The organism is Ensifer sp. D2-11, assembly GCF_054161295.1.
Genome location: NZ_CP096433.1, coordinates 2,623,028 through 2,678,706 on the forward strand (window position 1 = coordinate 2,623,028; position 55,679 = coordinate 2,678,706).

Genomic DNA, 55,679 nt, shown 5'->3' on the forward strand with positions numbered 1-55,679 from the left:
GCTGATGGCATCAGAAACACTGAAGACTGCCTTCCGGACCGACGTCGAGCCCATCCTCGCCATGGCCCGCCTGGAAAATGACGGCGCAATCGCGCCGGTTGCCGCCTACCGGGCAAGCGGCTACCGCGCCAGGGTGGCGGCCGAGCGTCCTGCAATCGCCGGCGGCGGCGGCGGCATCGTCTGAGCGGCACCGGCAGCGACTTTCTCCGAACCAGAACGGTAGAAAGTCGCGGCAGCGGCGCAGAAGGCATTCCGCGGTCAAAAATTCAGCGCGCGGCCAAATTGCCTTCTATCTCATTCCGAAACATGGTTTATCCTCTTCTTCAGATACAACGAGAGGGTGATTCATGGGCATTGAAAGCATTCTGGTATTCCTGATCGTCGGCGCGGTTGCAGGCTGGCTTGCCGGTTTGATCGTCAGCGGAGGCGGCTTCGGTCTGCTCGGGAATATCGTGATCGGCATCGTCGGCGCCTTCATCGCCGGCCTTCTCTTCCCGGCCATCGGGATCAGCATCGGCACCGGCATCTTTTCTGCCATTATTCACTCGACGATCGGCGCCGTGATCCTTCTGGTGCTGATTCGCGTCGTCAAACAGGCCTGATCCGCGTTTACCATCATACGGTCCGTGCCGGGCGCGGACCGGCCATCGCAAGCCAATGAGCGGAGGCGAAAATGACCGAACTCTACGCGGAAAAGATCGAAGACGCGCTCAAGTCGTACATCGCGGACCACCCCGGTACCCTGACGCGCGAACAGGCGATCTCCACGATTCTCGAAACCTGGTTCGCAAGCCACGGCTACCTGCCGTCGCAGCAGGAAGGGATGCGTCCCGAAGATCTCGATGCCTCGAATGACGACTGAAATGTGCCGCGCCCGAACGGCGGTTTTTAGCCATGCGCGGCCTGCACGCTGATTTCATCCAAAGTACAGATCGCCAGAAATGAGTCTTGCTTCCGTCAAACAGTTCTTTTCCCGGCACGCGCCGGACATCGACGTCATCGAGCTGGAGCAAAGCACCGCAACCGTGGCGCTCGCGGCAGAGGGTCATGGCGTCGAACCGGCGCAGATAGCCAAGACCCTCGCGCTCCGGGTCGGCGACGAAATCATCCTCATCGTCACGCGCGGCGATGCGCGCCTCGATAACAAGAAATACAAGGCGCGGTTCGGAACCAAGGCGCGCATGCTCGGCTTCGACGAGGTCGAGGCGGAAACGGGCCATCCCGTGGGCGGGGTCTGCCCCTTCGGGCTCGCCAAGCCCCACAGCGTCTATTGCGACGAGTCGCTCAAATCGTTCGACGTCGTCGTTCCCGCCGCCGGTGCGACCAACGCCGCCGTCCATATCAGCCCCGGGCGCATGGCCGAACTGACCGGTGCAGAATGGATCGATGTCTCGGCGGTGTGAGGCCTCCAGCACCGTGCCTTATCAGAAGCGCAAAAATTGCTGCAGCACTTTGATCTGCTGCATGTCTTTATTCGTGGCCCCTGATTGAAAGAAACATACGGTGGTCTTGGAAACGGTGGCCTTGGAATGGCCACATAGTTTAACTGAATGCAGACAGGACCCACCCAGCAGGCCGATGAGTCGGAATGCCACTGCGCTGTAGATCTGGAGCGGTACGGAGAATGAGAGCACTCGTCTGCGCCTTCACCCTCGCCACATTGGCGGCATGCCCGACGCAAGCAATGGACCGGTCCCTCGTCCGGCAATTCGAGAAGCTCGATCCCCAGACGCGGCTGGAGCAGCGTTGCGACACGGAAGCGATGGAGCGGATCGGCGCAGACAAGAACCGGTTCAAACCGGACAAGGTCATCGCCTATACCTTTGCCGATCCCGTCATGAAAGGCGACAAGATGAAGGCGACGGGCGCGGTATTCCGAAGCAAGGGGGACTGGTACAAGCTGGCATTCAGGTGCAAGACGGATTCCGAGCACCTCGAAGTGCTGTCTTTCGAATACAAGATCGGCGAACGCGTGCCGCGGGAGAACTGGGACCAGCTCTATCTTTACCCCTGAGGGAGCCGCACAATCTCGCCTAGAGGACCGCCATCAGGAACAGGAAGGACCCGAGCGACAGTACGGCGATGATGCTCATCAGCACCTTCATCATGTGTTCCGTCATTTCGTACATCCTACCAACTCCTCAGGAAGACGAATGCCGCACCTGCGCCGGACCGACGGGCCAGCCGGCCCGTCATCATCGACGTCAAGAATTTTGTAAGAAATTGGTTAACAAATCACTTCCATGGGCGTGATCCGGCTTGCTTCGCCCCACGACCCGCATTGGCGCGCGATTAACGCAGGGCCCCGCCGGTCTTCGAACCGGCCTGCGACTGCCCGGCTCCCCGGCCGCCCTGCGACACACCGCCGCCGTGCGCGCTACCGGGATTTGTTGCGTCCGGCCCGTTGCCGTAACCATTATTGCCCTTCGAACTGCCTCCTCCGCCGCCGCCCGACTTGGCGATCGCGTTCGAGGTGAGGCTCGTGGAAAGCAGCATCGTGACGGCAGGTGGCGTCACCACCGCGAAGCGCCCACAGTTCTTCAGAAACTCGCGCCGGTCTTCGTCGCTGCGCGACGGCAGCCCGTTTGGCATTTCGGAACTCATGGACGCCTCCCCTGTGCGTTGACTGTTTCGCCGAATTTACAGTAATATTTTTCGATATAATAGTGTTACATTTGGGTGCGTCCCGAAATATAGAATACTATATAATCAATTGTAATTAATCACAGATAGCTACAAATATATATTTCCCTTACATTAAAGAACGTTACAGGAATCGGCACCTTCAGCTATCAATAGCTGCCCTAGATCTTTCCTGACGGTCTCGACCGAAAGATGCGTCGCAACTCGCGGATTTTCCGCTTACCCTCCTGGCGCCGCGATGGGTATGGCTCACCGCCGTACCGGTCCCAGAACGGGTAGTGGGCGATCTCGGTCAAGAGCGTGAAAATGGTGAAGGGGACGAAGAGATAATCCCTTCCAAGCTGGACCTGTCTGCGTTGCAATTGAAGCCGCGGCAGCTTCCCGGCGGACAAACCGGACGCCCCGCCTATCCCGAACAGCGTGTCGGCCGTCAGAATTTGCGTCTCGACCGCATGTCTTTCGTAGCCCCTGGCGAAAAGCGACATCAAATGCTCCCAGTCGACGCTGTCCGAGGCTGCGAGCTTCGACAGATCGAGAAGGTGTCGCAGATCGATCAGGCCGCGCCAGTAGTCGCCATCCTGGAACTGATCATGCAGGATCAGGAAGACGATCTGGGCAAAGGGCGTGGGAACGCGGACGTCTCCTCCATCGAGGGCGATCCTGCGGCTGTGCCCATACAGCCATTCGATGTCGCTGAAGGAGGCCGGCCCCTTCGGCCGGCATTGAAGATCGATGCTCCCTGCATCCGTCGGCCGCTCCAGGACTGCGGGCAGATGGAATTTGGGGTTTCCCGGCCATGAACCGCTGCCGGCGGCAAGGCGGATCTCGTAACCGATATCCTGCAGTGCTCCAATCGATGAGGCCATGTCGGCGGGGCGGACGAGAATATCGAGGTCGGTCAGCATCCGCGCTCCGATCTCGTCCGGCTTCTGTCCGACCAGGATTGCCGCACCCTTCATGAGGACCGGCTCCACGCCGATGCGGTTGAGGCAATGTACCGCCTCCGTCAGTTGCGCCAACAGTCTCCTGTTGCGCTCCGCGTTCCTGTCGTAAATCAGAGAAAGGTATCGGCTGACATCCTCGGGCACGTCCCCCGCATATTTCGTCGCCGCAAGAGCCAGTGAGGAAACCGTCAGGCTTTCATTCGCAAGCGCGATGACCTGCTCCCAGTCCACGTCAGCCGGAGGGTTGCCGTTGAGGCAGGATGTGAGCGCAAGAAGGTTTCGGTAGCTACGACCCGTCATGGTGCCTGCTCAGCATCTCTACGGCCTCGTCCAGTCGCATATAGGAAAGCTCGACGGCACTGGCGCCGCGGATGGCGCCCAGCAGGGCGTCGAACTGCGACAGATCGAGGCGCCGTGTTGGCGTAAAGGCGCCGAGAAAGAGTTCCGACAGAACCCGCGCCGGTTCGACCGCGGCAAGTGCGGTCCGACCTTTGCGGCGGCGCAGAAGCGCGACGGTGCCGAGCGGTACCGCATCGTCAGACGCAAAGGGGACCGACGCAAGGTAGCGGACATATTGGTTGTCGAGGCGGCGATGAACCGGCGCCGCTTCGATCGTGCCGCGCATGCCTTCGAGGAGACCCCATGAGCCGCGCTTCAGAGCAGGGGCGAAGGGAACGCCCCGCAGCAGGCCGTCCGACCTCATCAGCGCGATATCGTCGCCGCCGCAGGCAAAGCCTGCTTCGAGAAGCGCGAGGGCGAGGGTCGACTTGCCTGCGCCCGGCGCGCCGCAAATCAGAAGCCCCTTCCCGTTCTTCACCAGGAGGGCGGCATGTAGCGCGACCTTCGTGCCGAGGCTTGCCAGCACATCCTCCGTCAGCAGCGCTTTCAGCGCCGGCACCGCTTCGTTGACCGCGACGATCATACCGGGGGAACGGCTGCGGCTGACGCACACGCGGTTGCCGAACTTGGTCACCGCGTAGGAGGCCGACGGCTTCAGGCCCTCCGACGCCTGATGATCGAATACGGGCAGGATCAGATCGAGGAGACCTCTATCGTGATAGGCTATCGAGACGGCGGCTCCCTGCAGATCCAGCACATGCGTGTGCAGCGGCTCCCCCTCCTCGGCGTCGAAAGCAATCTCCAGCAGACCCTCGCCGGACATGTAACGGAGGTAGTCCCGCACCGATCTGCGCGCTTCGGCCCGGCCGGCGCCACGCGCCACGAGATCGGCCTCCAGCCGGCGCTGCGACATGGATTCGGCGAGAAGGCAGGTGAGATACGCCGTAAGATCGTCGACCTCAAAAATCTGCTGCGACGCTTCGACGAAAATCGTCTTGCGCTGTCCAAGCAGAAAAAATCGTGCCCCGTCGGAGACGCGGAACTTCATTCCAACTCCCCTCGCGCTGCCGCGTGCCTCGGCATGTTTTCGTATTTGTGGTCGAAAATTCGCGATCCCGCCAGCCCCGATGAGGCGCCAACGGCAGAGGATTCAATGGGATACTGCTAAAGATACATCTTTCGGTGGTGAAATAAGCAGCTTGGATTAGGGGCGCCGATGAGTGCCGTGGCCTCGAACTGCCCGCGCGGGGTTGGTGTGACGGCTGCGGACGGCCAACTCGCACAAACGACCGTTTTGCGCATTTATTGTGTGCATGTTCTTGCTACGCGCTATTTTACGCATATATTTGCGCATAGTGGAGGGCTGATGCCGAAATTTGAAGATGATCGCCGTAAGATAGTTTCCCGCCTTGAAAGTGAGGGCTGGCACAATATCGGCGGCGGCGAACATGATAATTTCGTCAAAGCCGGCCACAGGAAAATTCAGGTGCCTCGCCACCGTGTGGTTACGCAAGGCGTGGCGCGCTCGATAGCTAAGGCGGCGGGTTGGAAATGACCGGCCAACGGACGGAGACGGAAATGGCTAGGTTTTTTGCTCTACTGGACGGACATGATGGGGCTTACGGTGTCGCCTTTCCTGATGCACCGGGCGCGACTGCGATGGGCAGGACTGTAGATGAGGCATTGCGCAATGCTGCGGCCGCGATCGCCGATTGGATCGACGACGGCGAGGTCCCGGAGCCGCGAAGCATTGACGAACTGCGTCAGGACCCCGAGGTCGCCGAACAACTCGCGGATGGAGCGGCCTTCGTTGTCGTTCCCGCCATTGTCGAGGATAGCCGCCCGGTAAAGGCCAATATTTCGATGGAAGCCGGACTCTTGGCGGCTATCGACGAGGCCGCAAGTTCCGCCGGTTTGACACGTTCCGCATTTCTGGTGACAGCCGCGAGAGAGAAAATATTCGGCGGGTCGTTGCGCGACAGTGTCCGGGAAATAGCTAAGCGGGATGCACACTGACTGCGCCACGCGAATGAGGCTGTCCGCGACGACCTGACGCCGCGCTAAAATGCCGTGCCATCACAACTGCTCCCCCCAAAAAAAAGAAAATGGTGCCCGGAGGCGGATTTGAACCACCGACACGCGGATTTTCAATCCGCTGCTCTACCAACTGAGCTATCCGGGCATCTGCCTTGACGGCGGCAGTTTCCTTTGGGAAACCGCTGGGGCGTGTCGTTCGCCCCGGAAGCGAGCGGGGTTATAACATCTTGTTCGGCCGTGTCCAGCACCAAATGACTCTTTTTCGAAGGAATTTAGCTGCCCGCGGAAAAGTGGTGAAAGTCGAAGAAATTCAGAGAGATCGCCGGCGCCCGCGAATTCCCCAGGGCCGCTCGACAATAACGAACGTTTCGGTGGAGAGAAGAATTACCGTTCGTCGCTGTCGTCGGCCTTCGACTCGTCGTCGGCGACCGGGATCGCATAGGAACCGGACAGCCAGCGATTGAGATCGACGTTACGGCATCGCTCGGAGCAGAAGGGATAATGCTCGCGCACGGACGGGCGTCCGCACTCCGCACAGGGACGCGTTGCGCGCAGGGGTTCTACGTTCGATCCGTTTTTCTTGCCTCCGCCGCGCATCTTCTCAGCCTTCCAGCCAACGATCGTGCACGTCGTACCCTTCGCCGACGAGGAGATTGACGGTCTCATAGAGCGGCAAGCCTACCACATTGGTGTAGGAGCCGACCAGCTTCACGACGAACCCTCCGGCAATTCCCTGGATACCATAGCCCCCGGCCTTGCCGCGCCACTGGCCGGAAGCGAGATAGCTCTCGATATCGAGCGTGGAAAGGCGCTTGAAGCGCACCTTGGTGTCGATCACCTTCTGGCGAAGCGTGCGGTCGGGCGTGACGAGGCAGATGCCCGTATAGACGCGGTGGCTGCGGCCCGACAGAAGGTGCAGTGCGCTCGATGCCTCGCTCACCAGTTCCGGCTTCGGCAGGATACGGCGGCCGACGCAAACTACGGTGTCGGCTGCGAGAATGTAGCTGCCGTCCCAGGCGGGGTCGCCGGTAATCGCAGAAAGCGCGGCCTTCGCCTTTTCGGCCGACAGCCTGCGGGCGAGCGACCGCGGATGCTCCGAACGCTTCGGCGTTTCGTCCAGGTCCATCGGCATGAGGCGCGCGGGCTCGATTCCCGCCTGCGCCAGGAGCTCGACGCGACGCGACGATCCGGACGCCAGTATCAGTTTCTTGGTCACTGCCATCGATGCGAGCCGTTATTCCCGGATGTTTGCGTCAAGGTCATGCATGTCGCTGCCCAAAAGCGCTCAGCATTTCGGGGCGGCATGCATTGGCCGGAGCCTACTTGAAGCGGTAGGTGATACGGCCCTTCGTCAGATCATAGGGCGTCATCTCGACGAGCACCTTGTCGCCGGCCAGAACGCGGATACGGTTCTTGCGCATGCGGCCCGCCGTGTGGGCGATGATCTCGTGCTCGTTTTCAAGCTTCACGCGAAAGGTCGCGTTGGGAAGCAATTCCGTGACCACGCCCGGAAACTCTAGGACTTCTTCTTTCGCCATGCAGGACTGTTCTTTCTCGTGTTCAATAGCGGATGCAACAGGCATCCTCGAAAAGTTGCCGGAAACTACACAATCGCCGCGGCTTTGTGAACCGCTTTGATCAGGCTTTTTCGGGTACCCGATCATCGCGCATCGAATCACGGCGCGAGGATCGGAATCATGCCGCCGGAGGACTGCCTTTCTGCTGGCTTTCCACGGCGAGACGGCTTGCGATCAGCGTCGCCAGATGATCGCGCACCGCCCGGTAGGCGGCCACGATCTGCTCCCGTGTGCCGGTCGCAACGGTCGGGTCGGGTGTCGGCCAATATACCACATCCACTGCCATGGATCGGGTCAATTCAAGCGCCATGTGGTGGGCTTCGGGCGCCAGCGTCACGATGAGGTCGAAGTAATCGTCCTCAAGCTCTTCGAGCGTGCGCGGCTGATGCCGGCCGATCGTCAGCCCGACCTCTTCGAGAACCACGTCCACGAAGGGATCCCGCTCGCCCTGCCGGACGCCGGCGGAGGCGACATAGGTCCCTTTCGGAAGCGCCACGCGGGCGAGCGCCTCGGCCATCGGCGAACGGATGGCGTTCATGCCGCACATGAAAAGAACCGAGCGGGGGGCTTTCGATTGCGGCATCGCGGTCGCGATCATCTCCGCCTCCCCGTCAGCCGCGCCAGTAGAGCACGCAGACAAGCGTGAAGAGCCGGCGTGCCGTATCGAAATCCAGCCTGATCTTGCCCGACAGCCGGTCCATCAGGGTCTGCGAACCCTCGTTGTGGATGCCGCGCCGCCCCATGTCGATCGCCTCGATCTGGCTCGGCGTCGCCGACCGGATCGCCTGGTAATAGCTTTCGCAGATCATGAAGTAGTCCTTCACGATACGGCGAAAAGGCGTGAGCGAGAGGATGTGGGTGGCGACCTCGGTACCGCCGTCGGTCGAAATCCGGAAGACCAGCTTCGCGTCGACCAGCGACAGATTGAGCCGATAGGGGCCCCCGGGATGCCCGACGGGCTCGAACAGGTTTTCTTCGAGCAGGTCGAAGATCGCAACCGCGCGCTCGTGCTCCACGTCCGGCGTCGAGCGGCCGATCGTCTCGTCCAGCACGACATCGCAGAGCCGCAGGTTGCGATCGGCCTTCATCCCTCTTCCCCGAGATTGAGGCGGATGGCGACCGACCGGGCATGGGCCTCGAGGCCTTCCGATCTCGCCAGCGCGATCGCGGCGGGCCCGAGAATGCGCAACTGATCCGGGCCGAGCCGCAGGATCGAGGTTCGCTTCACATAGTCGAGCACGCCGAGGCCGGAGGAGAACCGCGCCGAACGCGCCGTCGGCAGCACGTGGTTGGACCCCCCCACATAATCGCCGATGACTTCGGGTGTGTGCCTGCCGATGAAGATCGCACCGGCATTGCGGATCGCGGGGACCATCGCGTCGGGATCGGCGGTCGCCAGCTCGAGATGTTCCGGGGCGATGCGGTTGGCGAGCGGCACGGCCTTGTCGAAATCCGGAACCAGGATCACGGCGCCGAAATCGCGCCAGCTCGCTGCCGCCGTCTCGGCGCGCGGCAGCGTCTTCAGCTGACGCTCCACCGCCTTTTCGACCGCGTCGCCGAAGGCGGCATCGTCGGTGATCAGGATTGCCTGCGCGCCGGCGTCGTGCTCGGCCTGGGCGAGCAGGTCCGCGGCGATCCAATCCGGATCGTTGTCGCGGTCCGCGATCACCAGCACTTCCGACGGCCCGGCGATCATGTCGATGCCGACGGTGCCGAAAACCTGCCGCTTGGCGGCCGCGACATAGGCATTTCCAGGGCCGACGATCTTCGCCACCGGCTCGATCGTCTCGGTGCCGTAAGCGAGCGCCGCCACGGCCTGCGCGCCGCCGATGCGGTAGATCTCCTCGACGCCGGCGAGGCGGGCGGCCGCGAGCACCGCCGGATTGATCGACCCGCCGCTGGCCGGCACGACCATGACGATGCGCGGCACGCCTGCGACCTTGGCCGGCAGGGCGTTCATCAGAACCGAGCTCGGATAGCTCGCCGTGCCGCCCGGCACATAGAGACCGACCGCGTCGATCGGTGTCCAGCGCGAGCCGAGGCCGACGCCCATCTGGTCTTCGTAAATGTCGTCCTTCGGCAATTGCCGCCGGTGATGCGCCTCGATGCGGGTCGCCGCGACCTTCAATGCGCCGAGTACTTCCGGAGCGACCGCGTGGATCGCCGCGTCTATTTCCGCCGACGTCACCGCCATGCCGGTTACAGTAAAGTCGATCCCGTCGAAACGCGCGGAATAGTCGGCGAGCGCCGCATCTCCGCGGGCGCGGACATCGTCGATGATGGCGCGCACGACGGCGTTGACGTCTTCGGAAACTTCCCGTTTGGTCGTCAGGAACGCGGCGAAATCGCGCTCAAAGCTCGTATCGAGATAGTTCAGCCTGATTGCCAATGCGATGATCCTTTTGGTGGTGGCCGGCGGGGACGCTCAAGCGGGAGGTCTCAATCCGAGTGCTCAGGCGCCCTCGGGGTGGCGCGGCTTGAATGCCGTCTCCCAGGCGCCGCCGGTATCGGCAAACTGCACCTCGATGCACTCCACATCGAGCGCGATCGATGCCTCGCCCGCGAGCACCAGCTCGATCGTGCCTTCCGGCCCCTCCCCCTTGACGTCGAAACGCAGGGCGAGAAGATCGAGCACCGCTTCCATGTCGGTGCGATCGAAGCCGAGCGACCGCACGGCACTGACGCATTTGAACAGAAGGACGGCACGGCGCCGCTCGAAGCTGCGGCGCTTGCCCTCCGCCTTCTCCCAGACGAAGCGGTTGACCACCAGGGTGAACTGCCGGCGCCGGGCGTCGTAGGCGGTGCCCGCCACCTTGAAGACTGCGTCCTGCACATGGGCGGAGACGACACCAAGGTCTTCCTCGTCGAGTGCCAGCAGTTTCAAAGCATCCATGCGATTCATCCCGTCCGTTTTCATGCTCCGCATTTTAGCGGGTGATCGTCAAGGACATAGGACGTTGCGCCCGAAACCGCAACGGCTCGGGCGCGGGAAGTGACCGAAAGGGCTACAGCGGCTCCGCGCACCTGATTGGCCGCGCCAGGCCGGATCAGTCGCTGACGCGCTCGACATGGGCGCCGCAGCGCGTGAGCTTCTCTTCGAGGCGTTCGAAGCCGCGGTCGAGATGGTAGACGCGCGAGACCATGGTCTCGCCCTCGGCAGCGAGGCCGGCGATGACGAGCGAGACGGAGGCCCTGAGATCCGTCGCCATCACCGGTGCGCCCTTCAGCCGCGACACGCCCTCGACCTTGGCCGTCTGGCCGGAAAGCGAGATCTTGGCGCCGAGCCGCGCCAGTTCCTGCACATGCATGAAGCGGTTTTCGAAGATCGTCTCGGTAATGTGGGAAACCCCGCTCGACCGGGTCATCAGCCCCATGAACTGCGCCTGGAGGTCGGTGGGGAAGCCGGGGAACGGATCGGTGACGATGTCGACCGGCTTGATGCCGGCGCCGTTGCGAACGATGCGGATGCCGCTGTTCGTCTCGCTGATCTCCGCACCGGCGCGGCGGATCGCCTCCAGGGCCGTGTCCAGGAGGCTCGCCTCGGTATCTTCGAGAATGACGTCGCCGCCTGCCATGGCGACCGCCATCGCATAGGTTCCAGTCTCGATGCGGTCGGGCAGCACGCGGTGGCGGGCGCCCGAGAGCGAGCGCACGCCCTCGATGGTAACAGTGCTCGTGCCCTGGCCGCTGATCTTCGCGCCCATGGCGTTCAGGCATTTGGCGAGGTCGACGATTTCGGGCTCGCGTGCGGCATTGCCGAGCACGGTCGTGCCGTTGGCAAGCGTTGCCGCCATCATCAGCACATGCGTCGCGCCGACGGAAACTTTCGGGAACACGTAGCGCGCACCGATGAGCCCGCCTGCCGGCGCCGTGGCGTTGACGTAGCCGCCATCGATCTCGATGTTGGCGCCGAGTGCTGCCAGTCCCTCTATGAAGAGGTCGACCGGACGCGTTCCGATGGCGCAGCCGCCCGGCAGAGACACCCGCGCCTTGCCTTCACGGGCGAGCAGCGGCCCGATGACCCAGAAGCTCGCGCGCATCTTCGAGACGAGTTCATAAGGCGCCGTCGTCGAAACGATGTTGCGGCTGGTGAAATGGACCGTGCGGGCATAGCTCTCGCCCTGGCGCTCGCGCCGGCCATTGACGGAAATGTCGGCACCATGATTGCCGAGGATGCGGATCAATTGCTCGACATCGGCCAGATGCGGGACGTTTTCGAGTGTCAGCGTGTCGTCGGTCAGGAGCGACGCGATCATCAGCGGCAAGGCGGCGTTCTTCGCGCCGGAGATGGGGATCACCCCGTGGAGTTCATTTCCGCCTACAATCCTGATGCGATCCATGAGACCTCTCGCACGGGCGCTGCCCGCCTTTCTGGAAAATCGATGCCGATCCGGCATTGTTGAAGGGCGTCTCTTTAGTGGAGATGCGGTGAAATTAGAAGTGCCTTGAAATGCGGGGTGCAGGGAAAGCGAGGACCCGGAAGGCCCCGCCTGCCGCCGGTTGCAGAACCTAATCTTCCGATTCGTCCGTTTTTACGGCAGGCAATCCGGATGTCTCGTCCGCAGCACCGGCCCGGCGCGCGCGCATCTGCTGCTTGCGCCGCTGGAGATTGTCGCGCAGGTTCTTCGCCAGACGCTGCCGCCTCGCCTCGGCCTCGCTCGAATGCCCTCCGCCTTTTCCCCGCCCCGGCGCATGCTTATTGTGGTCGTCGCTCTGCATGGCCATCCATTACCGCAAAACCAGGGCCTTCGGAAGCGGCAAGCCGGCCAGGTGAGAGCGAAATCGGGGAAATCCGCGAAGCGGCTTCCGGGCCGGTCCGTGGCGCAAAAGGCTGCAATGGAAGAGCTTGCGCGCCCTGGACCGTGTGAGCCCGCCATCTTCCCGGCGCGGCCCGCCCAAAAACTTCGAAATGCGGCTTGCGCTCTCCCTCAAGCTATGGCAATAGGCCCCTCGCCTGATGCGGCTTGCCACGAAGCGCCGCCGGATGCTGCTATAGCTCAGGGGTAGAGCACTCCCTTGGTAAGGGAGAGGCCGAGAGTTCAAATCTCTCTAGCAGCACCAGTTTTCCTCAAGAGAACAGTTATTTGCCAGCCATGAAGGCCGAAGCCTTACGCCTGCGTTTGCCGCGGCAGGTACCAGACGTCGACGGGGAGCCGCCGGCCCGCCAGGGCGGCTGATTTCAGGGACATCCACTCGGCTGTCGGGATCGGGCCTTGCAGCCGCTCGATCAGCGCAAGCGAGATCACAAGCGGGGCGTCGAGCGACTTGGCCAGGGTTTCGAGTCTTTGCGCCACGTTCACCGCATCGCCTATCACGGTGAACTCGCTGTGGACGCCGCTGTCCAGAACGCCTCCGACGACCGTGCCGTAGTGCAGGCCGATGACGGCATCGAGGGTGGGATAGCCGTTCGAGAGGTTGTGGTTCCTCCAGTCGTCGAGCGCATCGACCAGATCCAGCGCACAGGCAAGTGCCCGGTCGGCATCGTTTTCCATGGGCCGCGGCTGTCCGAATACGGCCATGACACCGTCTCCGATGAACTTGTCGACGGTCCCCCCATGATCGAAGATCGTCTGGGAGACGAACCGGCGGTATTCCGCCAGAACGGAGGCCAGATCGCCGGCGGTGGCAGTCTCGGCGAATCTGGTGAAGTCGCGCAGGTCGACGAACATGATCGCCGCGTTGCGCCGGCCGAGGCCGAAAGCATCGCCGCCTTTCTGCAGTTCCGCCACGATCAGCGGCGAGAAGAACCGCGAGAGATTGCGACGCCGCTGGTCCGCTTCGAGCGCCTCGTTGCGCGTCCGGTCGTGATCCCTCGCAAGCAGGTAGGTGGCAAAGGCTGTGAAGCCGAAGCTCACCGTCAGCCCGAAGTCCTGACTGAAGAAGGAAGAAAGCAGCGCCATGACGTCTCTGGCCCCGTGTCTCACCGCCGAGAGGGCCAGCATGGCCACCCAGGAAACGAGGACGATCCCGGAAAAAGTGAGAACGAGGCGGCGGTCGAGCTGGAGGCCGGCGTGGATGAGCAGGACGAAACCGACCACGAGGCTGGTCGTGGTCAGGTTATGGTCCTCGGAAGCCGGAGCGAGGATATAGGCGTAAAGGATCGCCGCGACGAGCAGCCCGTCCAGAACGACGAACAGCGTCTTGAGCCAGAAGCGGCCGGGGAGAAACAGTGCGGTCGCGACCGAAACGATGCTGATGATGAAATAGGCGATGACGACGACGTAGTGCGTGTCTCTGGTTCCCTCGCTTCCACCGAGCAGGAGGTTTGCAATCAAGATCGCGAAGGCGACGAACCTCAGTGCGCTCGAGCGGATTTCCTTTGCGAAGTCCCAGGGTGCGTGAAGCGTATACGTCATGTCCTACCCGATCAGGGGTGATGCTTACCGGTTAGCCGGCAAAGCCGGGATGGGGAGGCGGCGGCAATCCCGCCGCCTCCGCCTCCCCCCGGTGGACTACTTCACCTCGGTGACGGTCAGCTTGCCGTCGACGCGTTCGGCAACGAACTCGATCTGATCGCCTTCCTTCAGCTTCGACAGAAGGGCTTCGTCCTTGACCCGGAAGACCATCGTCATTCCAGGCATTTCGAGCTCCTTCAGGTCCTCGTGCATCAGTGTGACCTTCTTCGCCTTGGCATCGACCTTCTTGACGGTGCCTTTGGTGAAGTCGGCGGCGAAAGCGCCATAGGCCGTGCCGAGAGCGAGGGCGAAGGCCAGCGTGGACTTTACGATCGTTTTCATGTGAGACCCTTTCCTGAGGATTTATTTCTGTGCGACGGTCACGTCGCCGTGCATGCCCGCGTCGTAGTGACCCGGCACCAGGCACGCGATCTTGAACGTGCCGGCATTGGTGAATTTCCAGACGATTTCGCCGGACTTTCCGGGGGTGAGACGGATCGCATTCGGATCCTCGTGCTCCATGTCGGGGAATTTCTCCATCGCCGCCTTGTGCTCCATGACCTTGTCCTGCTGGTCGAGGACGAATTCATGCTCGAGCTCGCCGGCGTTCTTGATCGCGAAACGGACGGTCTGGCCCTCGCGGACCTGGAAGTCCGACGGCGCGAAGATCATCTGGCCGTCATCCGTCTCCTTCATGGTCACCCGGATCGTCTGGGTGACGTCGGCCTTCTTGCCGGGTTCCCCGACGGCCATGGCCTCGTCATGACCGCCCTCGTGACTGCCGGAAGCGAGCGCCGGTGAGGCGAGCGCCGCGGCAAGAAGTCCGAAGATTGCAGCTTTCATCGTATTGTCCTTTGGTTGGTTGAAGATGGTCATGCGGTATCACCCGTGTTTGGAGTGCTTCGGCGTGATCTGGGTCTTTGCGTTGTCGGCCCTGGTCCAGTCGGGAAGCTCGCCCGTCCACTCCCAGGCCTGCGTTCCGGGCGGGTTTTCGTACCAGCCGGGATCGGAGTAATCGTCCGCCGAGATGCCCTCGCGCACCTTGACGACGGAGAACATGCCGCCCATCTCGATCGGCCCGTGCGGTCCCCAGCCGGTCATCATGGGTATGGTGTTTTCGGGAAGTTCCATTTCCATCTTGCCCATGTCGGACATGCCGGCCGTGCCCATCGGCATGTATTCCGGGCGGACTTTCCGGATCTTTTGCGCGACTTCCTTCTTGTCGACCCCGATGAAGGTCGGGATGTCGTGTCCCATGGCGTTCATCGTGTGGTGCGACTTATGGCAATGGATCGCCCAGTCGCCCGCGTATTTGGCGTCGAATTCGTAGGCCCGCATGGCGCCGACCGGAATGTCGATGCTGACCTCCGGCCACCGCGCCTCCGGCCGGACCCAGCCGCCGTCGGTGCATGTGACCTCGAAGTCGTAGCCGTGCATGTGGATCGGGTGGTTGGTCATGGTGAGGTTGCCGACCCGTACGCGCACACGGTCGTTCTTGGAAACGACGAGCGGGCTGATGTCCGGGAATATGCGGCTGTTCCAGCACCACATATTGAAGTTGGTCATTTCCATGACGCGCGGCACGTAGGAGCCCGGCTCGATGTCGTAGGCGTTGAGCAGGAACACGAAATCCCGGTCGACCGGCATGAACTTCGGGTCCTTGGGATGGATCACGAAGAAGCCCATCATCCCCATCGCCATCTGCACCATTTCGTCGGAATGCGGGTGGTACATGAAGGTGCCGGACTTCACGAGATCGAACTCGTAGACGAAGGTCTTGCCGGGCGGGATGTGCGGCTGCGACAGCCCGCCGACCCCATCCATGCCGGACGGCAGGATCATGCCGTGCCAGTGGATCGTCGTCGGCTCCGGCAGCTTGTTGGTGACGAAGATGCGGACCCGATCGCCCTCGACCGCTTCGATCGTCGGACCCGGCGACTGGCCGTTATAGCCCCAGAGATAGGCGGTCATGCCCTCCGCCATCTCGCGCTCGACCGGCTCGGCGACGAGATGGAACTCCTTGACACCGCTGTTCATCCGGTGAGGCGCGGTCCAGCCGTTGACGGTCACCACCGGGTTGTAGTCGGGGCCGGAGGCCGGACGGACGGGAGCTTGCGTTTCCGCCGTCTCCATGATTGCCGCTTCCGGCAGACCCATATTCGACGTTTTCGCCCAGGCGGCGGTGGATACCAGTGCGGCGCTCGCGCCGAGTAACTGTCGTCTGTTGAACATGTTCGGTTCCTTTCTCAGTTGCCGCTTTCGGCGGCCGCTGCGACCTCGGTTTCGCCGGAGGCTCCCCCGCCATAAATCGCCGGAGCCAGATCCGCCTCGGCCAGCCAGAAGTCGCGCTTGGCGTTGATCGCGAGCAGGATCGAATTGACCTTTTCGCGGCTGTCGGCGAGCAGTTCGAAGGTGCTGGTGATCATCCCGTTATAGGTGAGGAGGGACTGCTCCTCGATCTTGGTGCGCAGCGGCACGACGCTGTTGCGGTAGTGCCGGGCGATGTCGTAGTTGGCGCGGTAGGCCTGATAGGCCGAGCGTGCTTCCGAGCGGACATTGACCGCCTTCTCGGCGAGAAGGTTCGCCGCCCGCATATAGGCGAGCTCGGCCTTACGCATGCGCGCCTTGCCGCTGTCGAAGATGGGAATGGCGAATTCGAGATCGACCCGGCCGGTCGTCTCCGACGAAATGTCGCCGTCCTCCTTTGCCCGCTCGGTCTCGAAGCCGGCGAGGAGGTTGAGGTCGGTGACGTAACGGGTGGCCTCGGTCAGATTGTAGGATCTGGCCGTCGCCTCCAGGTCGAGCTTCGCCATCTGGAGATCGACACGGCGCCGCAGGGCTTCCGCCTCGATCTGGTCGCGCTTCATCAGGCCCTTCGGCAGGGAAGCCAGCCGGTTCGGCACCTGGAATTTGACGTCCGAACCCCAGAGGCCCATCAGCCGCGTCAGTTCCTCCTTGGCCAGACGCGCCTCGAGCCGCGCCTTGGCCCCTTCTCCCGCCAGTTCGGCGTAGAAGACATGCTCGCGGGCCTGCGACCCCTTCGTCATGGCCCCGCTCTCGCCGAGCTTTTCGGCAAGCTCGGACGCCGCGTCGGCCGCCGCCTGCGCCTGGTTGAGCTGGCCCACCGTTTCCCAAGCCGCTACGGCATTGATCCAGGCACGCCGCGTCTCGGAAGCAAGCTGCAACGTGCGCGAAGCGGCATCCAGCTGCGCCTTCCGGAACTCGGTGTCGGCGAGCGCGATATTCCTGTCGCGCGTGACAAGCGCAAGAATGTTGGAGACGATCGCGCCCTCGACGGTCCGGAATGCGGTAAGCCCCGGCGTGCCGATTCCCGTCAGCCCGACACCGACGGTCGGGTTGACGAGCATTGTCGCCTGCCAGGCGTCGGCCGCCGACTCGCCGAGATCGGCATAGGCCGCCTGCAGCCCCTTGTTGTTGAGCAGCGCGACCTGGACCGCCGTCTCGACGTCGATGGCTTTCTTCGCCATCAGCGTCTTCACCCGCTCGGAGACGGAGCGAGCCTGTTCCTGGTTCTGCACCCATACGGTCTGCTTGCCGGCGGCTTCGGCCGTTGTCGCCGCGACCAGGGAAAACCCGGCATTCTTAACCGCGTACTCGCCAGCGGTAACGCAGCCGCCGAGTACCAGCGGCAGTGCGAGCGTCGCCGCCAGCTTCATCCTGGCTTTCATCATGATGCGCCTCCTTTCGGAGCCTGCGCATCATTCTGGTCGCGCCATGGTTTGGGATCGACTGCCCTGCGGTCCGTATAGCCCGCGACAGGACTCGTATAGGCAACGGGGCGCACGTCGGCATCGTTGGCCGGGAGCTCCCCCGAAGCGATCACATCGGGAGGCAGAGTGGCGGCGCAACCGCTCGCAAGAAGCGGCAGGACGGCCACGAAAAACAGATGTTTCATGGATTTATCCGAATAGGAGATTGCGGCAGCGCTCGAGAGCAAGGCTTGCTCGCGAACACGCGTTCGACCCGTCAATCGGACGGGTGCATCCTATTCAGGCGCTTGGGGGCCGGTGCAGCAGCGGCATTTCGCCCGTCGTCCGGGCGTCGTCGACGAATTCCCGGACGGGGGATACGCGGGGTCCGCCAATAGCGTCGGTCGCCGCGAGAATCGCCATGCCGGCACAGAAGTCTTTGCAGCATTGCTGCTTCGCGGGCTTTTGGTCGCCTTCGGCAGAGGAGTCTTGATCGCCGTGCGAATGCACGCCGCTCGCCATATCGTGATGGTCGCTCGACTGCGCGATTTCAGATTTGGACCAGCCGCTGTGCATGGCTGCGGAGGAACTCGGCAATGCGTATACCGCCAGTGACACGAAAATCACCAGGCGGAACAGAATCAACAGTTTTTGCGTCGTGATTCGCAGCATGCCCATGCTCAATGCCTATCATCGGGCTCAAAATTGTCAATCTTCAGCTCACATCGACACGCAAGGCGCATCGACGTGTGGCGCGACTACAACGGGCGAACTTCGCCGCTGCAACCCGATTTCGAGTTCTAGGGCTTACAACGATGGCAAGGTCAATCGGAAAATATCGGGGACGAGAAATAATTGAAAGTCTCAGGTGCCGTGGCATGCCCGCCACGGTCAGGAAATTGTTAACCATATTCTCCGTTCCTCGGGGAACAGCCCGGCCGGCGCCACAGGAATAACTCTATTCCGCGCTCTTTCGAACGCGGAAGCAAAACAACAGGTCGGAGAAGATGGACATGATCAAATCGGGTCTCGGCGTCACCGTCGCGGTTCTCGCCCTGTCCATCACAGTCAGCGGCATCCTGCATTTTGCGCTGTCCAGCTACCGCCCGGCGGCGAATGCCGCCGTGTCGCACGAAATCACCTCATCGATACCACGATGAAAGAGGCCGCCTTGTCAGGCGCACAAAGATCGCCCGAGGATATGCGTCAGGAAACGCGGCGACGCTGTTCCGGGCCGAAATCTCCCAGCTGAGCCAGAAGTTCGTCGCAGGAGCACTTCTTCGTGTCCATCAAGTCGAGAATGCGCTTGGCGGCCCTGTTGGCCTCCACACCATCCCTGCCGACGTTGTGCAGAGCGCACCAGATATCGAGCGCTCCGCGCATGACGTCCACGTCATCCGGAGAATAGGCCTGACGCACGAACCCCTCCCAAGGTGTACCTCAACGACCTCATCATGGGGCAATCGGGGGGAAATTCAAGGAAATAGTGAGGTACCGCAATAAGTCATATGATTGAGGGATTCGAAGCCGCAGCCGCCGGTTTCTTTTCTCTCGTCACACCCGTACGGATTGCTCCACGAAATCCTCGCTGCCGAAAAATTTCAGATAGCGCTCGACCTCGGCTGGATCCCCCGTCGCCTTGCGCGGGTTGTCCGAGAGCTTGACGGCCGGACGGCCATTTGCCTCGCTGACCTTGCATACGATGGAGATCGGGTTGAGGCCGTTGATTTCGGTCGGGGCGCAGCCGGCGAAATCATTCGTCAGGTTCGTTCCCCAGCCGAAGCTCATGCGCACGCGCCCTTCGAAATGGCAGTAGGTCCTGATGATCGTGTCGACGTCGAGGCCGTCGGAGAAGATCAGAAGCTTCTCCCGCGGGTCTCGGCCCATCTTCTTCCACCAGGCGATGATCTTCTCGCCTCCCTCGATGGGCGGGGCACTGTCCGGCCGGAAGCCGGTCCAGTCCGCCACCCAGTCGGGTGCATCCCTGAGGAACGCGGCCGTCCCGAACGCGTCCGGGAGCACGATCAGGAGGTTGCCGCCATAGAGCTGGTTCCAGTCCTGCAGAACCTTGTAGGGCGCGGCCGCAAGCTCGCGGTCGTTGCGGGCAAGCGCCGCAGCCACCATCGGCAGCTCGTGCGCATTGGTGCCGACCGCCTCCAGATCATTGTCCATTGCCAGCAGCACGTTGCTCGAGCCTGTGAAGGACGAGCCGATGCCTTCCTTGAGCGCCTCGACGCACCAGCGCTGCCATAGGAAGCTGTGCCGCCGGCGCGTACCGAAGTCGGAAATGCGCAGGTTCGGATGCTCCCGCAACTGCTCGACCTTCGACCACATCTTGGCCTTGGCGCGGGCATAGAGGACGTCCAGCGTGAATGGGCCGAGCCCTTTCATCGCCGCGCGCGAGCGCAACTCGTTGATGATCGCGAGCGCAGGGATTTCCCACATCGTCGTCTCGGCCCAGCGGCCACGAAAGGTCAGTTCGAATTGGCCGTCACGACACGACAGCTCGTATTCCGGAAGGCGGAATCTTGCGAGCCAGGCGAGAAATTCCGGCGAAAAGATCTGCGTGCGGCCATAGAAGCTGTTACCCGCAAGCCATATCATTTCTTTCTTGGTGAAGCGCAGGCCTCGCGCGTGGTCGAGCTGGTCGCGCAGTTCCTGTTCGTCGATCTCGTCGGCAAGGCGCACCGTCTTCGTGCGGTTGATCAGCGAAAAGGTCGCGTCCACGTCCGGATAGAGCTGCCAGATCATCTGCAGCATCAAAAGCTTGTAGAAATCCGTATCGAGCAGGCTGCGGACGATCGGATCGAGCTTCCAGGTATGGTTATAGACCCGTCGCGCGATATCGGTCTTTGGCATGCAATACGCTCCTCTTGGACCGTCATGACCCGCTCTGAAGCGAGGCGATCGTGGTCGATATCCTAAGTCCGAGCGGGGATGCGGCCGACGCCGCGCTTCCCCGTCCCGGGGGCGACTAGATCAGCCGGACGCCGGCATCGCGCATGCGCAGGGTCATGGCCGCAAGCGAGCCGTTCAGATCGATGCCACGGCAGGCGCCGAGCACCACCGACGTCGAAAAACCCTTGGCGACCGCATCGAGTGCCGAGAAGGCAACGCAGAAATCGGTAGCCAGGCCGCAAAGCGTCACGCTTCTTATGCCGCGCTCGCGCAGGTAACCGGCAAGCCCGGTCGGGGTCCGGTGGTCGTTTTCGAAAAAGGCGGAATAACTATCGATCTCGCGACGGAAGCCCTTGCGTATGACGAGCTCCGCCGAGGTCCATCGCAGGGACGGATGAAAATCGGCACCGGCGCTCCCCTGGACGCAATGCTCGGGCCAGAGCGTCTGCTCTCCGTAAGGCATCGCCACTGTCTGAAACGGAGCCTTGCCCGGATGCGTCGAGGCGAAACTGGAATGGCCGGCCGGGTGCCAGTCCTGCGTCAGGACGACATGCGGCGACGCGTCGATGAGGCGATTGACGGCGGGCACGATTTCATCGCCGCCCTCGACCGCGAGAGCGCCGCCGGGGCAGAAGTCGTTCTGCATATCGATAACGATCAGGGCTTCGTCAGCCATTGCCTCTCGCAAATCCGGCCGAGCCGCATCGGCCATCAACAAATCGATCCCGATCACGATGATTCAGGTCGGATCGACCTAAGTCATGAACGTGATCGATTCTAATAAGTTAGAGCGGGATGCGGGCGGAAAACCGCATGCACTTTTCCTCATCCCGCTCTAAACCAGATCAACCATAGAACGCGCGCCGCGGCAAGCATGTTCGACGCTCGCGACGCGAATCCCGGCGAACCTGCGAACCTTATAAAGGTGATTGATTATAGGACGTTAATGCATGCCGGCCGAAAGCATTCCGCCGGCAACCGCGTCGACACCGCCCACGCCTGGTGTCGGCCTACTCCAACGTCAGTTGTTGAAATCGTTGAGATTGTCGGCGACGTTCACGCCGGAATTCACGATACCGATCGGCCGTGCCACGAAATCGAGGAACTTCGTGATGTCGACAGAGGGATGGCGCGAGGCGTAGATGACGTCGCGATTCTTGACCGGGAAGGTCTGACCGACGATGAGGCTGTCCGGTTTCGTCATGTCGAACCGGTAGACGACCGGGTAGCGCCCGACGCGGTCGGCCTTCATGCCCTTGCTCAGCAGCTTGTGAAAACGCTCCTGCCCGAGCAGGCTCATGACGATATCCGGCTCCTCGTAGCGGAACACGAAGTAACCCTTGGCATCCACCGTCCGATCCGAGCCGCCGCCGGCGAGCGCCACGGCCTCGAGCAGGTTGAGATCGTTGGCGCCGAATTCGACGCGCTGATTTGCCCGCACCTGGCCGAGCACCGTGAAGGTGCGCGGATCGCGCGTCACGAAGATCTGGTCGCCCGGCTTTACGTGAATGTTTTCCGAGGGGCTCTCGATGATCGATTTCAGCAGGACCGTGCCGGTCTTCTTGCCGCGCACCAGCGTCACATAGGTCTCGTAGGGCTGCGCCGATGGGCCGCCCGCCTTCGCGATGACCTCGTTGATCGTCTCGCTGACGAGATTGAGAGGCACGACCGAAGGACGGCCGACGGCACCGGACACCGTGACGATGCGCGACGCCGTCGACGTCGACGTCACGATCACGTCCGGCTCGACGGCCTTCTGTTTCAATGCATCGAGGATCGCCTGGCGCGCCTGCTCGAGCGTCAGGCCGGCAAAACGGACCGATCCGACATAAGGAATTGCCGCCTTGCCATCGGGCTGGACGACGAGATCGATGCTCGTCTGCTTCGATTCAGTTGTGGAAAACAGCCCGTCGCTGCCCGCCTCGAAGATCGTGACCTTCAGCTGGTCACCAATGCCGATGACCACCTGACCGACGCCGCCGCCGATGCCGAAGCGGCGGCTGAGGGTTGTGGAAACATATTCGGAAACGAGCCGCGCCGACTGGCCATCGACATCTACAATATCAAATACCGTCGCGTTCCTTCTGCCGATCTCCGAGCCGGACTGGCCGGCATCCGAAACGATATCGGTTGTCAGAGGGCCCTCGCCCGGCACGGCCTGGCATCCCGCAAGCGCGGTACAAAGCAGAAGGGCAGTCACTCGTTTCACTACGACACTCCGTGTTCGGCACAGCAATGATTCCATACAGATATCTGCGCCGCATTTTCCCGGCAGGGAATCCGCCGATCTCTGAAAAGCACAAAGGCCGTCCCACAACAAGCCACCTCGCCGCGACAGCCGGCAAAATAATCGAGACTGCGCTCTTCCGGCCATACCGCCTCGATATTGGTTACGAACCGTCGCCGTAATTGTATTGGATGGATCGCAGGAGACGTATATCTAGCCCTTCGGGGTTGAAAGCTAGGCACTATGAGTTAAAAGCTCACTAATACAGCGCAGGGGATAAAACCGGGGATACCCGCAGAGCAGGAATGTCGCCGATTGCAATTTACGTTAGACCTTGCAATGGGCTAAGACAATTTTAACGGCAGTTCAGAGCGTTCGATCTTACATGACGGTTGAAATCATAGGGCGTGCATGCCTTGCCCCGGGAGCGAAATCTCCGCAGGCGCTGTTCAAAATCCTTCGTCAGGGCAAGTGCACCGTGACCCGCGTCCCTTCGGACCGCTGGGACCTTGCGCGTTTCTGGCACCCGGTCATGGGCACGCCCGGCAAGACCTATTCGTTTGCCGCCGGCGTTCTCGACCATATCTACGATTTCGATCCCGCCGTTTTCGGGATGTCGCAGCGCGAGGCCATGTATATGGACCCGCAGCAGCGGGTTCTGTTGCAGCTCGCCTGGCGAGCGCTCGAGGACGCCAATATTTCCGTGGCGTCGCTGCACGGTGAAAATGTCGGCGTCTATGTCGGCGCCTCCAGCCTCGACCACGCCAATCTGACGGTCGACGATCCGGCTGCCGCCGGGCCCTACTTCATGACGGGCAACACGCTGTCGATCGTCTCCAACCGTATTTCCCACGTCTTCGGCCTGAGCGGTCCGAGCATGACCGTCGACACGGCCTGTTCCTCTTCGCTCGTAGCCCTCGATCAGGCGATGCGGGCGCTGAACGCCGGAGAGATCGACACGGCCATCGTCGGCGGCGTCAATATCCTCGCCCACCCGCTTCCCTTCGTCGGCTTCGCCCAGGCGCGCATGCTCTCGCCCGAAGGGCTCTGCCGCGCCTATGACAATGACGGCGCCGGCTATGTTCGCGCCGAGGGCGGCGTCGTCTTCGTCCTGCGCCGCACGGACCGGGCGCAACGCGAGCGCGACCGGAGCTATGCCCGGATCGTCGCCTCCGGTGTCAATTCGGCCGGCCGCACCAACGGCATCTCGCTGCCCTCGCGCGAGGCGCAGGCCAATCTGCTGAGGATGATCTACGAAGGCAACGGCATCGACGCCAATCAGGTTGCCTTCGTAGAAGGCCATGGTACCGGCACGAAGGTCGGCGACCCGGCGGAGGTATGGTCCATAGGCACGGTGATCGGCGCGAAGCGCCGGGCTCCGGTGCCGATCGGCTCGATAAAGTCCAATATCGGCCATACCGAGCCGGCCTCCGGCCTGTTCGGGATGATGAAGGCGGTTCTGGCTCTGGAGAACAATTATCTGCCGGCCTCGCTGCATTTCGAGACGCCGAACGAGCAGATCGACTTCGACGGCCTCAATGTCCGTGTGACCGCCAATCCGATCGAGCTTCTGAAGGGCAAGCGGGCGCGGCTCGCCGGCATCAATTCCTTCGGCTTCGGCGGCGCCAACGCCCATGTCGTCATCAGCGATCCGGATCCGGCACAGGCGGAAAAGGCTGCGACCTCGCCGGCGGGCCACGTGTTTCTGGCAAGCGCCCATACCGCGTCGAGCCTCGAAAACCTGCTCAGAGACTATAAGGCCGCCTTTGCGGGCGCGACGAAGGAAGAGACGCGCGCGATCGTCGCCGCCTCCGGCGCCAATCGGACGCATATGCGCCATCGGTTCGCGGCACGCAGCGATCATCCCGAAGATATCGTCCGGGCGATTGCCAACCACCTGGAAAAGCCTGGCTCCGATATCGGGGAGACGGGCGAAGCGGCCGCGAAAGAAGCAAAGGTCGCCTTCGTCTTCTCCGGCAACGGCTCGCAATGGGCCGGCATGGGTGTCGAGGCGTTCCGCGAGAATCTGCACTTCCGTCAGTCGTTCACTTCGGTCAGCGCCCTTTTCAGGTTCCATTCGGATATCGTCCTCACCGATCTCCTGACCGACCCCGAACTCGACAGGAAGCTCGCGGATACGAAGGTGGCCCAGCCGCTGCTTTTCGCGATACAGGCCGCGCTCTCCGACTCGCTCGTGGCCATGGGCATCAAGCCGACCGCCGTCTTCGGTCATTCGGTCGGCGAAATCGCCGCGGCTTATGCAGCGGGGGCGCTGTCGCTCGTCGACGCCGTGTCGATCGTCGCCAAACGATCGCTGCACCAGGACCTTCTGGCCGGCCAGGGCACGATGGCGGCCGTTATGCTGGGCGAGGAGGCAGCCAAGGCTTTCGCGGCGGAGCGCGGTCTCGACGATGTCTGCGTCGCAGCAATCAACGCTCACAATTCGGTGACGATTTCCGGCCCGGCGAACGAGATTTCGGCGTTCCGCGACGCTGCGCGCAAGGCGAAAATCCCGGTTCAGATCCTCGACATCAATTATCCGTTCCACCATCCGATCATCGACCGGGCGAAAGAGGCGTTCCTCTCCGATATCCCTGATATCGCCCCCCGCCGGACGGAGCTGGCCTATCTGTCGACCGTCACGGGTGCCGCGCTCGACGGGACTGCTCTCGATCCCGACTACTGGTGGAAGAACGTTCGCGAGCCCGTGCGTTTCCAGGCCGCTGCCGAGGCCGCGCTCGATCTCGGCTGCATGCTGTTCATCGAGATCTCGCCGCGTCCGATCCTTGGCTCCTATGTCAAGGAGACGATCAAGCAGGCGGCAGTGCCGGCTTCGGTGGTGGCGACATTGCTGCGCGACGCCGGCGCGAACGGCCACGATCCGATCTCCGCGTCGATGGCGCGCGCAGTCGCCCACGGTGCCGCCGTCGACCGGTCGCGTGTCTATGGCAAGCGGGACGCATTCATCGAACTCCCCGCACTGCCCTTCGAGCCGGTGGAACTGCGGCCGGCGGCCACGACCGATGCGACGGATCTCTTCGGACGTTCCGCAAAGCCCTATCGGCTCAACGGCTGGCGCGGCGACCCCAATGCGGGAAGCTGGAAAAACCACGTCGACGCGCATCTCTTCCCTGATCTCGCCGAACACGTGGTCGACGGCAAGGCGATCCTCCCGGGCAGCGGTTTCATCGAAATCGCCGTTTCCGCCGCCCAGCAATATCACGGCAGCGACGAGGTCGAGATCACCAATCTGGAGATCGTCCGCCCGCTCGAACTGAGCGACAGCCGTATCATGGAACTCTCGACCATCCTGTCGCCGGAGACCGGCGACATCGAGATCCGGTCGCGCGAACGTCTCTCGGAAGACGATTGGACGGTGCATGCCGTCGCGCGAAGCCGCAAGCCCTTACCGGCGACGAGCAACGACTGTCCGTCCACCAAAGGCTTGGCGAAGACGGCGACCGTGACGGCGGCCAAGGCCTATGAAACGGCGAAGCAGTTCGGGCTGGACTACGGCCCGCAATTCCAGCTTCTCTCCAAAGCCGTGGCCTATGGCGACCGGCTTATCGACGTCGAGTTGAAGCACCCCCAGGCATCGGGGCACCCCCACGTCACCTACGCCCTTCATCCGATCTCGGTCGACGCGACCTTCCACGGCCTGGTCGCACTCTTCGACCGCTTCACCGGCGACAAGGGCGGCGCACCCTATATTCCTGTCCGTTTCGGCTCCGTGCGCGTCGTCAATGCCGGCCGGCCGATCGCCCGCGCGACGATCGAGATCGAGCGGGTCAGCGCCAACTCGATCAAGGCACGGTTCCATTTCTTCGACGAGACCGGCGTCGCGATCGCACACTTCGAGGATTGCCGCTTCCGCCGTACCTATCTGCGCAAGCACAAGACGCTTGAAGGCCTTTCCTTCCACTATGAGGCAGTTCTGTCCGACGTGGTCATGCCCGGCACGAAAGTTGCGACGGCCATGCCTGCGACGCTGGCCGAGCCGATCGATGACAATGGCGTCGACAACGCGACCCTGCTCTTCAACGCCGCCATCTACCGCGCCTGCCAGGAAATTGCCCTGAAGCTCGGCAGGGGGACCGCCACAGTGCGAGGCGACGCGCTGCCCGGGGACTTCGCGTTCCAGTGCTTCCTGACGAGCTGCCTGCTGACGCTCGAGGATGCCGGCCTTTGCGAGCACCAGAACGGCAACTGGAAGGTCGCACGGGAGTTCTCGCTTCCGACCGTTCCGGAGATCCTTGGCGAGCTCTATGGCGACCGCCCCGATCGTGCGGTGGAAGCGGTGCTCGTCAACAACGCCTATGCGGAAGCACTCAGCCGTCTCAACGCGCTGCTTGGGCCGGTGCGTGCAGGCGACGACGCGGCTTCGTTCAATGCCGGTTTCATCAGCGAAGCGACGCTCGACCATCAGGCCGTGCATTCCGTGGCGAGCCGGTCGCGCATGGACCAGGTGCTTCATACGGTCGAACAAGTTCTCGCTGCGCAGCCGGCAGGCGCCCGCCTGCGGCTCATCGAACTCGGCAGCGTCTCCGCCGGCTTCAGCCGCCGGCTGGCCGATCTGGCAGCGCGCAATGGTGCAGCACTTTCCATTTTCGAGCCGCGCGACAATGCACAACGGAATCTGGAAATCGCCTTCGAGGAGGATGCGCATGTGCGCGTTCTGAAGAAGAGCGAATTCGCCGATATCGGCCCGTTCGACCTCGCCGTCAGTGCTTCGGACAATCTCTACCAGCTGATCGAAGAGGAGAGCGGCGTCCGCACGGCCCTTCGCTCCATGCCCGCCGGAAGCGGGTTCGTCGCGGCCGTCAGCGCGCCGTCGATCTTCGCCGATTTCGCCCTGGGTCTCTCGGGCGGATGGTTCGAGCGCAGCCAGACGGCAGAATTCCCGATCGGCAGGATCGCGGCCGTACCCCATTGGCAGAAGTGTCTCGCAGATCTCGACCTCGGCGACGTGGTCGTGACGGATCGCGAATGCCCGCATGGGAACACCATCCTGATCGAGGCCCGGGGCACAGCGGCGGCGGGCGCAGGCGCCGAGCCGGGCGAAACCACGACACCATATCTGCTGATCGAGCCTGCCACTGCCCAGAAACCGGTCGCAGCCGGTGGAAGGAGTGCCGCTCCCGTCCGTGTGACAGGCGACCTTGCCGCAGACATGGCGACGCTCCGCGCAGCCCTCGAAGCCATGGGCGACAGACCGTTGCGCGCGGTTTTCATGTCCGAGGCGGAACGCGCCGTCGGCGACGGTTCGGCCCTGCTGCAGACGCGTGTATTGGCGCTCAGCGCCTTTGCCGAGGCATTGAAACAGCATCTCGCCGGCGTCGAGCCGGAGGGCGACGACCGGCCGCGCCTTGTGCTCGTGGCCCCGGGCGGCGCTCCCTTGTCAGCCTCGGCAAGCTCCGGGCTGAATTCCGGATTGTGGGCCTTCGCCCGCGTCCTTCAGAACGAATATGAGTTCATCGACATTCACACGCTCGATCTTGCCGGTGATGCCGACATCGGCCGCAAGGATATGCTTGCCGCAGCGCTTCCCCTGCTGACGGTTTCGGGACAGAACCGGGAATGGCTGCTCGACCGGAAGACGGGCCTGCTGTCGGAGCTTCGGGCCGTACCCGGCGCAACGAACAAGGCTGACGGGAAAACCAACGCCTTCGCGGCCGCGACCATTCGCCAGCGCGTCAGCTCGCAGGTTGCAAGCATCGCCTGGGAAGAGGCGAGCGTACCGGAGCCGGGCCCCAACGAGGTCGTCGTCGCCGTCGCGGCAACCGGCTTGAATTTCCGCGACGTGATGTGGGCCATGGGCCTGTTGCCGGAAGAGGCGTTGGAAGACGGCTTCGCCGGGGCAACCATCGGCATGGAACTGTCCGGCCACGTGGTCGCGGTCGGCGAAGAGATCGACGATCTCGCGGTCGGCGATGCGGTGATGGCGATCGCCGCCGCCGCCTTCTCGACCCATGCGGTCGTCGCGCGCGCCGGCATCGCCAAGCTGCCGCGAGCGTTGAGCCCGGTGGCCGCGGCCACATTGCCGGTCGCCTTCCTTACCGCCTACTACGCCATTGTCGAGCTCGGCCGCATTCAGGCTGGAGAGACGATTTTGATCCACGGTGCTGCCGGCGGCGTCGGCCTTGCCGCGCTCCAGGTCGCAAAGCTCAAGGGCGCCAAGGTCATCGCCACGGCGGGAACGCGCGAAAAGCGGCGCTTCCTGACGATGCTCGGCGCCGATCATGTCTTCGATTCGCGTTCGCTCGGCTTCGTCGAGGATGTCCGTTCGGTCACCGGCGGGGAAGGCGTCGACCTCGTGCTCAATTCGCTTTTCGCCGAAGCGATGGAGCAGAGCCTCTCGCTGGTGAAACCCTTTGGCCGGTTCCTGGAACTCGGCAAGCGCGACTATTACGCCGACAGCAAGATCGGGCTCAGGCCGTTCCGCCGCAATGTCAGCTATTTCGGCATCGACGCCGATCAGTTGCTGGTGAATGCGCCGGATCTGACCAGGCGCATCTTCATGGAGATCGGAGCGCTCTTCGAGGAAGGCAAGCTCACGCCGCTTCCCTATCGCGCCTTCGATTACGATGAAATCGGCAATGCCTTCCGGCTGATGCAGAATGCCGGGCATATCGGCAAGATCGTGGTGCTGCCGCCCGTTGCCGGCAGGCACGAGGTGACGGCGAAGGCTGTGAGGGGCATGAAGGTCGACCCGGACGGCGTCCATCTCGTCGTCGGCGGCATCGGTGGCTTCGGCCTCGTCGCCGCCAACTGGCTCGTCGAGAAAGGCGCACGCCGTATTGCGCTTTGCTCCCGCCGAGGCCAGCCGGATGCGGAGACGCGCGCGATGATCGAGCGCTGGCAGAATGGCGGCGTTGCGGCTTCGGTCCATGCTTGCGACATCACGGATGCCGCGGCCGTGGAGACGCTTCTGGCGACGCTTCGTTCGGAAGCACCGCTTCGCTCCGTCGTTCACGCGGCGATGGTGCTCGACGATGCGCTGATCAGCAATCTGAGCCGCGAACGCAACCGGCCGGTCATCGAAACGAAAGCCAAGGGCGCGGCAATTCTCGATCGCCTTACCCGTGGTGACAGGCTCGACAACTTCATCCTGTTCTCCTCGGCCACGACGCTGGTCGGCAACCCCGGCCAGGCGAACTATGTCGCCGCCAACGGCTATCTCGAAGGCCTTGCCCGTGCACGGCGCCAGGAGGGCCTGGCAGGGCTCGCCATCGGCTTCGGCGCGATTGCCGATGCCGGCTACCTGACGCAGAACGCCGATGTCAACGACCTGCTCGCCAAGCGCATCGGCAAAACGGCGCTGAAGGCCCAGGTGGCGCTCGACATGGTGGAAAACCACGTCGCCGCGGATCCGGGCGCGGTCGACGCGGCCGTCGTGATGATTTCGGAGATCGACTGGACGGCTGCGCGGAACCTGCCGGTCGCCCGCAACGCGCTCTTCGAGGTGATCCTGCGCAGCGCCGATCAGCATGCCGCAGGCGCCGAGGGCACGACGATGGATCTCGTCGCCATGATCGAAGGCAAATCGCCGCAGGAGGCCGAGGACATCCTCTTCGATCTGGTGGCCGGCGAGATCGCTGCCATCCTTCGCGTCTCGAAGGATACGGTCACTCGCGGAAAGATATTGAAGGAGATCGGCCTCGACAGCCTCATGGCCGTTGAACTCGGCATGAGTTTCCAGCAGAACACCGGCTTCGACATGCCTTTGAGCGGCGTCGCGGACAATACCACGGTCGGCGACATCGCGCGCAAGCTCCATGAAAAGGTAAGCAAGCGTGACCAGGGCAACGAGAACGAGGCCGGTGACGACAAGCTTGTAACAGAACTCACGCAGCGTCATGTCGGAGCGGACAAGGAAAAAGCACTGAGTCAATGAGCAACGACGGAAACGGCCAGACCTTCCCGAAAATGAACAGCAGTCTCAAGGAGAGCCTGTTGGACAGGATGCGGAACACGCATCAATCGTCCGAGCGCAACCGGATGGCGCGCTCGGAGCGGGAGTTGCCGCCGGCTCCGCGTCGCCAGCAGGCGCGTTTCGAGGATTTGCCCGAGTATAAGCAGGTCCTTACGCAGAAGATCGCCAGCGAGCAGCTCGGCATCGCCAACCCGTTCTACCGGCCGCATCAGACGGCAGCCGGTGCGACGACGATGATCGATGGCCGCAAGCTGATCAACTTCGCCTCCTATGACTATCTCGGGCTCAACCGGCATGCTCACGTCCTCGAGCGGGCGCGCGAGACGATCGCCGGCTTCGGGATTTCCGCGTCGGCGAGCCGCCTCGTTGCCGGCGAACGGCCGCAGCATGTGGAGCTGGAAGAAAAGATCGCGCAATTCTACGGCGTTGATGCCGCCGTCTGTTTCGTAAGCGGCTACCTGACGAATGTCGCCGCGATCAGCTGCCTGATGGGGCCGAAGGACCTCGTCATCCACGACGAGTTCATCCACAACAGCGCGCTGGCCGGGATCAAGCTTTCAGGCGCGACACGCCGCTTCTTCAAGCACAACGAGACCGCGGATCTCGAGCATGTCCTGCGCACCGTCGCCGGTGACTACCGGCGCATCCTCGTGATCGTCGAGGGCATCTACTCCATGGACGGCGACGTCGCCAATCTGCCGGCGCTTCTGAAGCTCAGGGCCGAATACGGCTTCTGGCTGATGGTCGACGAGGCGCATTCGCTCGGGGTCCTCGGCCGGCACGGCAGGGGCCTTGCCGAACATTTCGGGGCCGATCCGCACGAAGTCGACATCTGGATGGGAACATTGTCGAAGACGACGTCGAGCTGCGGCGGCTACATAGCAGGAAGCGCCGCCCTGGCGGCCGTGCTGAAGGCATCTGCCGGCGGCTTCGTCTATAGCGTCGGCCTCGCGCCCGTGCTTGCCGCATCCGCGGTCGCCAGCCTCGACATCCTGGCAAGCGAACCGGAACGCACGGCGGCGGTGAGACGCAACGGCAGCCTGTTCCTGAAGCTTGCCAAGGAGGCCGGCCTCGATACCGGGCTGAGCGGCGGCTTTTCGGTCGTGCCTGTCATCGTCGGGGATTCGCTGCGCGCCGTCCAGCTTTCGAACGACCTGCTCGCCGCCGGCGTCAACGTCCTGCCGATCATCCACCCGGCGGTGCCGGAAGGACAGGCGCGCTTGCGCTTCTTCATCACCTGCGACCACACCGAGGAACAGATCCGCCGCACCGTCACATTGACGGCTGAACGCCTGAAGGATCTCACCGACCGCAATTTCGGCCTCGGCGGCGTCGATATCGAGAAGATGCTGAGTGCGCTCTCGGCGCGCTGACCACCAGCCGCCGCAGGCGGGCCGCCAACGGGTTCGTCCATGACACATGTGATCATCACCGGCGGCTCGAGCGGAATTGGCCTCGCGGTCGCCTCGATCTACGCGGCCCGGGGAGCGCGGCTCTCTCTTGTCGCACGCTCGCGCGATCTTCTGGAGAAGGCAGCACAGAAGCTGGTAGCCGAACACGGTCTCGAGGCCGGAGCGGTCCGCATAGAGGCCGCCGATGTCTCCAAAGGAGAGGAGATCGAGGCCGCCGTCTTCCGCTGTGTGGATGCGTTCGGACCCTGCGACGTTCTCGTGACCTCGGCAGGCGTCGTCGAACCGGCGCCATTCGAAGCGATGCAGGGCGCGGCCTTCCACCGGCAGATGGAAACGAACTTTTCGGGCACGGTGCATGCCGTGCGCGCAGTTTATCCGGACATGAAGAACAGGCGCCGCGGCCATATTCTGATGGTTTCTTCGGGTGCCGGCCTGATCGGCATCTACGGATATACCGCCTACTGCGCCTCGAAGTTCGCGCTTAACGGCTTCGCCCAGGCGCTGCGCAGCGAAGCGCGCGCCCACAATGTCGGCATTTCGATCTGCTTTCCACCCGATACGGAGACGCCGCAATTCAAGAGGGAGCTTGCCGCCCGGCCAGTGGAGGCAAGCGTAATCATGGGAACCGTCCGTCCATGGACGGCCGAGGCGGTCGCGCGAAAGATCGTCAAGGGCATCGACCGGCGGCGCTTCGAGATTTATTTTGGCGCGGCCTTGTATCTTCTCGGCCGCTTCGGGCCGGCGGTCAGGCCTTTCCTCAATTGGTGGTTCGACCGGGCGATCGCGCGCAACAGTGGACTGTGACGGCGGCGCCCGCGGCCATGCTTGTGCCAGCCAATATTAGGCTTTAAGTGTCGGGAGAAGCCTTCTGCCGAGGCGGCGACGGTGAAATGGCTCAAAGGTATCGGCTTGGCGCTCATTCCCTTCAACCTGCATGACTACCCGATAGCCTTGACCCTCGGGTGCTACCTGCTGTCCTGCGCGGTGATCTTCTATACGGACCGGTTCGCCCTTCCGGCGCGCGAACGCAGGAAGAACGCACCGAAATACGGGCGCAATCGGGACAGGATCGACCATCTCGCCCGGCTGCCGGTCATCGCGCTCGTCTTTGCCGGCTTCTTCGCGATCTCGTGGCGGCCCCTCTATGCCGCCGCCGGCACGATGAGTTTCTTCATCATTTTCACCGGCATTTCCCGCGCGAAGTTCAAGTTCATCCGTGAGCCGCTGGTCTTTTCCGATATCGCCCTGGTCGCGGATGTCTTCAAGTACAAGACGATCTTCTATGCGAGTTCGCTGAACATCGTCTTCTGGATCGTCGCCTTCCTTTACGTGTTTGGCGTATCGGCACTTTACATGTATTTCGAGCCGACGATCCTGCCCGAAAGAAGCAGGCTCTTCTGGGTTCTGGTGATGGTGGGGATCGCCGCCGGACCCTGGGGCCTGTTGTTTTACGGGCCCGTGAACCGCCCGACGGCCGCTCTCGTGCAGAGACTGGTGAAGGCGATCAACGTCAAGATGAACACGGTGCGTTTCGGTACCTTCGCTTCCGTCGTCTTCCATTTCATCATCTGGCTCGGCGTCAAGCGCGACAAGATCGTCGCCGAATTGTCGGAAATACTGCGCGCCGCGGTGCACGACCTCATCGGCCACGAGGAGGCCCCGCTGATCATCGTATGGCAGTCGGAGTCCTTCATCGACATGCGGCATTTCGGTGTCGATTCGATCAAGCTTCCGACGGTCGACCGGTTGCGCAAGCAGGCGGTGCAATGGGGGCGCTTGAGCAATGTCTTCGAGGGCGGCTACACGCTGCGCACCGAATTTGCCGTCCTGAGCGGCCTTGTGCCCGACGACATCCACGTCGATGCCAGCTATCCTTATCTCCGTGCCGCGCACTATGCCGATATCGTCTGGCCCGGAAAGCTCAAGCGCGCCGGCTGGCGCACGCATTTCATTCATCCCTATGACCGGACGTTCTTTCTGCGGCACAAGGCGATGCCCCTGCTCGGCTTCGAGAAGCTTACCATGCTCGATGCCTTCGACCATAAACCGGAGCGGGACGGGCTTTATGTCTCCGACGCCACGCTGGCAGCCCGCGTGCTCGCCGAAGTCGAGAAGCTGCCGGAAGAGGAGAGCGGCTTTTTCTTCGTCGCCTCGATGGCAAATCACGGCCCCTGGGAACCGGGGCGCGTCGGTACGCTCACCAATCCCGTCGATATCTACCTGGCCATCCTCGAGCAGTCTGACGCTGCGTTGAAGCAGCTGATCGACGGCCTCAACAAGCTCGACCGGCCGGTCTGGTTCGTCTTTTACGGCGACCACGCGCCCCTTCTGAAATCTTTCGCGGATCCCTTCCCGGATCCCCGCACGGATTATTTCATCGTGCCGCTCGCCAAGGCGCGCGCTGCGGCCCACAGCCCGAAGCGAGCGAAGGACGAGGATCCTTGGAACCTGCTCGGCTCCATGCTGAAGCACGCCAATCTGCACAAGGACGCGCTGCAATAGCAGCGTCTTCCGGAATCCGCCCGATGACAGCAGATACGACCATAGATCCCGCGGCGCCAAGAACCTTCCTGTTCTTGCAGGGACCGGCGTCGCCGGTCTTCGCCAAGGTCGCCGGGCATCTCGAAGTGCTGGGCCATTGCTGTCTGCGCATCAACCTCAATCCCGGCGACCAGATATTCTGGCGGCGCCGGGGCGGCCATAACTACCGTGGCTCGTTGGCGCGGTGGCCGGCCTATGTGGAGGCCTTCATCCGCCGTCACGCCGTCACCGACCTCGTCCTGCTCGGCGAAGAGCGCCCCTATCACCGGATCGCCACAGCTGCCGCGCGAAAAGCCGGCGTCCGAGTCTTTGTGGTCGAAATGGGCTATCTCAGGCCGGACTGGTTGACGCTCGAGCGCGGCGGCATGTCGTCCAACTCGCACTTTCCGGTCGATCCCGCGCAAATCCTGCGAGCGGCAACGGGACTGCCCGAGCCCGACTGGCAACGGCTCTACCGGCAGAGCTTTCTTGCGGAGGCGGCATACGACCTCCTCTACAACCTGCCGAACGTGTTTTTCTGCTTCCTCTTTCCCGGCTACCGCCGGCACGGCATCTTTCATCCGCTCGCCGAATATGCCGGGTGGATCCGGCGGCTGGCGGCCGGCAAACGCGAGCAGCGGCGCGCGGATGCGTTGATCCGCTCGCTTTCGGCGAAAAATGCGCCGTACTTCGTCTATCCGCTTCAACTTGAAACGGACTATCAATTGCGTGCGCATTCACCCTTCGGCAGCCAGCGGGAAGCGATCGACGGCATCCTTGCCTCTTTCGCGCGCCGTGCGCCGGCAGGAACCAGGCTCACCGTCAAGGTGCACCCGCTCGACAACAGCCTGATCTCCTGGCGCAGGATCGTCGCGGACAAGGCCGCCTCACTCGGTGTCGGCGACAGGGTCCTCTATCTCGACGGCGGCAATCTCGATTCGCTCACGGAGCACAGTTGGGGAATGGTAACGGTCAACTCGACCGCCGGACTGCATGCTCTGAAGCAGGGCAAGCCCGTGAAGGTCCTGGGAAAGGCCGTCTTCGACATTGCCGGTCTCACCGACCAGCAGCCGCTCGACGCGTTCTGGACGGCGCCCGAGGCCCCGGATCCGGTGCTGAGCGGGGCAATGTTCAGGCTGATGGCCGCTTCGATCCAGGTGCGCGGGAACTTCTATTCCCGTGCGGGTACGGATGCCGGCGCCAAGGCGATCGCCGAGCGGCTGCACCGCAACGACGTCAATGAACCGGGCGCCTTCGTCGACCCGCCGCCCCGGCAAAAGCCGGTGAAACTCAGCGAAGATCAGGCGACGCCGGCGCGCAGCAGATCGTGAATGTGCAGGATGCCCACCGGTGCGCCCGCCTCGTCGACGAGGAACAGCACGGTGACCTTGTGGTCCTGCATGAATTCCATGGCGGCGCTGGCAAGGACGTCACCCTTGATCACCCGCGGGTTGCGCGACATCACCTCCTGGACCGGTTGTGCCAACAGGTCGCCCGCCATGTGACGGCGCAGGTCGCCGTCGGTGATGACGCCGATCAGCTTGCCGCTTTCATCTGTTATGCCGACGACGCCGAAGCCCTTGGCCGACATTTCGATGACCGCCTCGCTCATCGGACGGCCGACGGAGAGTAACGGCATCTGTCCGGTGCCATGCGCCAGCTCCTGAACCAGCCGCAGCTGCGCGCCCAGCTTGCCGCCCGGATGGAAGGTCTTGAAATCCTCGGCCGAGAAGCCGCGCCGCTCCAGGAGCGCGATCGCCAGAGCATCGCCGACGGCAAGCTGCAGCATGGCCGAGGTCGTCGGCGCCAGGCCGTGCGGACAGGCCTCCGGCACCTTCGGCAGCACGAGCGCTATCTCGGAATTCCGTGCGAGCGTGCTCTCGCGGTTGGAGCAGATCGAGACGATCGGCACCTTGAAACGCTTGGCGTAGGTCAGCATGTTGGCGAGTTCCGCCGTTTCGCCCGACCAGGAGAGCAGCACCAGCGCATCCTGAGCGGTGATCATGCCGAGGTCGCCGTGGCTTGCCTCGGTCGGATGGACGAAATAGGCCGAGGTGCCGGTCGATGCGAGGGTGGCTGCAATCTTGCGGCCGATATGCCCGCTCTTGCCGACCCCGGAAACGACGACGCGGCCGTCGCCGTCGCCCATCAGTTCGACCGCATCGACGAGGGCGCCCGCGAAGGCCTGGTCACTGGTCAGATGGTCTGCAAGGGCCTTGATGCCGTTCGTCGCCGTCGTCAGCGTCCTGCCGATCGACTCCAGCACGGTGCCACCGGCATGCGCATCCGCCGTCGCGTGTCTCACACCCATCATCGACCCCCTTTAGGGCACTTCCGGAAAACTGCGTCACGGTTTTCCGCCGGAAGTGCGTAGCCAAAAAACGGCCTCGTCAGCGGGCCGCAGCAAGATAGACGCCAGATAGGCTCTTTTCATGGACAAACCAAGCCTTTCGGCGGCCATTTATACCAACCCGGCGACGTTTCGAACCGTCATGCTCAGCCGGCGCGCTTTTCGACCGAGGTCTCCGGAGGAAGGAACCCGCCGGCGGCAAATTCGGCGAGCGTCATCGAATCGAGGATGGAGGACATCGCGTCACGCACCGATGTCATCGAGATGCGCACCCGGCAGGTCTCCGGATCGGTGCAGTCGTCGCACATTTCATAAGCTGTGCGGCTGGCGCAGCGTATCGGCGCCAGCGGGCCGTCGAGCGTCCTTATGACATGGCCGATGCGAATCTCGGAGGCCGGTCGCGACAGGGAATAACCACCGCCCGGTCCTTTCTTCGAGCGCAACACGCCGGCGTTGCGCAGTTCCAGGAGTATAGTGTCTAGAAACTTTTTCGGAATGTTGTTGCGCTGTGCGATTTCGGTGATGAAGGCAGTCTGCCCGGGTGGAAGCCGTGCCAGGTCGACCAATGCTTTCAGTCCGTATTTTCCCTTCTTCGTCAGCATTCGAGTCAATTCTCCCCGATCCCGCAGAAACGCCGGATCCGACCTCGGAAACAGTCTTGTCCCGGCATAGCACAAGAATGCGCTGCCAATACACTGATATAGTCGACAACGGAGAAGGATCGGTAACCGAGGATGGAAGAGTGCAGGAGCGCGTCAGGGTTTCAATGTATCACTGACGCGCCCCAGAGAATTTCTTGTCCTGGAAGAGAATTTCTTGTCCTGGAACGGTTCGTACGTCACGCGGCGGCAATGCCGGGCGTCCGATTGGTGAGGTTCCGCCCGCCCTGGGCGGAAAGGAGCCGGCCAATGGCCGCGCGTGCTTCATCGACCGAACGGAAGCGTTGCGCGTCCAGGTCCCAGACGTGATACTTGACGGCCAGGAACTTCAGACGGTCTTGGTCGGGAACGACGACTCCGACGGCTTCACCACCATATTCGATAACTTGCTTGCTCATGTAAATAACGCTCCTCCGCACCCACGGGCGCGGATAATTCAATTCTCGGCAAAGGATGAACTCGGTAAGTTTGAACGGTCACATTCGGCGAAGTTGACGAATGACACCTTTAACCGTTGCACGACAATGGGAACGTGAGCCGCAGAAAGCGGCGGTCGAGAATTCGAACATGTCACTCTCCTTTGGCTGGCCCGGCATAGGACGCCAGGCGCTCATGAACAAATCGAAGCGGACTCCTTCCGCTTCCCACAGTGGCAAACTAAAATAATCTACCAATTTCGTCAACTGTAGGAACGCGAACGCGAAAAATAATTCTCACTACTCGTTTCCGCAGCTGGCGCGTCGGCAAATCCGTTCGCCTGTCCGGGCTATCTCGCTATCTAGGTAGCGCCGAATCGCCGTGCAAGGGACGGGTCGAATATAGGCAGGAATTTCCGACGAAAAAGGGGCAGCCCTCGTAGAGGCTGCCCCTTTGCCGGGATCGGCACGGCGGGATCAGGAAAGGCGCGGACGGTTTTCCGCCCGCATCCGTCAACGGCGCGAGGCCGTCAGGCCGTCGGCGTTTCCGCCTGCTGCCCGGCGGAACGAGCGGCTTCCCGCTCCTTCCACCAGCGGCTCAGGAACAGGAGGATCGGACCGCCGATATAGATGGACGAGGTCGTCGCGACGATGACGCCGAAGATCATCGGCCAGGCGAAGCTCTGCACCGCCTCGCCGCCCCAGATCGCCATCGGCACAAGGGAAAGCGCCGTTGCAGCCGAGGTGAAGATGCATCGCGCGATCACCTGGTTGATGCTCATGTCGATGAGATCGGAGAACGGCATCGACTTGTACTTGCGCAGGTTTTCGCGCATGCGGTCGTAGACCACCACCTTGTCGTTCACCGAATAGCCGATCATCGTCAGCAGCGCTGCGATCGCCGTCAGGTTGAAGTCGATGCCCGTGAGTGCAAAGAACCCGACGGTCTTGGTGATGTCGAGCAAGAGCACGGCGATCGCGCCGACGGCGAAGTGCCATTCGAAGCGGAACCAGATGTAGAGCAGGATCGCCAACATGGCGAGGGCGACGGCGAGGAAGCCGGATCGCGCCAGTTCGCCACTGACCGTCGGACCGACGACCTCGGTCCGCTCCATGCTGGCACCGGGGATGGCGGTCGTCACCGCATCCTTGACCTTGTTCAGTGCCACCGTCTGCGCCTGCTCGCCGCCCGGCTGCCGCTGCACGCGGATCAGCACCGATTGGCCGCCGCCGAAGTCCTGGAGCGCCACCTCGCCGAGATTGAGCTCCTCGAGGCTTTGACGCAGTGTCGGCAGATTGATCTTCTCCTTCGAAACCGCCTCGACCTGAATGCCGCCGATGAAATCGATGCCGTAATTGAGACCCGGCGTGAAGAACAGGATGACGGAGCTGATCGACAGGAATGCCGAAAAGCCGATCGCGAGGAACCGGCCCTTCATGAAGGAGAAGGTGGGCAGCTGCGGCACCTTGCCAAAAAGCGACGGGATTTCCAGCTTCTTCATCTTGCGGCGCACGACGACTTCGCGCATCAGCAGGCGCACGACCGTAACCGATGTGAACATCGAAATGCCGATGCCCAGCATCATGGTGACGGCAAAGCCCTTCACCGGCCCGCTGCCGAACCAGAAGAGAAGCACCGTGCCCGCAAGCGTCGTGACGTTGGAGTCGATGATCGTCGCATAAGCCTTGTTGAAGCCGATATCCAGCGCCTTCATCGCGCCGGCGCCCGCCTCGGTCTCTTCGCGGATACGCGCATTGATCAGGATGTTCGCGTCCACGGCCATGCCGATGCCGAGAATGATACCGGCGATACCGGGCAAGGTCAGCGTCGAACCTATCAGACCGAGTACGCCGATCGTCATGATCGTGTGCAACACCAGGCCGACATTGGCGATCATACCCCAGGCCCCGTAGAGGATGACCATGAGGACCACGACGAGGCCGAAACCGGCGAGACCGGTAAAGAGGCCCATGCGAATCGAGTCGCTGCCGAGATTCGGGCCGACCGAGCGCTCTTCGATGATCGTCAGCGGTGCCGGCAGCGCACCGGAGCGCAGGAGTGCGGAAAGAACCGTCGCCTCCTCGACCGTGAAGCTGCCGCTGATCTGGCCGCGGCCACCGAGAATGGGCTCGTTGATGACCGGCGCCGTCAGCACCTTGCCGTCGAGCACGATCGCAAACGGCCGGCCGACGTTTTCGCGGGTGATGTCGGCGAACTGGCGGGCACCGAGCGAGTCGAAACTGAAATCGACGACCGGCTGGTTGGTGCGCTGATCGAAGCCGACCTTGGCGTCGTCCAGCCGCTCGCCGGAAATGGCGACGCGGCTTTCGACCGGATAGCGGTTGCCGTCATTGGCGCCCGGCAGAATGTCGACCCCACGCGGCGCCGGCTGTGTGACGTCGACGCTCTGATCGAGCATGTGGAAGCTCATCTGTGCCGTCGAACCCAGAAGCTCGCGCAGGCGTGTCGGATCCTGAAGGCCGGGCAGCTGGACCAGAATGCGGTTGGAACCGATGCGCTGGATCAGTGGTTCGGCGACGCCGACCTGGTCGACGCGGTTGCGGATGATTTCCAGGCTCTGCTCGACCGCCTTGGTCATGCGGTCGGCAAGACCCGCCTCGGTCATGGCCAGGGTGATGACATCGCCCGCCGTCGTTACCTCGACCTCAGGAGCCGGGGCGGCGAAACCCACCGTGCTCACGGGCGTCGCCAGTTCCTGCAGCTTCGGCAGAACCTTGTCCCGGTCCTGGGCATCGGGGATGCTTACGGTCACGCTGTTGCCGCTGATGCGAGCCGAGGAGGCGGAGACGCGCTCGCCGCGCAGGACGCGACGGGTATCGTCGAGAAGCGAGTTGAGGCGAGCCTTCTGCAGCCCCGCCCCGTCCACCTCGAGAACGAGGTGCGAACCGCCCCTCAGATCGAGGCCGAGCGTGACCGGCTCGAACGGGAGAACGGAAGCGACCTGCTCCCTCATGGCCGGCGTCAGAACGCTCGGCAGCGCCGCAAGGCATCCGAAGATGATGATCGCGACATAGGCGAGGACCGCCCATCTGGATGTACGCATGTGGGAATTCCATAAACGCCTGAACGCGCCTTGGGCAGCGTCCGGGCTGGGTTTTCATCAATGGCTGAGGCGGGATCGAAAGCCCTGCCGAACTCAAACGATGGCTGCCGCCGGTGGCGGCGCGCGGATGCACTCGTTCTGGCACGGCGCGCCGCGTGCGATTTCGGCTCGCGGCAGAGATGGAGAAGGAGAAGCCACGGGCGCAGCGAGCGCCACGCGTTGAAATTGGATGCATGGCGCCGGATCGCCGCCGGGCATCGACTTGCCGTCAGCGCGCTCGCCGCTGAAACGGAGGTCGGGCAGTGCAACCGCCCTGCATATCTGGCGGGCGAGCGGCCGGTCGGAGGAACCTGTATCGGGTTGAGCGACATTGCCGGCCGGCGCTCCGGCCGCGCGGCCTGCTGCACCCTGGCCGACCGCGATGACCTGCATGGAAAGAGAGGCGCAGAACAGCCACAGCACGGCGAGAAGCCGGCTGGCGTGCATGCTCCTGCTGCCACCACCCATGAGGTCCATCGAGGACGCGGTCCCTTTCTCTTTGCATCCGGTCAACCGAACGCAAGCGAGACGAATTCAGCCCGAGCACCAAACTAAACGAAGAACGTGGCCGGATTCGAGCATGTGCGCTCTTAACATCACTCCGGGCCGGAAAAGTCAAATCCGGGCCGTCACGCAGTGGCGCCGGCGGTTCTTTCCTGATGGATTTCGATGAGCGAAGGCCCCGGGCGGGACGCCGCATCGGCGAGCGCGCGCGGCAGATCCTTCACGGTCCCCAGCCGCTCAGCGGGCAGGCCGTAGGCTTTGGCGGTCAGCAGGAAATCGGGTGCGGAAGGTTTGACGCCTTCCGGCGTGATCCCCGATTCGACCATGTAGGATTCGATTTCCCGGTATCCGTCATTGTTCCAGACGAGGAAGACGACCCTGGCATCCGCGTCCACCGCCGAGCCGATCTCGGCCAGTGAAAACTGGAACCCGCCATCGCCGACGAGGCATATGACCGGCCGCCCCCGATCGGCGACCGCAGCGCCCACCGCAGCGGGAGGCGCATAGCCGAGCGAGCCGTAGCCCGTCGCCGAATTGAACCAGGCCCTTTGCCGCGGCGCGTCGCAATAGAGGTTGCCGGCATAGACGGCCTGGGTCGAGTCCCCGACGATGGTGCAGTCGGGGAGCGTCCGGTAGATCGCCTCTACGACGCCGATTTCCGCAAGCATTTTCGGTGTCAGCTCCTTCAGCGCCTGCTTGCGCGCGGCCTCCGCCCGCAAGGCCCCGTCCTTGGCCGCCGCATGGTCCGGCAGGAAGCCGAGAATGCCCGCAGTCGCAGCCTTCGCGCCGGAGAGGATCGAAAGCGCAGCTTCAGGCCCGCGCGCGAGCTGCGCCGCATCGATGTCGGTGCGAATAAGGTTCTTCAGCAGCGGAAAGCCGCCATCCGCATAGAGATCGTAATCGGTCTGGCCCATCTCGGTGCCGAGCGCCAGCACGAGATCCGCCTCCCGCAGCAGCGCGCGTACCGCCTTGAGGCTCGGGCTTGCCGGCACCCGGAGCGGATGGCCGGCAAGCATGCCGCGGGCGTTGACCGTCGTGACCACCGGCGCGCCGATCCGCTCGGCGAGTTCGCGCACTTCCGCTTCCGCGGTCAGGGCGCCGCCGCCGCACAGGATGACCGGCCGCGCGGCTTCCGCGCAGAGGATCGCCGCCTTCTGCAGCGTTTCGCTGTCGGAGCGCGGACGTGTCGGCGCCGCCGGCTTTGCCGGCCGGCCCTCGATCTTCAGGGCCATCACGTCGGTCGGAATTTCGATATGGACCGGGCCTGGCCGGCCGGAAAGCAGAACGGCAAAGGCGCGGTCGACGACGAGCGGCAGATCGGCGGGGTTGAGAAGCGTGTGCGAATAGAGCGCCAGCGTCTTCATCATTCCATTCTGATCGGGCAGCTCGTGCAGCAGCCCCCGGCCATGCCCGAGGGAATCCCGGCGGTTGACGCCGGAGATCACCAGCATCGGGATCGAGTCCTGCCGGGCCTGCGCCATGGCGGTGATCGTGTTGGTAAGGCCCGGACCGGTGATCACGAGCACCACGCCGGGCTTGCCGCTGACGCGCGCATAACCGTCGGCCATGAAGCCGGCACCCTGTTCGTGGCGCGGAGTGACGTGGCGAATTTTCGATGTGGCAAGGCCGCGGTAAAGTTCGACCGTGTGCACGCCCGGAATGCCGAATACGACCTCCACGCCGTTGGCTTCCAGGAGATCGACGAGGGTCTCGCCGACGGTTTTCGATTCGACGGTCATGCGCGGCGCTCCTTGCGGATGGTGCAGCGTTCGGCGAGCGCGGCGATGCGGCGGCATGCCTCCTCGATGGCGGCATCCGGAACGGTCAGGCTCACGCGCAGGAAGTTGCGTGCCTTGTCGCCGAAGGAGGACCCCGGCATCACCGCAACGCCCTCCTCTTCCAGGAGTGCCCAGGCGAAGGCTTCGCCGGAGAGGCCCGTGCCGGAGACGTCGATCAGCGCAAACATACCGGCCTCCGGCGGCAGCACCGAAACCCCGGACGCCCCCGCAAGACCGTCGATGATCCGCCGGGCGCGCCGGCTGTAGGATTCCCGCATCTGCCTCGCCGTATCGATATCATGCGTCAGCGCGTAAGCGGTCATATCGGCGATGAACGGCTGCTGGCCGAAAAGCATGGTCTCGGAAATCGGCAGCAGGCGCTCGGTGAACTCGGCCGGGCCGACGGCCCAGCCGCTGCGAAAGCCGGGTGCTGCATGCGACTTCGAGATGGACGAGACGACGACCGTGCGTTCGGCAAGATCGGGATTGTCGAATGGCGAGGCGAAGAGCGCATCGAAGACGAGCTCCTCATAGACCTCGTCGCAGACGATCCAGAGATCGTGCCGCCGCGCGACTTCACCGATCGCCGCAATCTCTTCCGCCGTCAAAACGGCGCCGGTGGGGTTGTGCGGCGTGTTGAGGAGCAGCACGCGGCATTCGGGCGTGACCGCCTTTTCCAGATCCTCCGCCCGCATGTGGAAGCCGTTTTCCGGGTTCAGCGGTACGAATACCGGATGGGCCCCCGTGGACCGGATGACGCCTTCATAGGTCGCGTAGAGGGGGTCTCCGACGAGCACGCCGTCTCCCGCCTCGGCAAGCGCGAACATGACGGCAAAGAGCGCCGTCTGCGTTCCCGGGAAGCAAAGAATGTTCTCCGCGGTCACGGCGGCACGGCGGCGGCGGTATTTTTCGGTAAGCGCCGCCACGACTGCCGGCTCCCCGCGGCCGTTTGAATAGCGGTAGCGTCCCGCATTCATCGCCCGCTGGCACTCTTCCAGAAGCGCGCGGTCCGGCGGCAGATCCGGTTCGCCGATGGTCAGCTCGATGAGCTCGGCGCCACTCGCCTTCAGCTGACGTGCGCGGGTGTGCAGCGTCCATTTGCCGGAACCGAGCTCGGCAAGACGTGATGTGATCGACGCGTAGCGCAAGAATTCACTCCCTCATTCGATTTCTATTTTTCGATCCGAAGGCCGAGCAGGGCTTCGACCGAGGCCATGGCGATGCCGACCAGTTCGCCCTCGCGAAAAAGATCGCCGGCGAGGCAGCCTTCGACCCAGAGCCCGTCCACGAGGCCGTTGATCGCGATTGCGTAGCGGCGGCACTCCTCGGGATCGGCAGGCCGGCCCTTGGCCGAAAGAAAATCGCTGAGCAGCTCCTGCAACGCGTTGCGGAAGGCGAGGTAGCCGTCGCGATGGATTTCCGCGAGCACCGGATCGACCCGGACCTGACTGATGAAGGCGGCCCAGAGAGAGATGCTGCGGCTGTCGGCGACCGGTTCGGTCAGATTGATGGCGATGAAGTCCTTGAGACGCGTCGCCGGATCGCCCTCGACGTTCTTCGCCTTCTCCGTGAGAGAGGCAATGACGGCGCGGTAAGCCTCCGCAACCATCTGGTCTTTGGATTCGAAATAATGGCGGACGAGCCCTGCGGTAACGCCGGCGCGAACGGCGATCTGGCGGACGGTCGCTCCCTTGAGGCCGAATTCCGAAATGCAGTCCAGCGTCGCCTCGATCAGTTCCTGGCGCCGCTCGCCCTCGGGGGCGCGATAAAAGCTGCGCCGGTTCACCGCATGCCCCGCGCCGTGCCGTTCAGCCAGATCGTCATTGCCTGCGAACCGGTTGGGCTCATGCGTTGCTCCCGGGGATGACCGTTGTTGCGAGGAGCGTCAGAAAATCGACGCGGGTATTATTATACGCTTGAATAATAGCGACACAAGTGCAACGATGCCATCCAGAAACAGCGTGACAAGCCGAAGATGCTGCACGAGAGAAAGACCAGGGGAACTGTTTTTATGGCTTCAACCAGCGTTCCGCGAACGAGAGGAGCCGCGCGCCGATGACGGATGCGGCCCAGGCAATCGCGGTTACCGACCTCCACAAGCGTTTCGGGCCATTGGAAGTGCTGAAGGGCGTGTCGCTGAGCGCGCGGCAGGGCGACGTTATCGCGATCATCGGCGGCAGCGGTTCCGGTAAATCCACGCTTCTCCGTTGCATCAACATGCTGGAACTGCCCTCGGCCGGCCAGATCAGCGTGCACGGAGAAGAGATCCGCATGAAGCCGGACGGCCACGGCGGATTGATGCCGGCCGACCGCAAGCAGGTCCAGCGGATCCGCGCCCAGCTCGGCATGGTTTTCCAAAGCTTCAATCTCTGGCAGCACATGACAATTCTCCAGAACGTCATCGAGGCGCCGGTGCACGTACTCGGCAAAACCAAGGCTGAAGCAGTCGAGACGGCCGAGGCGCTGCTCCGCCGGGTCGGCCTTTACGAGAAGCGGGATGCCTATCCGGCTTTCCTGTCAGGCGGTCAGCAGCAACGCGCCGCCATTGCCCGGGCGCTTGCGATCCAGCCGCTGGTCATGCTCTTCGACGAGCCGACCTCTGCGCTCGATCCGGAGCTCGTCGGCGAAGTGCTTTCGGTCATCGGCGATCTGGCGCGGGAAGAGCGGACGATGGTGCTCGTGACCCATGAGATGAAATTCGCGCGTGACGTCGCCAACCACATCGTTTTCCTGCACAACGGCGTGATCGAGGAACAAGGGCCGCCCGAGGCGATCTTCGGCGCCCCTAAATCCGAAAGGCTCAAGAAGTTCATCAGCTCCATTCACTGAATTCCGCAATGCTCGACAATCAAAAAAGGGAACGGCATGAAGAAGACATTGAAACTCGTGGCGCTCGCCGCCGCTCTTGCGATCACGGGCGCGGCCGCCGCCTCGGCCCAACAGGTCAAGGTGGGAATCGCGGCGGAGCCTTATCCGCCCTTCACCTCACCTGACGCCAGCGGCAACTGGGAAGGCTGGGAGATCGAGTTCATGAAGGCCATGTGCGCCGAGGCCAAGCTCGATTGCGTCGTCACCCCGGTTGCCTGGGACGGCATCATTCCGGCGCTGACCTCCAAGAAGATCGACATGATCATCGGCTCGATGTCGATCACCGCGGAGCGGCTGAAGACCATCGACTTCTCCGACAAGTACTACAACACCCCGACCGGCATCATCGGCGCCAAGGGCGACGACATCAAGCCGACGCCGGAGGGTCTCGCCGGCAAGACGATCGGGGTTCAGGTGTCCACCGTGCACCAGGCCTATGCCATGAAACACTTTGCGCCGGCCGGCGTCGAAGTGAAGGAATATCAGACGCAGGACGAGGCAAACCAGGATCTCGCCGCCGGCCGCGTCGATGCCGTCCAGGCTGACGCGATCGCCCTCGATGCCTTCCTGAAAAGCGACCAGGGCAAGCAGTGCTGCGATTACAAGGGCGAAGTCGCCGAAGACGTCGACGTCATCGGGCCCGGCGTCGGCGTAGGGTTGCGCAAGGGAGAGACGGAACTCAAGGAAAAGGTCAACGCGGCGATCAAGGCGATCCGCGAGAACGGTACCTACGACGCCTTCTCGAAGAAATACTTCGACTTCGACATCTACGGCGGATAACCGCGACCTGCCGGCGGTCCGGGCGACCGCCGGCCTTGAATTCGTGTTCGAGCGGGATGCGCATTGCGGGCATCGCCCATGATCCCGCTCTTGTTTAAGAGGCTGCCTTGCTCGGGGATTCCTTTATCAACTGGAGCCTGCTTTCGCTCTCGGCGCCCGGCTGGGGCGGCGTCCTGCTGCAGGGCTTCCTCAGCTCGATCGAGATCGCAGTCGGCGGCTATGCGCTCGGGCTCGCACTCGGTATCGGCGGGGCCTTCGGCAAGCTCTATGGCGGGCCGGTGCTTCGCGATCTCCTGGAGTGCTACACGACGGTGGTTCGCGCGGTGCCCGAGCTCGTGCTCATCCTGCTCCTCTACTATGCCGGCACCGATCTTCTGAACCAGCTCCTTGGCGCCATCGGGGTCGGAGCCGTCGATATCAGCGGGCTCGTGGCCGGTATCTTCGTGATCGGGGTCGTGCAGGGCGCCTATTCGACGGAGGTGCTTCGCGGCGCGATCAAGGCGGTTCCCGCCGGCCAGATCGAGGCGGCACGCGCCTACGGTATGTCGCCGCTCCTGGTCCTGCGGCGCATCACGCTTCCTGCGATGCTGCCCTACGCCATCCCCGGCCTTGCCAATCTGTGGCTGATCGCCACCAAGGACACGGCTCTGCTCGCTGTCGTCGGTTTCAGCGAATTGACGCTCGTCACGCGGCAGGCGGCAGGCGCCACCAAGGCCTATCTCCTCTTCTTCTGCGCCGCCGGCGCGCTCTATCTGGCGCTGACGCTCGTTTCCAACGTCTTCATCGGCATGCTCGAACGCCATGCGCGGCGCGGCTTCGCGGAGCAACGATGACCGACGAAACCACCCACGCGCTCGCATACACGCCGGAAGACCTCCCCAGAAAGGAGAGTTTCCTCAAGCCTCATCGCATCGTGCTGATGCTTCTCTTCGCGGCGCTCGTGGTGGCGGTCGCGGTCTTCATGCGCTGGGACTGGCTGCCGCGCTACCTGCCGAGGCTCGGCTCCGGAATTCTCGTGAGCCTGGCGATGCTCTTCAGCACGGCGATCCTCGGCTTCCTCCTGGCCGTGCCGCTTGGCCTCGCCCAGGTGACGGGGCCCTGGTTCTTCAAGGCTCCGGCCCGCATCTTCTGTACCGTCATCCGCGGGACGCCGCTGCTGCTGCAGCTGTGGCTTCTCTATTACGGGCTCGGCTCGCTGTTTCCGCAGTTCCCGGCCATCCGGCAATCCTTTCTCTGGCCGTATCTGCGCGAGGCCTGGCCCTATGGGGTGGCGGCGCTCACGGTATCCTTCGCCGCCTATGAGGGCGAGGTCATGCGCGGCGCGTTCGCCGGCGTGCCGTCCGGGGAATTGGAGGCCGCCCGTGCCTACGGCATGGGCCGCTGGACGATGTTCCGGCGCATCTGGCTGCCGCGGGCGATCCACCGCGCGCTGCCCACCCTCAACGGCGAGACCGTGCTGCAGCTGAAATCCACGCCGCTCGTCGCGACGATCACCGTCGTCGATGTCTATGCGGTGATCTCGAAGGTGCGGCAGGAAACCTACCTGACCTATGAGCCGCTCCTGCTGCTCGCGGCCATCTACATGTGCCTGACCGCAATCCTGGTCGTGGCCTTCCGTTACTTCGAAAACCGCATACCCACCCGTGGTGCCTGACATGAAGCTTTCCGCCGCCATCGACAATGCCCTGCCGGAACTCGTCGCCATCCGGCGCGATCTGCATGCCCATCCTGAGCTTGGGCTCGAAGAAACGCGGACATCCGCCTTCATCGCCCGCCACCTCGAAGAGCTCGGCTATCAGGTGGCGACCGGCATCGCGAAAACGGGCGTGGTCGGCACGCTAAGGAATGGCACCGGGTCGCGCTCGATCGGCATCCGCGCCGATATCGATGCGCTGCCGATCCAGGAGGAAACCGGGGTCGCCTATGCAAGCACGAAGCCGGGCCTGATGCATGCCTGCGGTCATGACGGCCACACGGCGATGCTGCTCGGCGCCGCCCGCGCGCTTGCCGAGCGAAGGAATTTCGACGGCACGATCCACCTCATCTTTCAGCCGGCGGAGGAGAATGCCGGTGGCGCGAAGATCATGGTCGACGAGGGTCTCTTCGACAGATTTCCCTGCGACGCCGTGTTCGCGCTCCACAACGAACCGAACCTGCCCTTCGGCCAGTTCGCTCTGCGCGAAGGCCCGATCATGGCGGCGGTCGACGAGGCACGGATCACCGTTCACGGCCGCGGCGGCCACGGCGCCGAGCCGCAGGCGACGGCCGATCCGGTCGTCTGCGGCGCCAGCATCGTCATGGCGCTGCAGACCATCGTCGCACGCAACATCCACCCGATGGACCCCTCCGTCGTGACCGTCGGCGCATTTCACGCGGGCTCGGCGAGCAACATCATCCCGGAGCGCGCGGAGATCGTCGTCGGCATACGTTCCTTCGATCCCGCGGTCCGCGACGAGCTCGAACGCCGCATCCGGATGATCGCCGAGGCTCAAGCGGCAAGCTTCGGCATGCGCGCAACCGTCGATTACGAGCGGAGCTACGACGCCACGATCAACCACAAGGCGGAGACGGATTTCCTCCGAGAGGCCGCCATCCGCTTCGCCGGCGCCGACAAGGTCGTCGATCTCGCCCGGCCGTTCATGGGAAGCGAGGACTTCGCCTATATGCTCAAGGAAAGGCCCGGCAGCTATTTCTTCCTGGGCTCGCGGGTGACGGGCGAGGAGAAATCGCTCCACCACCCCGGCTATGATTTCAACGACGATCTGCTGCCGATCGGCGCTGCCTTCTGGACCGAACTCGCCGAAGCCTACCTCGCGCGCCGGTGAGATTGGGGACGGGCGCCCGACTGCTTCGACCTGCAATGCGGTTCAAAATGCCGCGCGCGAACGATTGCCGCAGTGTGACAACGTGGCGATCCGCCCGTCATTGACCTTTGGCAATATTGCGTCAGATTCAATCACACGATGCAGATCGCAGATATCAGACGCCGTTCGCGTCTGAGCTTGCGGTTTCCGCCCGAAAGGATCAGCGCCGTGTTCGAAGCTTTTGACGCAACTGTCCTTGCACGCATACAGTTCGCCTTCACCGTCTCCTTCCACATCATCTTCCCGGCCTTCTCCATCGGACTTGCCAGCTATCTGGCCGTCCTCGAAGCGCTCTGGCTCTGGAAGAAGGACGAGGTCTATCTGGAGCTCTTCAACTTCTGGAAGACGATCTTCGCCGTCGCTTTCGGCATGGGCGTCGTCTCCGGCATCGTCATGTCCTACCAGTTCGGCACCAACTGGAGCGTGTTTTCCGACAAGGCCGGGCCGGTGATCGGGCCGCTGATGGGCTATGAGGTGCTGACCGCCTTCTTCCTCGAAGCGGGCTTTCTCGGCGTCATGCTTTTCGGCCTCAACCGGGTCGGCCCGAAGCTGCATTTTTTCGCAACGGCGATGGTCGCGCTCGGCACGCTGATCTCGGCCACCTGGATCCTCGCGGTGAACTCCTGGATGCAGACGCCCGCCGGCTTCTCCGTCAACGAGGCCGGGCAGTTCATTCCCGACGACTGGTGGGCGGTGATCTTCAATCCGTCTTTCCCGTATCGGCTGACGCACATGGTGCTCGCCGCCTATGTGACGACGGCCTTCGTCGTCGGCGCCTGCGGGGCGTGGCACCTCCTGCGCAAGACCGCTCCGCGGCGCGCCCGCACGATGTTCTCGATGGCCATGTGGATGGCGGCGATCGTCGCGCCGATCCAGATCTTCGCCGGCGACCAGCACGGACTCAACACGCTCGAACATCAGCCGGCAAAGGTGATGGCGATGGAAGGGCATTATCAAAGCCATCCGGAAGGCGCGCCGCTGATCCTCTTCGGCATGCCGAACTCCGCCGAGAAGCGCGTCGACTACGCGCTCGAAATCCCGAAGCTTTCGAGCCTGATCCTGAAGCACTCGCTCGATGCGCCCCTTGCCGGTCTCGACACCATACCCGAGGACCGGCACCCGCCGGTCGCCATCGTCTTCTGGTCGTTCCGCGTCATGGTGGCGATCGGCTTCGCCATGCTCGGTCTCGGGCTCTGGAGCCTCTGGTGTCGGCTGCGCGGCACGCTCGACACGAATGCCGCGCTCCACCGCGCGGCGGTGCTCATGGGCCCGGCGGGCTTCGTGGCAGTGCTTGCCGGCTGGATCACGACGGAGGTCGGGCGGCAGCCCTACACGATCTATGGGCACCTTTTGACGGCGGACTCGATTTCCCCGATCGCAGCGCCGGCTGTCGGCGCCTCGCTCGTCGCCTTCATCATCGTCTATTTCCTCGTTTTCGGCGCCGGCACCTTCTACATCCTGCGGCTGATGGCACGTCTGCCGCGCGATACGATGCCCGAACTCGACGAAGGACCCTTGCGCACGGCCGGAGTGACGCCCGGGCCGGCAACAGCCAACCAGGGAGGCCATCATGGCCATTGATCTGCCACTGATCTGGGCCGCGATCATCGCCTTTGCGGTGCTTGCCTATGTCGTTCTCGACGGTTTCGACCTCGGCGTCGGGATATTGTTTCCGTTTTTCCCCGAGAAGCACGACCGCGACGTCATGATGAACTCCGTTGCCCCCGTATGGGACGGCAATGAAACCTGGCTCGTGCTCGGCGGGGGAGGGCTGCTCGCCGTGTTTCCGCTCGCCTATGCGACGATCCTGCCCGCGCTTTACGCGCCCATCATCGCGATGCTGATCGGCCTCATCTTCCGCGGCGTGGCTTTCGAGTACCGCTGGCGCACGCAGCGCGGCGAGTTCCTGTGGAACTGGGCCTTTGCGGGCGGGTCGATGCTCGCTGCCTTCGCGCAAGGCCTGGCGCTCGGCGCCCTCGTGCAGGGCATCCCGGTCGAGAACCGGGCCTATGTCGGCGGCTGGTGGGACTGGCTGACGCCGTTTTCAATCGCGACCGGGCTGGCGATCGTGATCGGATATGCGCTTCTCGGAGCGACCTGGCTGGTGATGAAGACCCGTGGCGAGCTCGCCGAACGCGCACGTGGCGTCGCGCTTCGAACCGCTCTCGCCACGGTCGCGGCAATGGGCATCGTCAGCCTCTGGACGCCGTTTCTCGAGCCGGTCTACCTGGAGCGCTGGTTCGGCTGGCCGACGGCGATCTTCAGCGTCATCGTGCCGCTGCTGGTCCTCGGCTGCCTCTACCTCCTTCTCAAAGGCATCCGCGACCGGCACGATGTCCAGCCCTTCATCGCCGCGCTCGGCCTGTTCGTGCTCGGCTATATCGGCATCGGCATCAGCTTCTATCCCTTCATGGTGCCGCCTTCGCTGACGATCTGGGATGCCGCCGCGCCGGACGAGAGCCTCGCCTTCCTGCTCGTCGGCGCGCTTGTCCTGGTGCCGATGATTCTCGCCTATACCGCCTATGCCTATTGGGTTTTCCGCGGCAAGGTCGATCCGGAGGAGGGCTACCATTGACGCGCTCCAGCGGGACTGCCCGCAAGCTTCTCTGGTTCGTGGGCCTCTGGGCCGCCGGCGTCGCTGCGGTCAGCATCGTGGGTCTTGCGATCAAGCTTGCTCTCGGCGCGTGAAAACCCCCGTTGCAGCGGAGCTGCCATGCTGCGTCGGTTTAACCCCTTCTCAGCCGGCGTCCCCTTTGCTAGCAGTTCGGCGCGATCAAATGGAGCGGCCTCCGCTCCGCGAGGACCCGACATGCAGAAAACACCCGCAGAATGCACGACGATGGCCGATATACGTGTGGAGATCGATCGGCTCGACCGCGCTTTGATGACGCTTTTCGCCGAACGGTGGGGCTATATCGAACGGGCCGCGGAGATCAAACGCCCGCTCAACCTGAAGGCGGACATCCCGGCACGGGTGGCGGAGGTGAAGGAAAACGCGCGCCGGAATGCGGTCGAGCTCGGCCTCGATCCGGACTTCTACGAACGATTCTGGGGACAACTCGTCGAGCGTGCCATTGCGCATGAGCGGAAACTGCTCGGAGAGGACGACGCCTGAAGGCTTCAGCCAAAGGGCTCAGCCGTTGGCGATCAACCGCTCGTCCTGTTCCTCGTCGAAGCTGTTCTTGCGGCTGAGATGGCTTTCCCAGTCGAAGGCGCTCCGGACGATATGCTCGAGGCTCGCATGGGTCGGGACCCAATCGAGCTTCAGCCGGGCTACGGACGGGTCGGCGACTATTTGCGCCGGATCGCCCGGGCGCCGCGGCGCGTAGTCCACCATAAAATCGCGGCCGGAGACCTGGCGCACGGTATCGAGCACCTGCAGCACCGAGAAGCCGTGGCCATAGCCGCAATTCGCAATCAACGGTTCACCGCCAGCCCTTAGGTAGGCGAGCGCGCTCCTGTGTGCCGCCACGAGATCACTCACATGGATATAGTCTCTGACGCCGGTACCGTCCGCCGTCGGATAGTCCGTGCCCAAGACATCGATCTTTCGGCGCCTCCCGAGCGCCGCCTCGCAGGCGACCTTGATCAGATGTGTGGCGCCGAACGTCGACTGGCCGGCGCGGCCGAGCGGGTCGGCCCCGGCCACGTTGAAATAGCGCAACGCGACAAAGCGGAAATCATGCGCGGCCGCAGCGTCCTGCAGCATCATCTCCGACATCAGCTTGGAGCGGCCGTAAGGGCTCTGGGGCCGCAGGGCGGCCGTCTCGCTGACCGGGTCGGGCCTGTCCTGGGTTCCATAGACGGCGGCGGTCGATGAGAAGACGAGATGGCGAATACCGGCCTCGACGGTTGCCGCAATGAGCGTGCGGGTATTGGCCGTATTGTTCTCATAATAGGCAAGCGGGTTGGCGACCGATTCCGGTACGACGGCCGAGCCCGCGAAATGGACGACCGAGTCGATTTCGTTCTCGGCAAACACCCGCTGGAGCAGCGCCCGGTCACCGACATCGCCGAAGTAGAAGCGCGCCTCCGGTGCGACCGCCCAGCGAAATCCGGTCGACAGACAGTCGAGCACCACCACCGCTTCGCCGCCGTCGAGCAGCGACCACACCATGTGGCTGCCGATGTAACCTGCCCCGCCTGTTACCAATACCGCCATTTCCCGCCCCCTGTCCCCTGCATATGCGGGATCAGAAAAGACGAGTTCACGTTTCAGAAATGGTAAATCGCAGCGCTGTTCGCCTGCCCGCAGCACCTATTCTCGGTTGTGTGGTTAAGGGTCCGCCGCACCGATCGCTCGGATTTTACCGATTGGCCGTATGGTCGCCGAAAATGCCCCGTCAGCGGCTGAGGATGTAGCGCTGCAAGCGCTCTGCGGCCTCGGCGATCTGGAGCGGATCGCGCAGGAAGCAGGCGCGCATGAAAAGCGCTCCGCCCTCGCCGAAGGCCGTCCCCGGCGCGAGACCGACGCCGGTCCGGTCGACGATGTCGAGTGCCGCGGCCCGCGAGTCGGTGACGCCGTCGATCTTCAGGAAGGCGTAGAGCGCGCCATCGGGTTTCAGCGTTTCGACGCGGTTGGTCGCGATCAGCGCGTCGCAGAGCGTATCGCGGTTGCGCTTCGCTTTGGCGATGTTCTCTTCGACGAAGCCGTCGCCCTCGTCGAGCGCGGCGACTGCCCCGCGCTGCATGAACTGCGCGACACCGGAGGTCGAATACTGGATGAGATTTTCGAGCACCTGCCCCATCGCCGGCGGCGCCACGATCCACCCGACACGCCAGCCGGTCATGGACCAGTTCTTGGAAAAGGAATTGACGAAGAGGATGCGGTCCTCCTCCTCCATCACGTCGAGGAAGGACGGCGCCCGGCCGTCGGGATAATAGTAAAGCGCGTAGATCTCGTCGGCGATGATCCAGAGGCCATGCTCGCGCGCGAGCGCCAGAATGGCCTTGAGATCCTCGCGGGTGGCGGTCCAGCCGGTCGGGTTGGACGGCGTGTTGATGAAAAGCGCCCGCGTCCTCTCCCCGATCGCCGCCTGAAGACGTTCGGGATCGAGCCGCCATTTGCCGCCTTCGAATTGCAGCGGAACGGCGACCGGGCGAACGCCGGAGAGGTCCGCAGCGGCCGCAAAATTCGGCCAGGCGGGCGTCAGCAGGACCACCTCGTCGCCGGGAGAGCCTACCGCCTCGATCGCAAGCTTGATCGCCTGCATTCCCGAACCGGTAACATAGAAGTTCTCGGGCGAAAGCGCTTTCCGGAACCGGCGCTGGTAATAGCGGACCAGCGCCTCGCGCAGCGGCGGGATGCCGCGCTGCCAGGTGTAAAAGGTCTCGCCTGCCATCAGCGCGTCGGCTGCCGCGCGGCTGACGAAATCCGGCGTCGGCAGATCGCCCTCGCCGACCCAGAGCGGGATCAGTCCTTCACGCCCGCGCGCATAGTTGACCACTTCGACGATCCCGCTTTCGGGCGCTGCCGTCGCGCGGGGGCTGAGGCTGGTCATGATCGTCATCGGCGGGCTCCTGATTGCCCGCCGTTTCTAGACGCTTTGGCGTCGGCGATCACGCGAATTTCTCTGACCTGTTTATCGAATTCTGTGATGTTTCCATCACCCGGCGGCCCCGGACCGCCGAGTGACTGGCGCCTCAGGCGCGCTGCTTCAGAAGATCGCGAATTTCGGAGAGAAGCAGGATGTCCTGCGGCGGCGGTGCGGCCGGGTCCGG

55 protein-coding genes and 2 tRNA genes (2 of these 57 running past the window's edge) are annotated in these 55,679 nt (G+C 63.3%); 22 read left to right on the forward strand and 35 right to left on the reverse strand.

The genetic code is table 11. The features are described from left to right. The 5 genes from rhaI to M1D34_RS12650 all read left to right on the forward strand — a co-directional run. Nucleotides 1-184, forward strand: partial view of an L-rhamnose catabolism isomerase gene (gene rhaI / locus M1D34_RS12630; RefSeq protein WP_498779284.1) — the final stretch only. Its footprint begins 1,109 nt before the window's first position; the window shows 184 of its 1,293 coding nt (coding positions 1,110-1,293); its start codon lies beyond the left edge, outside the window; it ends in the stop codon at nucleotides 182-184. Nucleotides 185-347: 163 nt separating this feature from the next. Next, the gene (locus tag M1D34_RS12635; RefSeq protein ID WP_004435988.1) at nucleotides 348-602 is read left to right on the forward strand and encodes a GlsB/YeaQ/YmgE family stress response membrane protein; all 255 of its coding nucleotides are present in this window, start codon (nucleotides 348-350) and stop codon (nucleotides 600-602) included. A 71-nt stretch (nucleotides 603-673) separates the two neighbouring features. After that, a complete protein-coding gene (locus M1D34_RS12640; RefSeq protein ID WP_004435975.1) occupies nucleotides 674-862 on the forward strand; it encodes a hypothetical protein in 189 nt (62 codons plus the stop codon). Nucleotides 863-941: 79 nt separating this feature from the next. Next, nucleotides 942-1,403, forward strand: a complete 462-nt coding sequence (locus M1D34_RS12645) for a YbaK/EbsC family protein (protein WP_127598130.1) — start codon at nucleotides 942-944, stop codon at nucleotides 1,401-1,403. A 221-nt stretch (nucleotides 1,404-1,624) separates the two neighbouring features. Next, a complete protein-coding gene (locus M1D34_RS12650) occupies nucleotides 1,625-2,014 on the forward strand; it encodes a DUF930 domain-containing protein (protein ID WP_498779287.1) in 390 nt (129 codons plus the stop codon). Nucleotides 2,015-2,292: 278 nt separating this feature from the next. On the opposite strand, the gene M1D34_RS12655 is transcribed toward M1D34_RS12650, so the two are convergent. The 3 genes from M1D34_RS12655 to M1D34_RS12665 all read right to left on the reverse strand — a co-directional run bounded on the left by M1D34_RS12655 (nucleotide 2,293) and on the right by M1D34_RS12665 (nucleotide 4,974). Further along, on the reverse strand, nucleotides 2,293-2,604 hold the full coding sequence (locus M1D34_RS12655; protein ID WP_498779289.1) for a hypothetical protein: 312 nt from the start codon (nucleotides 2,602-2,604) through the stop codon (nucleotides 2,293-2,295). Between the two features lie 200 nt (nucleotides 2,605-2,804). Continuing rightward, complete coding sequence (locus M1D34_RS12660) at nucleotides 2,805-3,887, reverse strand: nucleotidyltransferase family protein (protein ID WP_498779291.1); 1,083 nt, start codon at nucleotides 3,885-3,887, stop codon at nucleotides 2,805-2,807. Continuing rightward, nucleotides 3,874-4,974, reverse strand: coding sequence for a serine kinase (locus M1D34_RS12665; protein ID WP_498779293.1), 1,101 nt, complete (start codon nucleotides 4,972-4,974; stop codon nucleotides 3,874-3,876). Before M1D34_RS12665 ends, M1D34_RS12660 begins: the two co-directional genes overlap by 14 nt. Before the next feature lie 318 nt (nucleotides 4,975-5,292). Here M1D34_RS12665 and M1D34_RS12670 point away from each other — a divergent pair, with 318 nt between their 5' ends. Beyond that, the gene (locus M1D34_RS12670) at nucleotides 5,293-5,481 is read left to right on the forward strand and encodes a type II toxin-antitoxin system HicA family toxin (protein WP_013844020.1); all 189 of its coding nucleotides are present in this window, start codon (nucleotides 5,293-5,295) and stop codon (nucleotides 5,479-5,481) included. Then, on the forward strand, nucleotides 5,478-5,942 hold the full coding sequence (locus M1D34_RS12675; protein WP_004435955.1) for a type II toxin-antitoxin system HicB family antitoxin: 465 nt from the start codon (nucleotides 5,478-5,480) through the stop codon (nucleotides 5,940-5,942). Before M1D34_RS12670 ends, M1D34_RS12675 begins: the two co-directional genes overlap by 4 nt. Before the next feature lie 90 nt (nucleotides 5,943-6,032). On the opposite strand, the gene M1D34_RS12680 is transcribed toward M1D34_RS12675, so the two are convergent. The 10 genes from M1D34_RS12680 to M1D34_RS12725 form a co-directional block, all read right to left on the reverse strand. Beyond that, nucleotides 6,033-6,108 (reverse strand) — tRNA-Phe (locus M1D34_RS12680). 239 nt (nucleotides 6,109-6,347) lie between these two features. Beyond that, nucleotides 6,348-6,560, reverse strand: a complete 213-nt coding sequence (gene yacG / locus M1D34_RS12685) for a DNA gyrase inhibitor YacG (RefSeq protein ID WP_015007157.1) — start codon at nucleotides 6,558-6,560, stop codon at nucleotides 6,348-6,350. A gap of 4 nt (nucleotides 6,561-6,564) precedes the next feature. Then, nucleotides 6,565-7,185, reverse strand: coding sequence for a Maf-like protein (locus tag M1D34_RS12690; protein ID WP_498779296.1), 621 nt, complete (start codon nucleotides 7,183-7,185; stop codon nucleotides 6,565-6,567). Between the two features lie 97 nt (nucleotides 7,186-7,282). Further along, on the reverse strand, nucleotides 7,283-7,501 hold the full coding sequence (gene infA, locus M1D34_RS12695; RefSeq protein ID WP_004435948.1) for a translation initiation factor IF-1: 219 nt from the start codon (nucleotides 7,499-7,501) through the stop codon (nucleotides 7,283-7,285). Between the two features lie 157 nt (nucleotides 7,502-7,658). Continuing rightward, the gene (locus M1D34_RS12700) at nucleotides 7,659-8,138 is read right to left on the reverse strand and encodes an arsenate-mycothiol transferase ArsC (protein WP_010968705.1); all 480 of its coding nucleotides are present in this window, start codon (nucleotides 8,136-8,138) and stop codon (nucleotides 7,659-7,661) included. A 13-nt stretch (nucleotides 8,139-8,151) separates the two neighbouring features. Beyond that, complete coding sequence (locus tag M1D34_RS12705; protein WP_010968704.1) at nucleotides 8,152-8,628, reverse strand: UPF0262 family protein; 477 nt, start codon at nucleotides 8,626-8,628, stop codon at nucleotides 8,152-8,154. Further along, on the reverse strand, nucleotides 8,625-9,929 hold the full coding sequence (gene hisD / locus M1D34_RS12710) for a histidinol dehydrogenase (protein WP_010968703.1): 1,305 nt from the start codon (nucleotides 9,927-9,929) through the stop codon (nucleotides 8,625-8,627). Before hisD ends, M1D34_RS12705 begins: the two co-directional genes overlap by 4 nt. A 63-nt stretch (nucleotides 9,930-9,992) precedes the next feature. Further along, nucleotides 9,993-10,433, reverse strand: a complete 441-nt coding sequence (locus tag M1D34_RS12715) for a DUF2948 family protein (RefSeq protein ID WP_010968702.1) — start codon at nucleotides 10,431-10,433, stop codon at nucleotides 9,993-9,995. 154 nt (nucleotides 10,434-10,587) lie between these two features. After that, nucleotides 10,588-11,880 carry a UDP-N-acetylglucosamine 1-carboxyvinyltransferase gene (murA, locus tag M1D34_RS12720; RefSeq protein ID WP_498779301.1) on the reverse strand — a complete coding sequence of 431 codons (1,293 nt, stop codon included), beginning with the start codon at nucleotides 11,878-11,880 and terminating at the stop codon, nucleotides 10,588-10,590. Between the two features lie 169 nt (nucleotides 11,881-12,049). Then, complete coding sequence (locus M1D34_RS12725; protein WP_127539899.1) at nucleotides 12,050-12,265, reverse strand: hypothetical protein; 216 nt, start codon at nucleotides 12,263-12,265, stop codon at nucleotides 12,050-12,052. A gap of 261 nt (nucleotides 12,266-12,526) precedes the next feature. On the opposite strand from M1D34_RS12725, the gene M1D34_RS12730 reads away from it, so the two are divergent. Then, nucleotides 12,527-12,601: transfer RNA gene (locus tag M1D34_RS12730), tRNA-Thr, on the forward strand. Between the two features lie 47 nt (nucleotides 12,602-12,648). Here M1D34_RS12730 and M1D34_RS12735 read toward each other — a convergent pair. The 7 genes from M1D34_RS12735 to M1D34_RS12765 form a co-directional block, all read right to left on the reverse strand. Next, entirely contained in the window at nucleotides 12,649-13,896 is a 1,248-nt protein-coding gene (locus tag M1D34_RS12735) for an adenylate/guanylate cyclase domain-containing protein (RefSeq protein ID WP_498779303.1), read from the reverse strand. A gap of 96 nt (nucleotides 13,897-13,992) precedes the next feature. Then, complete coding sequence (locus M1D34_RS12740; protein WP_010968683.1) at nucleotides 13,993-14,277, reverse strand: copper-binding protein; 285 nt, start codon at nucleotides 14,275-14,277, stop codon at nucleotides 13,993-13,995. A gap of 21 nt (nucleotides 14,278-14,298) precedes the next feature. Continuing rightward, a complete protein-coding gene (locus M1D34_RS12745) occupies nucleotides 14,299-14,778 on the reverse strand; it encodes a cupredoxin domain-containing protein (protein WP_127598140.1) in 480 nt (159 codons plus the stop codon). A 39-nt stretch (nucleotides 14,779-14,817) separates the two neighbouring features. Next, complete coding sequence (locus M1D34_RS12750) at nucleotides 14,818-16,167, reverse strand: multicopper oxidase family protein (protein WP_004435899.1); 1,350 nt, start codon at nucleotides 16,165-16,167, stop codon at nucleotides 14,818-14,820. Between the two features lie 14 nt (nucleotides 16,168-16,181). After that, on the reverse strand, nucleotides 16,182-17,627 hold the full coding sequence (locus M1D34_RS12755) for a TolC family protein (protein WP_248446026.1): 1,446 nt from the start codon (nucleotides 17,625-17,627) through the stop codon (nucleotides 16,182-16,184). Continuing rightward, complete coding sequence (locus M1D34_RS12760; RefSeq protein WP_013843958.1) at nucleotides 17,624-17,851, reverse strand: hypothetical protein; 228 nt, start codon at nucleotides 17,849-17,851, stop codon at nucleotides 17,624-17,626. Before M1D34_RS12760 ends, M1D34_RS12755 begins: the two co-directional genes overlap by 4 nt. 94 nt (nucleotides 17,852-17,945) lie before the next feature. Continuing rightward, a complete protein-coding gene (locus M1D34_RS12765; protein WP_010968679.1) occupies nucleotides 17,946-18,323 on the reverse strand; it encodes a hypothetical protein in 378 nt (125 codons plus the stop codon). Nucleotides 18,324-18,658: 335 nt separating this feature from the next. On the opposite strand from M1D34_RS12765, the gene M1D34_RS12770 reads away from it, so the two are divergent. After that, a complete protein-coding gene (locus M1D34_RS12770; RefSeq protein WP_015007151.1) occupies nucleotides 18,659-18,805 on the forward strand; it encodes a hypothetical protein in 147 nt (48 codons plus the stop codon). Nucleotides 18,806-18,851: 46 nt separating this feature from the next. Here the strand turns inward: M1D34_RS12770 and M1D34_RS12775 are convergent, their stop codons facing one another. From M1D34_RS12775 to M1D34_RS12790, 4 genes are all read right to left on the reverse strand, one after another. Next, on the reverse strand, nucleotides 18,852-19,064 hold the full coding sequence (locus M1D34_RS12775; RefSeq protein ID WP_004435886.1) for a hypothetical protein: 213 nt from the start codon (nucleotides 19,062-19,064) through the stop codon (nucleotides 18,852-18,854). Nucleotides 19,065-19,199: 135 nt separating this feature from the next. Beyond that, nucleotides 19,200-20,504 carry a nicotinate phosphoribosyltransferase gene (pncB, locus tag M1D34_RS12780; RefSeq protein ID WP_498779308.1) on the reverse strand — a complete coding sequence of 435 codons (1,305 nt, stop codon included), beginning with the start codon at nucleotides 20,502-20,504 and terminating at the stop codon, nucleotides 19,200-19,202. 115 nt (nucleotides 20,505-20,619) lie between these two features. Then, nucleotides 20,620-21,219: a bifunctional nicotinamidase/pyrazinamidase gene (gene pncA / locus M1D34_RS12785; protein WP_004435882.1), complete on the reverse strand. Its 600-nt coding sequence runs from the start codon at nucleotides 21,217-21,219 to the stop codon at nucleotides 20,620-20,622. Between the two features lie 345 nt (nucleotides 21,220-21,564). Continuing rightward, nucleotides 21,565-22,752 carry a polysaccharide biosynthesis/export family protein gene (locus tag M1D34_RS12790; RefSeq protein WP_013843956.1) on the reverse strand — a complete coding sequence of 396 codons (1,188 nt, stop codon included), beginning with the start codon at nucleotides 22,750-22,752 and terminating at the stop codon, nucleotides 21,565-21,567. Between the two features lie 403 nt (nucleotides 22,753-23,155). Here M1D34_RS12790 and M1D34_RS12795 point away from each other — a divergent pair, with 403 nt between their 5' ends. The 5 genes from M1D34_RS12795 (at nucleotide 23,156) to M1D34_RS12815 (ending at nucleotide 35,966) form a co-directional block, all read left to right on the forward strand. Beyond that, nucleotides 23,156-30,664, forward strand: coding sequence for a type I polyketide synthase (locus tag M1D34_RS12795; RefSeq protein ID WP_498779311.1), 7,509 nt, complete (start codon nucleotides 23,156-23,158; stop codon nucleotides 30,662-30,664). Then, nucleotides 30,661-32,076 (forward strand): aminotransferase class I/II-fold pyridoxal phosphate-dependent enzyme, encoded by a 1,416-nt coding sequence (locus tag M1D34_RS12800; protein ID WP_027992662.1) that lies wholly within the window; start codon nucleotides 30,661-30,663, stop codon nucleotides 32,074-32,076. Before M1D34_RS12795 ends, M1D34_RS12800 begins: the two co-directional genes overlap by 4 nt. 39 nt (nucleotides 32,077-32,115) lie before the next feature. Next, the gene (locus tag M1D34_RS12805; RefSeq protein WP_498779313.1) at nucleotides 32,116-32,919 is read left to right on the forward strand and encodes an SDR family oxidoreductase; all 804 of its coding nucleotides are present in this window, start codon (nucleotides 32,116-32,118) and stop codon (nucleotides 32,917-32,919) included. Between the two features lie 81 nt (nucleotides 32,920-33,000). Continuing rightward, nucleotides 33,001-34,617 carry an LTA synthase family protein gene (locus M1D34_RS12810; RefSeq protein ID WP_004435866.1) on the forward strand — a complete coding sequence of 539 codons (1,617 nt, stop codon included), beginning with the start codon at nucleotides 33,001-33,003 and terminating at the stop codon, nucleotides 34,615-34,617. Nucleotides 34,618-34,640: 23 nt separating this feature from the next. Next, on the forward strand, nucleotides 34,641-35,966 hold the full coding sequence (locus M1D34_RS12815) for a capsule polysaccharide biogenesis protein (protein ID WP_498779315.1): 1,326 nt from the start codon (nucleotides 34,641-34,643) through the stop codon (nucleotides 35,964-35,966). Here the strand turns inward: M1D34_RS12815 and M1D34_RS12820 are convergent. The 8 genes from M1D34_RS12820 to M1D34_RS12855 all read right to left on the reverse strand — a co-directional run bounded on the left by M1D34_RS12820 (nucleotide 35,936) and on the right by M1D34_RS12855 (nucleotide 45,232). Next, a complete protein-coding gene (locus M1D34_RS12820) occupies nucleotides 35,936-36,949 on the reverse strand; it encodes a KpsF/GutQ family sugar-phosphate isomerase (RefSeq protein WP_027992658.1) in 1,014 nt (337 codons plus the stop codon). The genes M1D34_RS12815 and M1D34_RS12820 overlap by 31 nt on opposite strands. A gap of 182 nt (nucleotides 36,950-37,131) precedes the next feature. Next, nucleotides 37,132-37,587, reverse strand: a complete 456-nt coding sequence (locus M1D34_RS12825; protein WP_027992657.1) for an RrF2 family transcriptional regulator — start codon at nucleotides 37,585-37,587, stop codon at nucleotides 37,132-37,134. Between the two features lie 236 nt (nucleotides 37,588-37,823). Then, nucleotides 37,824-38,042 carry a hypothetical protein gene (locus M1D34_RS12830; RefSeq protein WP_004435856.1) on the reverse strand — a complete coding sequence of 73 codons (219 nt, stop codon included), beginning with the start codon at nucleotides 38,040-38,042 and terminating at the stop codon, nucleotides 37,824-37,826. 548 nt (nucleotides 38,043-38,590) lie between these two features. Further along, nucleotides 38,591-41,125 (reverse strand): protein translocase subunit SecD, encoded by a 2,535-nt coding sequence (gene secD, locus M1D34_RS12835; protein WP_013843950.1) that lies wholly within the window; start codon nucleotides 41,123-41,125, stop codon nucleotides 38,591-38,593. Nucleotides 41,126-41,218: 93 nt separating this feature from the next. Further along, the gene (locus M1D34_RS12840) at nucleotides 41,219-41,641 is read right to left on the reverse strand and encodes a hypothetical protein (RefSeq protein WP_498779319.1); all 423 of its coding nucleotides are present in this window, start codon (nucleotides 41,639-41,641) and stop codon (nucleotides 41,219-41,221) included. A gap of 152 nt (nucleotides 41,642-41,793) precedes the next feature. Then, nucleotides 41,794-43,407 (reverse strand): 5-guanidino-2-oxopentanoate decarboxylase, encoded by a 1,614-nt coding sequence (locus M1D34_RS12845; RefSeq protein ID WP_498779321.1) that lies wholly within the window; start codon nucleotides 43,405-43,407, stop codon nucleotides 41,794-41,796. Continuing rightward, nucleotides 43,404-44,594 (reverse strand): pyridoxal phosphate-dependent aminotransferase, encoded by a 1,191-nt coding sequence (locus M1D34_RS12850; protein ID WP_004435844.1) that lies wholly within the window; start codon nucleotides 44,592-44,594, stop codon nucleotides 43,404-43,406. The genes M1D34_RS12845 and M1D34_RS12850 overlap by 4 nt, the downstream gene beginning before the upstream one ends. A gap of 23 nt (nucleotides 44,595-44,617) precedes the next feature. Next, entirely contained in the window at nucleotides 44,618-45,232 is a 615-nt protein-coding gene (locus M1D34_RS12855) for a TetR family transcriptional regulator C-terminal domain-containing protein (RefSeq protein WP_013843946.1), read from the reverse strand. Nucleotides 45,233-45,501: 269 nt separating this feature from the next. Here M1D34_RS12855 and M1D34_RS12860 point away from each other — a divergent pair, with 269 nt between their 5' ends. The 8 genes from M1D34_RS12860 (at nucleotide 45,502) to M1D34_RS12895 (ending at nucleotide 53,073) form a co-directional block, all read left to right on the forward strand. Beyond that, nucleotides 45,502-46,275: an ABC transporter ATP-binding protein gene (locus tag M1D34_RS12860; RefSeq protein ID WP_498779324.1), complete on the forward strand. Its 774-nt coding sequence runs from the start codon at nucleotides 45,502-45,504 to the stop codon at nucleotides 46,273-46,275. Nucleotides 46,276-46,311: 36 nt separating this feature from the next. After that, the gene (locus tag M1D34_RS12865) at nucleotides 46,312-47,094 is read left to right on the forward strand and encodes a transporter substrate-binding domain-containing protein (RefSeq protein WP_003530910.1); all 783 of its coding nucleotides are present in this window, start codon (nucleotides 46,312-46,314) and stop codon (nucleotides 47,092-47,094) included. A 107-nt stretch (nucleotides 47,095-47,201) separates the two neighbouring features. After that, nucleotides 47,202-47,927 carry an ABC transporter permease gene (locus tag M1D34_RS12870; protein WP_010968661.1) on the forward strand — a complete coding sequence of 242 codons (726 nt, stop codon included), beginning with the start codon at nucleotides 47,202-47,204 and terminating at the stop codon, nucleotides 47,925-47,927. Beyond that, nucleotides 47,924-48,748 (forward strand): ABC transporter permease, encoded by an 825-nt coding sequence (locus M1D34_RS12875; protein WP_013843943.1) that lies wholly within the window; start codon nucleotides 47,924-47,926, stop codon nucleotides 48,746-48,748. The genes M1D34_RS12870 and M1D34_RS12875 overlap by 4 nt, the downstream gene beginning before the upstream one ends. A gap of 1 nt (nucleotide 48,749) precedes the next feature. Next, nucleotides 48,750-49,919 (forward strand): M20 aminoacylase family protein, encoded by a 1,170-nt coding sequence (locus M1D34_RS12880; protein WP_498779327.1) that lies wholly within the window; start codon nucleotides 48,750-48,752, stop codon nucleotides 49,917-49,919. Nucleotides 49,920-50,057: 138 nt separating this feature from the next. Next, nucleotides 50,058-51,539: a cytochrome ubiquinol oxidase subunit I gene (locus M1D34_RS12885; protein WP_498779329.1), complete on the forward strand. Its 1,482-nt coding sequence runs from the start codon at nucleotides 50,058-50,060 to the stop codon at nucleotides 51,537-51,539. Next, complete coding sequence (gene cydB / locus M1D34_RS12890) at nucleotides 51,529-52,533, forward strand: cytochrome d ubiquinol oxidase subunit II (RefSeq protein WP_013843940.1); 1,005 nt, start codon at nucleotides 51,529-51,531, stop codon at nucleotides 52,531-52,533. Before M1D34_RS12885 ends, cydB begins: the two co-directional genes overlap by 11 nt. 234 nt (nucleotides 52,534-52,767) lie before the next feature. Continuing rightward, on the forward strand, nucleotides 52,768-53,073 hold the full coding sequence (locus M1D34_RS12895) for a chorismate mutase family protein (protein WP_010968657.1): 306 nt from the start codon (nucleotides 52,768-52,770) through the stop codon (nucleotides 53,071-53,073). A gap of 18 nt (nucleotides 53,074-53,091) precedes the next feature. Here M1D34_RS12895 and galE read toward each other — a convergent pair whose 3' ends face one another. The 3 genes from galE to mscL all read right to left on the reverse strand — a co-directional run. After that, nucleotides 53,092-54,120: a UDP-glucose 4-epimerase GalE gene (galE, locus tag M1D34_RS12900; RefSeq protein ID WP_498779332.1), complete on the reverse strand. Its 1,029-nt coding sequence runs from the start codon at nucleotides 54,118-54,120 to the stop codon at nucleotides 53,092-53,094. 181 nt (nucleotides 54,121-54,301) lie between these two features. After that, the gene (locus tag M1D34_RS12905) at nucleotides 54,302-55,468 is read right to left on the reverse strand and encodes a pyridoxal phosphate-dependent aminotransferase (RefSeq protein WP_498779334.1); all 1,167 of its coding nucleotides are present in this window, start codon (nucleotides 55,466-55,468) and stop codon (nucleotides 54,302-54,304) included. A 133-nt stretch (nucleotides 55,469-55,601) separates the two neighbouring features. Continuing rightward, nucleotides 55,602-55,679: the final stretch of a large conductance mechanosensitive channel protein MscL gene (gene mscL / locus M1D34_RS12910; RefSeq protein ID WP_028009744.1), read on the reverse strand. 351 nt of this gene lie beyond the right edge of the window; the window shows 78 of its 429 coding nt (coding positions 352-429); its start codon lies beyond the right edge, outside the window; it ends in the stop codon at nucleotides 55,602-55,604.

Bases quoted from the DNA above. Each gene is read 5' to 3' on its own strand.
- M1D34_RS12635 (WP_004435988.1), top strand. From the start codon at position 348: ATGGGCATTGAAAGCATTCTGGTATTCCTGATCGTCGGCGCGGTTGCA.
- M1D34_RS12640 (WP_004435975.1), top strand. From the start codon at position 674: ATGACCGAACTCTACGCGGAAAAGATCGAAGACGCGCTCAAGTCGTAC.
- M1D34_RS12645 (WP_127598130.1), top strand. From the start codon at position 942: ATGAGTCTTGCTTCCGTCAAACAGTTCTTTTCCCGGCACGCGCCGGAC.
- M1D34_RS12650 (WP_498779287.1), top strand. From the start codon at position 1,625: ATGAGAGCACTCGTCTGCGCCTTCACCCTCGCCACATTGGCGGCATGC.
- M1D34_RS12655 (WP_498779289.1), bottom strand. From the start codon at position 2,604: ATGAGTTCCGAAATGCCAAACGGGCTGCCGTCGCGCAGCGACGAAGAC.
- M1D34_RS12660 (WP_498779291.1), bottom strand. From the start codon at position 3,887: ATGACGGGTCGTAGCTACCGAAACCTTCTTGCGCTCACATCCTGCCTC.
- M1D34_RS12665 (WP_498779293.1), bottom strand. From the start codon at position 4,974: ATGAAGTTCCGCGTCTCCGACGGGGCACGATTTTTTCTGCTTGGACAG.
- M1D34_RS12670 (WP_013844020.1), top strand. From the start codon at position 5,293: ATGCCGAAATTTGAAGATGATCGCCGTAAGATAGTTTCCCGCCTTGAA.
- M1D34_RS12675 (WP_004435955.1), top strand. From the start codon at position 5,478: ATGACCGGCCAACGGACGGAGACGGAAATGGCTAGGTTTTTTGCTCTA.
- yacG (WP_015007157.1), bottom strand. From the start codon at position 6,560: ATGCGCGGCGGAGGCAAGAAAAACGGATCGAACGTAGAACCCCTGCGC.
- M1D34_RS12690 (WP_498779296.1), bottom strand. From the start codon at position 7,185: ATGGCAGTGACCAAGAAACTGATACTGGCGTCCGGATCGTCGCGTCGC.
- infA (WP_004435948.1), bottom strand. From the start codon at position 7,501: ATGGCGAAAGAAGAAGTCCTAGAGTTTCCGGGCGTGGTCACGGAATTG.
- M1D34_RS12700 (WP_010968705.1), bottom strand. From the start codon at position 8,138: ATGATCGCGACCGCGATGCCGCAATCGAAAGCCCCCCGCTCGGTTCTT.
- M1D34_RS12705 (WP_010968704.1), bottom strand. From the start codon at position 8,628: ATGAAGGCCGATCGCAACCTGCGGCTCTGCGATGTCGTGCTGGACGAG.
- M1D34_RS12715 (WP_010968702.1), bottom strand. From the start codon at position 10,433: ATGGATGCTTTGAAACTGCTGGCACTCGACGAGGAAGACCTTGGTGTC.
- murA (WP_498779301.1), bottom strand. From the start codon at position 11,880: ATGGATCGCATCAGGATTGTAGGCGGAAATGAACTCCACGGGGTGATC.
- M1D34_RS12725 (WP_127539899.1), bottom strand. From the start codon at position 12,265: ATGGCCATGCAGAGCGACGACCACAATAAGCATGCGCCGGGGCGGGGA.
- M1D34_RS12735 (WP_498779303.1), bottom strand. From the start codon at position 13,896: ATGACGTATACGCTTCACGCACCCTGGGACTTCGCAAAGGAAATCCGC.
- M1D34_RS12740 (WP_010968683.1), bottom strand. From the start codon at position 14,277: ATGAAAACGATCGTAAAGTCCACGCTGGCCTTCGCCCTCGCTCTCGGC.
- M1D34_RS12745 (WP_127598140.1), bottom strand. From the start codon at position 14,778: ATGAAAGCTGCAATCTTCGGACTTCTTGCCGCGGCGCTCGCCTCACCG.
- M1D34_RS12750 (WP_004435899.1), bottom strand. From the start codon at position 16,167: ATGTTCAACAGACGACAGTTACTCGGCGCGAGCGCCGCACTGGTATCC.
- M1D34_RS12755 (WP_248446026.1), bottom strand. From the start codon at position 17,627: ATGATGAAAGCCAGGATGAAGCTGGCGGCGACGCTCGCACTGCCGCTG.
- M1D34_RS12760 (WP_013843958.1), bottom strand. From the start codon at position 17,851: ATGAAACATCTGTTTTTCGTGGCCGTCCTGCCGCTTCTTGCGAGCGGT.
- M1D34_RS12765 (WP_010968679.1), bottom strand. From the start codon at position 18,323: ATGGGCATGCTGCGAATCACGACGCAAAAACTGTTGATTCTGTTCCGC.
- M1D34_RS12770 (WP_015007151.1), top strand. From the start codon at position 18,659: ATGATCAAATCGGGTCTCGGCGTCACCGTCGCGGTTCTCGCCCTGTCC.
- pncB (WP_498779308.1), bottom strand. From the start codon at position 20,504: ATGCCAAAGACCGATATCGCGCGACGGGTCTATAACCATACCTGGAAG.
- pncA (WP_004435882.1), bottom strand. From the start codon at position 21,219: ATGGCTGACGAAGCCCTGATCGTTATCGATATGCAGAACGACTTCTGC.
- M1D34_RS12795 (WP_498779311.1), top strand. From the start codon at position 23,156: ATGACGGTTGAAATCATAGGGCGTGCATGCCTTGCCCCGGGAGCGAAA.
- M1D34_RS12800 (WP_027992662.1), top strand. From the start codon at position 30,661: ATGAGCAACGACGGAAACGGCCAGACCTTCCCGAAAATGAACAGCAGT.
- M1D34_RS12805 (WP_498779313.1), top strand. From the start codon at position 32,116: ATGACACATGTGATCATCACCGGCGGCTCGAGCGGAATTGGCCTCGCG.
- M1D34_RS12815 (WP_498779315.1), top strand. From the start codon at position 34,641: ATGACAGCAGATACGACCATAGATCCCGCGGCGCCAAGAACCTTCCTG.
- M1D34_RS12820 (WP_027992658.1), bottom strand. From the start codon at position 36,949: ATGATGGGTGTGAGACACGCGACGGCGGATGCGCATGCCGGTGGCACC.
- M1D34_RS12825 (WP_027992657.1), bottom strand. From the start codon at position 37,587: ATGCTGACGAAGAAGGGAAAATACGGACTGAAAGCATTGGTCGACCTG.
- M1D34_RS12830 (WP_004435856.1), bottom strand. From the start codon at position 38,042: ATGAGCAAGCAAGTTATCGAATATGGTGGTGAAGCCGTCGGAGTCGTC.
- secD (WP_013843950.1), bottom strand. From the start codon at position 41,125: ATGCGTACATCCAGATGGGCGGTCCTCGCCTATGTCGCGATCATCATC.
- M1D34_RS12840 (WP_498779319.1), bottom strand. From the start codon at position 41,641: ATGGACCTCATGGGTGGTGGCAGCAGGAGCATGCACGCCAGCCGGCTT.
- M1D34_RS12845 (WP_498779321.1), bottom strand. From the start codon at position 43,407: ATGACCGTCGAATCGAAAACCGTCGGCGAGACCCTCGTCGATCTCCTG.
- M1D34_RS12860 (WP_498779324.1), top strand. From the start codon at position 45,502: ATGACGGATGCGGCCCAGGCAATCGCGGTTACCGACCTCCACAAGCGT.
- M1D34_RS12865 (WP_003530910.1), top strand. From the start codon at position 46,312: ATGAAGAAGACATTGAAACTCGTGGCGCTCGCCGCCGCTCTTGCGATC.
- M1D34_RS12875 (WP_013843943.1), top strand. From the start codon at position 47,924: ATGACCGACGAAACCACCCACGCGCTCGCATACACGCCGGAAGACCTC.
- M1D34_RS12880 (WP_498779327.1), top strand. From the start codon at position 48,750: ATGAAGCTTTCCGCCGCCATCGACAATGCCCTGCCGGAACTCGTCGCC.
- M1D34_RS12885 (WP_498779329.1), top strand. From the start codon at position 50,058: ATGCAGATCGCAGATATCAGACGCCGTTCGCGTCTGAGCTTGCGGTTT.
- cydB (WP_013843940.1), top strand. From the start codon at position 51,529: ATGGCCATTGATCTGCCACTGATCTGGGCCGCGATCATCGCCTTTGCG.
- M1D34_RS12895 (WP_010968657.1), top strand. From the start codon at position 52,768: ATGCAGAAAACACCCGCAGAATGCACGACGATGGCCGATATACGTGTG.
- galE (WP_498779332.1), bottom strand. From the start codon at position 54,120: ATGGCGGTATTGGTAACAGGCGGGGCAGGTTACATCGGCAGCCACATG.
- M1D34_RS12905 (WP_498779334.1), bottom strand. From the start codon at position 55,468: ATGACGATCATGACCAGCCTCAGCCCCCGCGCGACGGCAGCGCCCGAA.